We start from the raw sequence: 41,677 nt of genomic DNA on the forward strand, positions 1-41,677 counted from the left end.
GGGCAGGGGCGTCGCCGTGATCGTCGTCGCCTACGGCCCGGTGGACCTCCCCTCGGCCACGGTCTTCTCCCACCCCGGCACCGACGAGGTCACCCGCGGCCTCAAGGGCCGCTGGCTCGTGGTCTCCGCTGACGACCGGGAGGTGGTGGCCGGGAACGTGTCCGGTGCCACCGAGCCGCACGCGGCCTGGACCCGTCATCCGGGCCTCGTGGTCCCCATCACGGAGCTCGTGCGCCACGACCTCTACAAGCTCGAGATGCTGAAGGCCCACGGACCCGAGCTGGAGGCCACCTTCGGGCCGGCCCTCATCGAGCTACGGTCGAAGTACGGCCCTCTCGGCTGAGCGGTCGCTGCGCTCCGCCCGTGAACTCCAGGAGGAACGCGGCGGCTGCGACGTCCAGCACCGCCAGCCCCACCGACTTGAACACGGACAGGCCCGCCGGACGTCGTGGCCACGTGCGCGACGCGTCCAGGTGCCCGGCGACGTTCACAGCCCGCCCCAGGCAGCCGGCCGGCACCTCGTCCGACTGACGACCGCACTCCTCCACGTCGTCGCACAGGATCACGTCGGCGGCCTCGAAGACGTCGGGCCGCCACTCGCGGAGCCCCCTGACCGACGCGCCCACGGCATTGACGTGCGTCACGTCCCCGAGCAGGTCGCGACCCAGGAACGGGCTCGTCGCCGAGGTGACGCTCGTGACGACGTCGGCCCCGGCGAGCGCCGCCCGGAGATCACCGGCGACACCGACCTCCAGGCCGGTCCCCCGCAGCTCGGACGCCACGCCCTCCACCGCCCGCTGGTCGCGGCCCCACACCGTGAGCTCGGCTGCCGGGAACAGCGCCCCCAGCGCACGAAGGTGCGACCGTGCCTCCGTGCCCGTACCCACCACCGTGAGCCGCCGGGCATCCGGACGGACGCACCGGGTCACGGCCGCCGTCGTCGCCGCTGTCCGCAGCGCCGTGACGAGGTCCGCGTCGAGCCGGGCGCGCACGTCGCCCGTCGCGACGTCGAGCAGGAGCACCGAACCCGGGTGGGACGGCGCGCCCGCCTGACGCAGGTGCGGGAGAGTCACCAGCTTCACCCCGACGACGGAACCGGCCCCGCCGTCGACGATCCCCGCCATGACACCGAGCCCGTCGCCGCCCCGCGCCCGGATGATCTGGCGCGGGGCGGAGACAGCCGTCCCCTCCCCGGCGCGGACCAGCGCGTCGGCCGCCGACGCGGCCAGCCCTTGCCAGAACCCCGGTCGCCCGACGGCGTCCAGGACCGCCTCGTGATCAGCTGAGCGTTGCACTGTCGTCCCCTTCGTCCCGGGCGAACACGGTCCACACCATCTCGATCGGCCGCAGCTTCGACACGAACGTGAGCCCGTTGGCCTGCGCTGCCGGCTCCGTCGTGAGCGCCACCGGGAACTCGCCGCGCGACACCGACTCCGCCGCGGCCGACGTCGAGTTCGCGAAGGCGACCCGCGAGCAGGTGTACCCCTCGGGGAGCAGCTCCTCGATCAGCGGCACCGGAGCGGGATGGGACACGACCTCGACGGTGCGGGGCAGCGCCTCGCCGTCCCGCGCGGCCAGGCCGTACAGCGGTGTGTGCATGTGGAGCACCGCGCTCACGCTGAGCTGCGGGTCCATGTAGAAGAGGTTGACCTCGTGGTAGGCGTTGGCCACCACCAGGAAGCCCGCGTCTCCCTCCAGGACGGCCCTCGCCGCGTCGTGGTAGGTGTCGTAGAGAACCACCTGGCTGTCCTCGGCCCCCAGCAGGTCGAGGAACCTCCTCGCGGCCCGCTCGCTGCTCGTCCCCGCAGGGCCGAGCGTCGCCACCACCACGGGACGATCCCGCCGAGGCTCCGGCACCATCATGAAGTGCGGAGTCACCACAGGGCCGGCACTGCGCATCACTCGGTCTCCTTGTCAGGCGTGCGAGCTCGCTCCTCGTACCAACCACACAGGTCCAGCGCCAGCCGGCCCGGCTCTCCCGGACCGACAGCCCTCCCGCCCAGCGAGACCACCGGAGAGATCTCGATGCCGGTGCCGACCAGCACGACCTCGTCCGCCGTGAAGAGCTCGGCGACGTCCACCGGGCGCTCCTGCACCCGGTAGCCGGCGCCGCGGGCGAAGTCCAGGACGATCCGGCGCGTGATGCCCGGCAGGATGCCCTCCGCCAGCGACGGCGTGAACACGTCGTCGCCCGTCCGGACGACGACGTTGCTCGTCGACGCCTCCGCCACGCGGCCGGCGGCGTTGAGGAGGAGCGCGTCGTCGTAGCCGGCGGCCGTGCACTCGTCGACCGCCAGCGCGCTCGCGACGTACGCGCCGCTGATCTTGGCCCGCGTCGGGATCGCGCTGTCGTGCACCCGCCGGACGGAGGAGACGCCGAGCCTGGTCGGGCGCCCGATCCTCGACGGCATCGGCACCGACGTGAGGGCCAGACCGTGGTCCACCCCGGAGAGCCGCACACCGAACGGGACACCCGGCAGGAAGCTCCGCTTGAAGGCGACCGGCCGGATGTAGCAGTCGTCGTCGTGGCCGTTCCGCGCGATGAGCTCGCGGGTCAGCTCGACGAGGTCCCCGCTCTTCTCCGCGAGGTCGATCCGCAGCACCTCGCACGAGGCGACCAGCCGCTCGTAGTGCGCTCCCGCCAGGAAGGGCTCAGGCGTGCCACCACCAGCCGGCCGGTACGCCCGGATCCCTTCAAAGACCGAGGTGCCGTACTGCAACCCCTGCGTGGAGAGCCGCAGCTGTGGTTCGTCGGCGTCCACCCATTCGCCGTCGAGGTACGCCCACCGGGTCACGGCGTTCTCGCCATCCGCTCGTCGCCGATCCGGCGGGCCGACTCGACCTCCTGGTCCGGTCCCACGCGATAGTCGCGGATGCGAGCCGACTTCCAGCTCACCATCGCCCCGGTGGAGGTCCTCGAGTCGGTCGGCCCCCAGGTCACCGTGACCCGCGCCCCGAGCCGCCCGGACACCGCCTCCGCGAAGCGGTCGGTCTCCTCGGCGGTGGGCGCCGTGTCCTCGGGCTCGAACCGGAGGTGGAGCTCGTCGGTCCCGTCGGCGTCATGGATACCGACCTGGTAGTCCAGGAACGGCGGGCAGCCGTCGAGGACCGCCTGCTCGAAGTCGTAGGCCGTGTACGACCGGCCGGCGACCTGCAGCCCGTCGCGGGTCCGTCCGATCGGCACCACCGTGAAGTCCTGCCCGGGCCCGTACGCCCGGACGAGGTCACCCGTGCGATAGCGGACCAGCGGCTTCGCGCCGCGGTACAGGTGGGTGACGACGAGCTCGCCCTCCCGCTCGGCGAGGCCCTCGTCGAGCACGACGCCGGTCTCCGGGTCGACGATCTCGTAGTGGTAGTTCAGCGGCGTGGTCCGCAGGGTCCCGTCGCTCTGGCACACCGCGAGGATCGAGGCCTCCTGGGAGGCGTACATGCAGCTCAGGACCTCCGCGCCCCAGACCCGGCCGATCTGCTCCAGCAGGTTCGGCGTCGCGAGCTCGCCGAGCGTGAGGATGACCTTGATCCCGAGGTCCCGCGGGCGGATGCCGCGCCCGCCGAGGTGCCGGGCCAGCAGGATCGCCATGCCGGGCGTGCACGTGAGCCCGTCGATCGCGAGCCGGCGCAGGAGCTCGACGGCGCGGTCGAGACCGACGACCGGGGAGTGCGGCCACATCTTCACGCTGGCATGGCCGAGGCTCCGGAACACGTCACCGAACGTGTCGCCCGTGCTGTGCAGCTCGGTCGGTCCCATGACCGCGATCGCCAGGCGCTCGCCGTGGGCCGCGAGAATGTCCCGGTACCCCTCGCAGAGGGCCACTCCCGTGCGCACCGAGTCCTCGGCGGTCCGGGGGCACGGTGTAGAGACGCCGGTGGTTCCGGTCGTCTCGTAGTACACCCACGCCTGCGCGAGGTCCAGGCTGGCGACGTCGTCGAGGTGAGCCCGCAGGTCGTCCTTCGTGGTGAACGGCAAGGACCCGACCGGCGCCTGGGGGGAGATCCCGCCGAGGTGCGCCCGGTAGAAGGGCGACCGCTCCTGGCAGTAGGCGACCGTCTCGGCGAGGTTGCGGCGCTGATGGTCACGGAGCTCCTCGTCCGGAACCTCACCCCTCCACTGACGTCGTTGCCGTTCCGCGAGCTCCCTGCCGCTGTTCCACAGGTCGTCGTCCCAGAGCGGGATCATCTCAGCAGAGCCTCACTTTCCGGGGTAGAGAGGAAGCGAACCGCACAGCGCGGTCACCAGCTTCTTGGGTCCGTAGAGGCCCAGCGCGGAGAGCTCGAGCTGGTCGAGCTCCGCCTCGGCCATCTTGGAGACGTACTCGTCGTACGTCCTGCAGCCCTGGGCGAGCTTCGTGAACGGGAAGGGCTCGATCCCGGCCCCCTCGTCGCGGCTGCTCTCCCACGCGCGCAGCAGGTCCTCCTGCGAGGCTGCCAGCACCGGGAGAGGTGCCAGCACCACCCCGGGGAGCGCGGCGTCGGTCGTCTTGACCGGCGGTCCCATCAGCTCCGGGTACCGGGCGGTGATCATGCACGCGGCGATCGACGCGGCGTTCACGGCGAGGCCGGCCGGGAGCTGACGGTCGACGAGGATGACGGTCTTCTGGGTGGTGCTCACGTGCTGGCTCCTTGGGAGGTCGGAACGGTCTCGATCGGTCGTACGCCCCGGCCGGGTCGACGGGGGCCTGAGGTGCTTGCGCTCATCACGACCCCTGCGACCACCACCACGGCCCCGATCACCCTCAGGACGGTGGGTTGCTCGCCGGCGATGACGACCGCCCAGACGACGCCGAACACGGGGACGAGGTTGAGCAGGGCCACCGCTTGCGCGGGCTTCAGGCGGGTGAGCCCGTAGGTGTAGAAGAGGAAGGCCGCAGCAGAGCAGCCCACGGCCAGGTAGAGGATGAGCAGGGCCGCCGTGGTGTCCACCTGGGCCGTCCGCCCCTGCGGCAGGAACGGGATCACGAGGCAGAAGCCGACACCGCCCCAGAAGTTCTGGAGCGCCGTGGTGCTCAGGACGCTCAGCCGTTCGGCCGGGACGGCTCGTCGTCCCGCTCGTGCGGAGAGCATGTTGTAGGCCGCCCAGACGATCCCCCCGACGAGGAGCAGGAAGATCCCCCAGGGACGGTCCGGGGCAGCCTCGGGCGTCTGGTCGGCGACCACGAGGAAGACCCCGAAGAACGCCAGTGCCGCGCCCACCCCGTTGACCACGGTGGGGACCGTCCGGGCGAACAGCAGCTCTCCGATCATCGTGATCACGGGGTACGACGCCACGATCAGGGCAGCGTCGGTCGCCGTGGCGAGAGCGACGCCGTAGTTCTCCAGGATGAAGTAGGCGGTGATGCCCACGAGGCCGAGCATCGCGACGCTCGCGTGGACCTTGAGCGGCGCGCGCATCCGCTTGCGGACGATCACGCACAGGATCGCCAGGAAGGCTGCCGCGGCGAGGAACCTCACCGCCCCCAGGGTGAGCTCACCGACGTCTGCCAGAACCACCTTCGTGACGGCGAACGAGGTGCTCCACAGCAGAGCCGCGCCCACGACCGCGACGACGTGCAGCATGCCGGGCCGGTCGCTCACGCGGCCGCACCGCTCTCCTGAAGCAGGTCGGCGATACGCCAGGTCGCGATCTCACGCCAGGCCAGCTTGCCGCGGTCGTGGTCCGGATGGACCTGGAAGTGCTCGTAGTCGGCGACCGAGTCGAAGGTCGCCACCAGCAGGTAGTCGACGGCGTCCTGCCGGCCGCTCACGTCCCAGCCGCAGTCCCACGACCGGATCGCAGGGATGTGGAGCGGATGCTCGGCGGTGACTCGCGCGGCGGCCTGCGCCCGGGGGTCGGAACGGGAGACGTCGCTGTTCAGCATGAACGCAACGACATGCAGGACTCGCTCCACTCGCAACACTCCCCCTCGGTGTGTTCGCAGGCTGTGGCCATGCGTAACCCCTAGGGGGGCTACTCCGGTTCGAGCGTAGCCACGTCGTGACCTTGGGAACAGGCTTGAACAGAGACTTCTCGCATCGTGGGACGCGGCCCCGCCGGCATCCCCGAGCCAGGCCTGCCGCCCGGCGAACGCTGCTCTACCGGGGCAGCACGGCCTCCGTCGATACCGGGGCCTCGGCCGGCCACGCCTCGTTGGGCTCCCGCGGGTCGCCCGGCAACAGCGTGCCGAACCACGCGTCGCGCCGCCTCCCCCGCTGCACACCGTGCCCGCGGATGGTGCCCTCGACCCGGAACCCGAGCTTCCAGGCCACCCGCCGCGACGGCCAGTTGCCCACGTACGCGAGCCAGGTCGCGCGCGCCAGCCCGAGGCCCTCCGGGTCGAAGCCCCAGTCGAGAGCGAGGTGCGAGGCCTCGGTCACCAGGCCCCGGCCCCGTGCCGCCGGAGCCATCCAGAACCCGAGACCCGCCGACCGGATACCCGGGGCGGGGTCCTCAACGTCCAGCCCGACCATCCCCAGGACCGGACCGTCGCACGCCCCCGGATCGCGGATCGCCCAGGTGAACGACCGCTCCGTGGACCATCCCGGGGCCACGACGCTCTCGATGAACGCCACGGCGTCCTGGCGCGCGTACGGGGTCGGGACCGTGTTCCAGGCCTCGATCTCCGGGTCCTGGCACGCCTTCCAGACGTCGTCGACGTCGGCCAGCGTGGGCACCGACAGCCGGACTGTCTCGTTCGCCAGGACGAAGGGCTCCATGATGTCCACTCTGCCACACCGAAACGGGCCTTCACCTGCAGATTTGCGCCGCGGATCCCGGGTGACCCGGGGTCGGTGGCGGCCCCGGGTCAGGGCGAGGCGGTGCCAGGAGGTGCGGGTCCGGCGTCGGCCGGCCGGCGCTCCGCGTCCTCCCCCGACTCGATCCGACGCAGCGTGCTGTACACCGCCCACGCCACGGCGATGAGCGGCACCGCGATCACCGCCCCCAGGAGGCCGCTCACGACGGTGCCGGCGGTGACGCCCAGAGCGACCACGACGGGGTGCAGGGCCACCTGCTTGCCCATGATGAGCGGCGTCAGGACGTGGCCCTCGAGCTGGCCGATGCCCGCGATGCCGATGGTCACGATGATCGCCGTGACGAAGCCGTTCGCCGCGAGCGCCACCACCGCGGCGATGATCATGGCCAGGGGCGCGCCGATGATCGGGATGAACGCGCCGATGAACACCAGGACGGCCAGCGGAGCCGCGAGAGGCACACCGAGGATGGCGAGGAAGATGCCGGCGAGGAGGCCGTCGGCGAGGGCCACGATCACCGTGCCGCGCGCGTAGCCGGAGAACGTGTACCAGCCGGCGCCCGCGGAGGCCTGCCACCGCGACCGCTGCCGGGCGGGCATCTGACCGAGGAACCACGCCCACATCGACTTGCCGGACGAGACGAAGAACACCGTGCAGAAGATGGACAGCGCCAGGATGGCGAAGCCCTCCGCGAACGACCCGGCGCTCTGCGCGGCGCGGGAGAGCAGCGAGTCGGAGTTCTGCTGGATCCAGGTGCGCGCGTCGTCGAGCCACTGCTCCCGCTGGTCCAGGTCGATGTTGAACGGGAGCCCCTCCACCAGGGTCACCAGCTGGTCGATACCGGTGTTGAACTGCTCCGCGAGCCGTTCCCACTGCCCCGCCACCGACGCCACCACGTACGTGAGGAGGCCGCCCATGACCACGATGCTCGACAGGATCGCGAGGACCGTGGCGAGGGGCCTCGGCATGATGCGGGAGTAGAAGTCGGCCACCGGGTTCAGCACCGACGTGAACACGAGGGCGAGGAACACCGCCACGAACACGAGCTGCACCTGGCTGACGCCCCAGAACACCAGCGCCACGCCCGCCGTCAGCGCGATGAGGCGCCACGAGTAGCCGGCGGACGTGCGCAGCCACGCGGGGACGCCGTCGGGCGCCGGGGCCGGGAGCGGGAGGGTGGCGACGTGGAGGGGTGTGGTGAGGCGGGGCGCCGCGGCCGGCTCGTCGCGCGAGGGGTCCTGGTGCCGGGGGTCCGGTTGGGCGGGCCCCTGGTGCGCGGGCCCCTGGTGCGCGGGCGTAGCCCCGTGCCCGACGACGCCCTGCTCGCCTCTCGCCACCAGGCCACCTCCGCAGCTCCCGGCCGGGCACCCCGGCCGTGGCCCAGTCTGCCGCAGGGGTCACCCGGTGGCAGGCTGGACGAGCGGCGTGGGCGTTTTCCGCGGACTGTCGCGGCTCGCGCGGGGTGGGCGGGGGCCCGAGGCGGGGCGGGCGCAGGTCACAGCCCCGCCGATTCACGTACGACCCCTCCATCGTGCTATCTTTTTCCACGCACCGGAACGGCGGAAACGCCGCGAAGGTCCACCTGTCCGGGTGGCGGAATGGCAGACGCGCTAGCTTGAGGTGCTAGTGCCCTTTATCGGGCGTGGGGGTTCAAGTCCCCCTCCGGACACTCGTTGAGACAGCGACACAGAAGGCCCCCGACCTCCACGTCGGGGGCCTTCTGTGTTGTCGGGCGGGGGCCGCCGGCTGGACCACCCCGGCGAGGACGTCCGGCCCGGACTGGCAGGATGCGCCGTGTGACACCTCGTCTGTCTGCCGCGCTGGACGCCGTCGACCACATCTTCGGTGGATTCACGTGCGCTGCGGACAACCCATGTACCCACTGCTACGGCGATGACGGGATTCCCGAGCTCACCCTCCCGGGCGTGCTGCTCGGACCGGACCTGCTCGCCTCGCTGACCTACCGGACACCGAGCCTGTTCGAGGATCACGCGGCGATGGTCCGCAGGATCCTGCCGCAGATGGCTCGCGGTCTGGCCGACGGGACCGTCCACACCTTCTGGCCCGCGGAGCACTGCCTGGCTCGTACCGGCTGGCGTGGATGGCCGGATGACCAAGCCCGTGTCGTCAGTGAGGTGATCGAGGCGTGGTGGGAGGACCTCGTCACGACCCCCGACCCGCTGCATCCCGTCTCTCAGGCGTTCGCGACCTATGCCGCCGTGAGCGGTGACCTCGCCCGCGCCCTCGCGTCCTGGCCCGACGACGACGTCGCGAACCGGCACTTCGCGGCGGTCAGCCGTGAGTGGCTCGACGACCTCATCGTCGACGACGACCCCATCGACGTCCTGCCCTTCGACTCAAAGCCGACAGTCGCGGAGATCATGTCCGCCTGGTACGTGACCACGGGGGCCGAACGGCTCCGGGCCACAGACGGCGCGCTTGCCGACCTGGCGGCCCTGCTGGGTCTGCCCTACGGCGAACGCCTGAGCCGGCTCTACGGAAACGCACCGGCCGACGCACCGGCCTGACGGAAGGTTGCGGTCGCTCGCGACACGGCAACCGCAGCGCGCACCCCTACGATGCCCAGGTGCCCGACGACGCCAGCGAACGCCTTGACGCGACCATCACCTACCTGCGAGACACGCTCAACGGCCTGCTGCGCCGTCCCGGGATGTACGTCCCGGGACCGGGCGGCACTCATTCGGGAACCTGGCTCCTCGGGAACACCCTCGCGATCGCGGAGGGACGCCCTGATGCCTGGAAGCACCAAGAGGAGCTGCTGCAAGAGCGCCGCGCCTGGACCCCCACCGGTCTCAGCGGCGCGTTCCGCAACGCCCTCGGAATCGACCCCCCGGAAACGATCGCCTCGATGCTCGCCATCTGTGCTCACCGGCTCGGCTGGCTCGACGTCGCGCGGCCTCTGAACCCGGACGAGTACACCTCGCTGCGCGCCGCCGTCCCGGAATTCACCGGGCAGGACACGACCCGCGACGAGGTGGCGCGCCGGTTCGGTCCGCCGTCGCTCCAGATCTCCTCTGGGGGCTGGTCTCACGTCAGTCTCCTGTACCTGAGCGACAGCGCAGCCGAGCCGGCGATCACCTTCCATTTCGATTCGCCGCCGATCAAACCCGGCCTCGACACCGACAAGCTGCTTGCCGTGCACGTCGACGAAGGGCTGTTCCTCGACGGGTTCACCCACACACCCCACGGCCGCGCGTTCCGCACAGCGGACATCGCTGACCGCCAGGAGCGGGCTCGCGCCGCGGTGCAAGAGCACAACCGGGATCGGGAGAACCGGAAGCACTAAGCAGGCCTGGATCCGAGGGTCGCACCGGTCGATCCGGTATCAGACCACGCGACGACCGTGATGCGGGACGATGTGTCCGTGCAGCAGCAGACCATCGATGCAGAGGGCTCGTGCGAGGCGTGGATCAGCCCACGGCTGGCCATGACGTTCCGACCAGCTTCGGCGCCGGTCACCGAGCCGTTGATGAAGCTCGGCGGGCAGCCGGTATGGGTCGACCAAGCACAGTGGCCGCTCTCGCGCGAGGACGGCGACCAGATGATGTTCGTGGGGCAGTTCCCCGTCCCCGGCTTCCCTGGCCGCGTGGCCTACCTCTTCATCACGGACGACGACACCGGCACCTACGGAACATGGGGTGCCGAGGACGGCGAGAACGCGCTCATCGTCCAGCCCGGCGGCCGAGTACCCGCCTTTCTGAACACCATCGAGGAAGCGACCGGCCCGACCCTCTGGCGACGCGGCTCCGACTGGAGGGACAAGATTCCCGTCGAGCTCGCTGTCGACCTCACGCCACTCACGCAGGAAGAAGACCGCGAGCACGATGCCCGGGCTGCGCGCGGCGCCGCAGAACGCCAGGGCATCTACCTGGACTTCCTGGTGAACGACCTCGATCTGCCCTACAGCTACGTCGGGGGCGCACCGGTCTTCTGGCAGCCGCAGAATCCTCCAGTATCGGACGAATGGCGCTTCTTCCTCCAGATCGACGACTGCGAAGGCGCGAACGACGAGCCGTTCACTCTGAACCTCGGCGGGGGTACCGGCTACGCCTTTCTCTCTCCTGACGGCCTTGAGGGACGCTTCGCCTGGGACTGTGTCTAACGTTGTCCGGTAAACCGGTGTGGATCAACGAGGGCGATGCCTTCACCGGTCGAGGTACCTGACGACACAGGTGCGGCGGTGACGCGTGAAGTTCGAGTGGCACACAGGCCCACGACGACGCGTGTCGCCCTCCTGGCAACATGGCCACGCCGAGCCGTAAGATAGAGGGCACCGTAGGAGGCCAGATGAAGATTCCCCGCCGCAAGAAGCGCCACGCGCTGACCCCTCGCCAGGTCGAGGAATCGATCCGCTTCGCAGACGGCGCACTGGCCGCCGCAGGACACACCGTGAGCGGCGTCCAGGTCCGTGCCGACGCACGTCGCGCGCTGCGTGGGGAGATCTCGTTCGACGACGCGATCAAGCGCGCTGCCGCGCGAGCGCGAGAGGCCGAGCGGAACCGAGTGGCCAGCTGATCGTGGGTTTCCCCACGTGGGAGTCGTACTTCTACCCCGGTACGGAAGTCCTGCGGAACAAGGCAGGACTCCGGGATGCTGACGCGCTTCGCGAGTTCGAAGAGGAAGCCGCGTTCCTGCGCATGTCGGAGATCCTCCTGCAGAACCCGGTCCCTGGCGACCTCGATCGCGCTCACCTGTGTGCGATCCATCGGCGCGTCTTCGGTGACGTCTATGCGTGGGCGGGCCAGGAGCGGACCGGGCCTACCTTCCCGATGAGGATGTCCAAGAACGGACCCTCGCCCTCAGCGATCGCTGAGGGACGGTACGACGCGCCCGCCGACCATCCCTACGACTACTACCCAGCCGGGGATGGCATGGTTGAGCATTTCGACCTCTGGATCCGTCGCCTTCACGCGCGTGACGACTACGCCGCGATGGACGCCCGCGACTTCGCAAACGCGATCGCCGAACCCTGGGGCGAGCTCAACGTGGCGCACCTCTTCCGCGAGGGGAACACCAGGACTCAGGTCGCGTTCTTCACGTACTTCGCCCGACACCACGGCCACGAGCTCGACTTCGGCCGCTTCACCGATCCACGATTCCGGCTCAAGTTCAACGCGGCAAGGTTCCTCATACAGGCCGCAAAGGGTGACCAGCTGTTCACCGACGCGCTCGCGGAAGTGATCGATCCGGAGCCCGGCCGTGACCAGGTCTTCGAGCGCTCCGACCACGGTGATGCGCCCGACGACTACCAACCGCACTACACATCGAAAGCTCCGGAGGACGGGTCCGACGACTGAGCAACGCCTCGCGTCTTCGCAGGTCAGATCGTCTTCGCCAGCTCGTAAGGGCGTGAGGATACCTGCAAAGTCCCCCTCCGGACCCTCGTTGAGACAGCGACACAGAAGGCCCCCGATCTCCACGTCGGGGGCCTTCTGTGTTGGGCGGGGGCCGCCGCGCCGCGCGGGTAAGCAGCGGGCGCACCGCGCGGCGGTTCCGGCTGGTCCAGCTCCCGCACGATGGCGTCCGCGACCTCGCCCAGCTGAGGCCACGGGTCATCCGGGTACAGCCCGGCCAGCTCCGCCAGCGCCGGCGAGTCCAGCCCTGCGACCAGCCCGTCGACCGCCGCCTCGATCAGCGCCGCACGAGTCGCCGGCCCGACCTCCTCACGGAAGAAGCAGATCACCCTCGGCAAGGCGTCTCCGGGCGTCGTCCGGTCCATGCGGGCAACCTACCGGGCACCCGCGCGTGCCGAACCGGAGCCGCCCTGGCAAATCGATGGCGCCCCTCCCACCGTGGTCGTAGCGTTCCCCCGATGCGCATCGTGACCATGCCCGGCACCGCCGATCCAGCGTCCACGCTCGGGATGCTCCAGCGCGGCCGCGGGGCCGGGTGGCTCGGCGCGGCGAAGGCGTCCGACGGCGTCTCGCTCCTCGTGCACTGCCTGCGGCACGACGCACGTCGGGACACCCAGGTCGAGTCGCGCAGCGGCTACCACGCACGCCTCGCGCTGCGCCTCGCTGTGGACCCTGCCCTGATCGGCGAGGTCGCCCGAGACGCTCAGGACGACGACTACCTGCCCCGCGACGTCCTGAGCGCCATGGCCCGACGGGGCTCGTCCGAGGCGCAGGTCGTCCTCGCGACGTTGCCGGCCGACGACGAGGACGAGCGGCGCGCGACACCACCGCGTCCGCCGTGCCCACCTGCGGACGCGCCCATCGAGCGGGTCCTGGCCTGGCCGCACAGAGACTGCCTCACATTCTTCATTCCGCGCTTCGCCGCGACCACCGACAGGCGTGAGATCGACATGATCCGCGTTACCGCGCTAGACCCGCAGCAGCCGAGGGCACAGCGCGGGGCTCTGGCCTTGCTCGGAGCCCGGGGCGACCTCACAGCCCTCGACTGGGCCGAGCGGAACCTTGCCGCGAACACGGTCGGCCGCGAACGTGCGAACGCGCTCGCCTACCTCCGCTCGATGCCTTCGAGAGTCACGCTCCCGCTCGCCAGAGCATGGCTCGTGCGGGACGACGATCGCCGCGGCGCCGCGTGCAAGCTGCTCGCCCACCATGCCGAGCCCGTCGACTTCCCCGCGATCCGCGACGCACTGGCCACGGCCGGCGACAACTACTACGACCTGTGCGACCTCGTCACCGCCCTTGGCAGCCTCCCCGACGACGGCCCGTATCCCGAGCTCCGTACCGTGTACGAGGTCGTGGACTACTCGTACGCCCGAGCCCGCGCGGCCGAGGCCTTCGCCGCCACCGACCCTGCTTTCGCGGAGGAGCTCGCGGAGGAGTGTCTCTGGGACTGCGAGGACCCCGTCCGCGCCCTCGGCGCCCGCCACACGCCCCTCACCGCGACCGCAACAGCCCGCCTCCACGAGCTGGCCGGGGACCCCCACGAAGAACCTGAGGTCCGTGACGCGGCTCGTGGACGGCTCGGCAGGCTTCGAGAACAGCGAGCCGCCCACCCCATCGCTCCCGCCGAGTAGCGACGACATCCACCTCCTGCGGGGCACCCACGCAGCCTGACGTCTCCCGGCTCGTGCCACCCTGATGAGGCGGTGCCAGCGTGTGGATACCTCACAGCGAGAAGCACGGCCCCGGTCGGCACCCTCCCTCCATCTACGATTCCAGGGCGAGGACAAGGACCGCCGTTTGAAGGGTGCTGCGTGGGTTCGCTTCGTGAGTTCGATACCTGGGAGCCGCTGTTGCGTGCGGTGCGCATGCAGAACCCTGACATCAGGCGCTGGGCAGGGGCCATAGGACACGGGGGTGCGGTCGTGCCCCGCTCGGACGTCGCGACAGACATCGACCGTGCCGAGCTCGACGCCGGCCTGCTGCGAGTGCAGGACGCGCTGCGCCCGGCCGGTCTGTGGACGGTGAGCTTCTCGGTGCAGTACGAGGACGACGAGCATGCCGAGGTGCGACTCGCACCGGCCTCGGTGGACCAGGTATTCCCGGTCTCCGGCTCGAACACAACCGGCGACGTGGTACTCGTCGACGGTGCGCGTCCCGAGCCGCTTCGCCGTCAGCCGGAGGCCTACCCAGCCACCGCAGCGCCGTCGGCCGACCCCGTCCGGGTCGAGCAGGTCCTGCGCGAACGACTGCCCGACGCTGTCGGCGCGACCGACGCCCAGATCAAGGCCACCGAGCACGAGCTCGGCATCACCCTGCCGGACGAGCTCAAGGCCGTCTACCGCGTCACAAACGCCGAACACGGAGGCGACTGGGACCGGTATGCCCGTGAGGCCGAAGTGCTGGGCTTCGTCCTGCGCCCCCTGGAGGAGCTGTACTTCGCCGACACGATCGACCGGGGGCTCTCGTTCGAGGACGCCGCCACCGTGGCAGTGACAACCTCATCTTCGGACGCCGTCCAGGCCCTCATCATGTCCCCCGGCTGGCTCGTGATCGGCGACCTGTCCGACGGCGCCGGAGTACCACTCTGCCTCGACCTCACCCCCGGCCCCGCGGGCCACCTCGGTCAGCTCATCGCGCTCGACCCGGGCTGGCGCGTCGGCGCCTGGCTGCGCGCCGAGTCCATCACGAGCCTCGTCCAGGACGGCCCCGTCGAGGACGACAGCGTCCGGGAGCCCGGCAGAAAGCCACCCGCCGTCGTGATGGTCAACTCCGCCGAGGGTCGGGACATCCAGCGGGCTGCGGGCGCGGACCTCGAGGTGCTCCAGATCGGCTCGTGGGACACCGAACCGACGGACCTGGCGCGTCTCGTCGGCCTGCCCAGGCTCCGCACCCTGACCGCGATGCCGGGCAAGGTCGCCGACCCGCTCGTCATCGGACGGCTCACCACTCTCGAATACCTGAAGATCGGGCTCAACGAGTGGGAAGCCCTCATCGCCGCCGACGCCGTCCCACCCTCGCTGCTCGCCGCAGGGATCTCGGGCTACGACAACTCCCCCACCCGGACACGCGACGTGTTCGACGCACTACGCAACCAGTGGGGCATCGCCGGCCGGGACGCGGCGCGCCGCACCATCGTGGGTCGGCTCGGCCTGCGCAGGGGCAAGTAGGTGTCTCGATGATCCCGCCCGCAGTCGTGTCCGGCGACGTTCACGCAACCTGGCTTTCCGAGCCCAACACCGGCCGGGACTGGATGAGCGCGCTGGCCACTCAGCAGGCTGACCTCGCCTGCACGATCATGGCCGCGTCACGCTGAATCGGGTCCGGTGAGGTACGAGCGCACCGAGGTCGCCTACTCATCGCCTTCGGCCCGCACGAAGTCCTCAAAGGCTTCATCAAGTATCACGACCGCGTCCGGACTGCAGGCTCCCTTGAACATCGCGCCGTCGCTCGCGAGGTGAATCCACCCGCCACCTGCCAGATCGGTCCGTCGGGGTACGAGCTCACGGCCTTCGCACAGTGTGTCGATCAGGTCGACTTCGATCGACCATCCGGGGTTGTCCAACGACTCGATCCGAACACCGAAGGAGTGCTCCCACTCCCCGTCGCACTGCGCCGCGTACCAGTTGACGATGAAAGGCATCCCCTGTCGCTCATCGCCGGCAGCCGATCGACGGTCCCCGTGCTCCTGTGGCATGTGCGTCACCTCCGTGCGGGGCGTTGATGGCATCATCCGGGCGCCAGGCACGTCTCATCGAGGACAACCAGGCCGTCACAACACCAGTACGGTACGCGGATGCGCTGGCATCCCTGGTGTCAGGGCGGGGCATCGTCGTCGCGGATCTTGACCGTAGCCCGGCCGACGGCAGCCTGTTGATGACGCACGCCGTCGTCCCGCTGCCCGCCGATCATCGGGATGCCTCGGAGGTCTGCGTCACCGTCCTGCCCGATGGCAAGGCCGTCGTGTATGTCGCCTGGAACGCGGTCCGCCGGCTCGACCTCCACGGGAGCGTGGTCTGGTCCCACGACCTGGGGTCCGGTGGAAATGAGGGCGCGGCCGTGACTGTGGGCCCTGACGCCGGTGTGGTCTGGGTGTGGGCGTCCCAGATGACGGACGACGGCTCTCGACGCGGCGGACCTGTGGTCGGTCGGCTACGGAGGGGAGTTCTTCGCGCACCCGGACGGTTCGGTCATCGTGTCCGTCGGCCAGGGTCAGTGCGGCCCGGCCAACTTCCACGCGCGGTTCGACGGCGGCTTGCTCGTGGTCGAGGAGTTGACTGGGCCGCTGCGGGACGAACGGTGGCTGGTGTCGTTGTCCCCGAGTGGCGCCCGGCTGGTGGCGTTCCCGGACGGGGTATGGGACGAGCTCCTGGTCCATGCCTGGCCAGGTGGCGAGGTGCTGATGTCGTTCAAGGCGCCGGACCTGCTGCCGGAACAGTCCCGCTCGGATGAATCGACGTTCGAGTGGACGACGGGCTTCCTGAACAACGGCCAGCTCCTCATGACGATCGAAGTCGCTCAGAAAGCTCTGCTGGTCCGGGTCGACCTGGAATCGGGTGCCTCTTGGGTGATCGGCGAGCCGTTCGCGGCTACCCGCAACGTAGTCCCGCTCGCAGACGGCACCTGGATCACGGCTGACGGCCGGAACGAGAGAGGATCCCCCCGGCGCCGTCGCCGGTTCAAGCTGGAAGCACTACCAGCAAGCGTCATTGACCCGGCGTAGGCACCTGATGGGCCGCGTGCTCGATGACAGGCCCGGGAGGACCGAGAACAACCTTGTGCAGGCAACCAGGGCCGGTTGCCTGCACAAGGTTGTTCTCGGCGCGTCAGCGCGGCTCACCCGCCGGGCGCCACCTGCACGTCGAAGACGTCGCACCACTCCGCGTCCGACGCCGGGGCGTGCGCCCCCCGGACGGCCGCGAGGCGGACGCGCGTCCGGCTGGCGCACGGTGTGACGATCGAGACGACGGCGTCGTCCAGGACGTGCGAGACGCCCTTCATCGCGGGCAGGTTGAGGAACCGGACCTCGAAGACTCCCTGGCCCGCGGGCTCGATCGCGGCGACGTCGAGGACGTGCGGGGCGACGGCGAGCCCGGTCCGCAACGTCTTGCCCGCCGCCTCCCGCGCCGTCCACAGCACGAGCGCCGCGGTGTCCGGCCCGAGCCCCGCACGCTCCGCCACCTGCCAGTCCCCCGGGGTCGCGGCGCGGCGCGCCGACCGCGCCGTCCGCCACGACCGGCGCTCGACGTCGACGGCGACGGGGCGGCCACGCTCCGAGGCGACCGCCGCCGCCAGCCCCGGACAGTGGGAGATCGACACCTCGGCCACGTCCGCGTCGTCGAGCGTCGCGAGCGGCTGCCCCAGCGGCCCGCGGAGCACCTCGGCCCGCAGGCCGACCGCGGGCGGCAGCCAGTGGGCCAGCGCCCGGTGGGCCGCCGAGCGCCCCAGCCGGTACGCCTCGAACCGGTCCGGGCTCATCCGGCTCCGGAACGTCCGGGACTCCGCCCGTTCCCGCGGCCCCCAGGGATGCACCCAGCCGGAGCCGGACCAGTCGTCCAGGAGGACGAGCACCCCGGCCGGCGCCCCGGCCGGCCGGCACTGCACCGCGCGCGTCCCCGGCAGCATCATCCCTCCGGCGTGACGAGGAACGGCAGGTGCGAGTAGCCGTAGGACCCCTGGCGCGTGCGGAGCGCCGGCGGGTCCGCCGGGTCGATGGTGAGCCGGTGGACGTGCGGCAGCCAGCGCCGGAACGTCTGCTCCCCGAGCACGCGGGACAGCGCGGCGCCCGGGCAGAAGTGCGGCCCGCCGCCGAACGCGAGGTGCTTCTCCTCGTCGGAGCGCCCGAGGCGGAACTCGTCCGGTGCCTCGAACACGTCCTCGTCCCGGTTCGCGGATCCGAGCAGGACGTGGACGAGCGAGCCGGCGGGGATGTCGACGCCCTCGACGGTGCAGTCGACGGCGGTCCGGCGTGCCGTCCACTGGGTCGGGGCGTACAGCCGGAGGAACTCCTCGATGAAGTCGCCGACGAGCGCCGGGTCCTCCGTCACGGCCTCCCGCAGGTCAGGGCGCTGCGACAGGAGGAGCACGCCGCCGCCCAGCAGGTTCATCGTGGTCTCGTGGCCGGCTGCCACGAACGACCAGCCGGTCACGACCAGCTCGTCCTTCGAGAGCTTCCCCTCCGACCTGCCCTCCACGAGCCGGGTCAGCATGTCGTCCTCGGGCGCCGACTCCCGGAGCCGGGCCTGGGACTCGATGTAGTTCCCGAACTCCATGAGGTCCTCGAAGAACCCGGGCGCCTCGTCCGGGTCCATCCCGGCGCCCACGGAGAAGAAGTCCATCACTGCCTGCGACCAGCGGCGCAGGTCCTTGCGCCGGTCGAGCGGGATACCGAGCAGGACGCTGATGATCCGTAGGGGCAGCAGCGTCGAGTACCCCTCGACGAACTCGACCCGGTCCTTCGCCAGGATGTCGTCGCGGAGCTCGTCGACGATCTCGCCGATCCAGTCGGCCATGGCCGTCATCCGCCGGGCGTGGAGCGCCTGGTTCGTGAAGTGGCGCATGCGCCGGTGGTCCGGGGCGTCGCGGTTCACCATCATCGGGAGGTTGAGGTAGTCGTCCTTGCGCACCTGGGACGAGAACACCTCGGGCGTCTTGAGCGCCATGGACACGTCGCGGTACCGGCTCAGGACGTAGACGTCCTCCCCCTCGAAGGTGTAGCCGGGCAGGAACAGCACGGGGTGCTCCCGGCGCAGCCGCTCGTACGTGGGGAAGGGGTCGGTCCGGTACGTCCTGTCGGCAAGGTCGAGCGTGATCGAAGACATGGTTCTGCCCTTCTGGTGGCGGAGGTCACGAGCCGGCGGCCGGCTCGTGGGATGACTGGGCGGGCGCGTCGAAGAAGTGCCCGGAGACGAACCCGTCGAGGAAGGCGTGGACCAGCTCGCGGTCCACGGCAGGGCACCACGGTCCGGCCGCGCCGAGCGCGGCGCGGGTGGCCGGGGCCGCGAAGTCGGCCAGGCGGACGTCGTCGATCGTCCGGGTGAGGAACGGCGCCAGCCCCAGCAGCGCGATCGTGCCGGACTCGCGGCCCGTCACGGCGCGCCGCCACTCCTCGAACGGCAGCCGCTCGAGCGCGTAGCCGTACGAACCGACGTGCTCGAAGAACTCCGACCACGGCACGACGGGCTCGTTGACGAGGTGGGACGTCCCTCCCTCGAACAGCGGGTCGAGCGCCAGGCGCACGTAGGCGCGGGCCACGTGGTCGATCGGCGCCGCCTGGACGGGGAACGGGCCTTCCAGGGGCGCGAGGCCGGACTCGACGCAGCCCTTGATGATCAGCGACAGGTGGTCGAGCCGGTTGAACCCTCCCGGCACCGACGACGGCCCCGTGTTGATGCGGTGGATCGTGAACCGCAGGCCCCGCTCCCCCGCCCGGCGGATCATCATCTCCGAGACCCACTTCGTCTGTGCGTAGCCGACCATCAGGGCCCCGCTCGCGGTCAGCGGCAGGGTCTCGTCGACCGCCCCGAGGTCCACCCGGTCCGACGAGAACACACCGACGGTCGAGGTGAAGTGGACGACCCGCGCCGGCCCGTGCGTCGCGAACCGCAGGACGTGCGCCGTGCCGTCGACGTTGTGCGGGGCGAGCTGGTCGTAGGAGGACGTCCACCGCACCGCCCCGGCGTTGTGGAAGATCTCCCCGACCTTGGCGTGCAGCCCCTCGTACGCCGCCGGCTCGAGTCCGAAGCGGTCCTGGGTCAGGTCGCCCACCACGACGGACACCCGGTCCACGAAGGACTCCGTCGGCAGCCCGTGGTCCTCGGCGGCGGCGCGCAGCCGGCGGTCCGCCTCGGCGGCGTCCTCCGCGCGGACCAGGCAGTAGATGCGCCGGTCGGTGCTGTGAAGCAGCTCCCGCAGGAGGAAGGACCCGACGAAGCCCGTCGCACCGGTCAGCAGGACGCCCGTCGGCAGGCTGGCGCGCGGGACGACGTCGACGTGTTCCACGTCGCCCGCCGCGGCGAGCTCGGTCATCGCCTCCACCGTCAGCTCGCGCCGCCGCAGGGGCGGCCCGGCCGGGCTGACCTCCGGCGCGGGAGGCTCCTCCTGCCCGGCGGACGTCAGGAGGTCGATCAGGCCCGCGACGGTCTCGGCGTCCAGCAGGTCCGGGACGGCCAGCGGCACCGGCGAGTGCGGGGCCAGCGTCTCGGCGAGCTCGACCAGGAGGATCGAGTCCATCAGGTCCTCCAGGCGGGCGGTGCGGTCCACCTCCTCGGACGCGATACCGAGGACGGCCGCGAGGGCACGGGGTACCAGGCCCTCCGGGCCGTCGCCCCGGTCCAGGTCGGCGTCGGCCGCACGAGCGCCCGCGCCCGCCGCGGCGTCGAGCCCGCTCGCGCTGACCGGGAGGTTCGTGACCCCCGTGACCAGAGCGAGCGGCTCACCCCCAGGCGAGGTGACGAGCAGGTCAGCCGCGTCCTTCGACGTGGCGACCGCGTGCACCACCGCCCCGCCGTCGAGGCCTGCCCCTGGGCGCAGCACCATCCGCCGGAACCCGGTCCCGAGCGTAACGACGCCGTCGGCGCGGTCCGCCCGGAGCGCACCGGCCACCTGGACGGAGGCGTCCAGGACCAGCAGCTCGGGCCGGACGCCGCTCACGAGTCCCGCGCAGCCGGCCGGCGGAGGGGTGAGGACGGCACGCAGGCGGCCCTCGGCGTCCTGGTCGACGGTGTCGACCAGGGTGAGGCTGGGCCCGATGTGGAACGCCTCGGGCCACAGCTCCCGGTAGAACGTGGCCCGGTCGAGGCTGCGGGCGGGCCGGCCGTCGGCGGGACCGAACCGCGGGTCGGCCGCCACCTCCTGCGCGCCTCCGACGGCGAGGACCGCCGTCAGGTGCTGCTGCCAGGTGCCGGTCGCCGACTCGGACGCCACGGAGACCGTGTGCGTGACCCCGCTGCCGTCCCAGGTCAGGCGCAGCGTCCTGGTGTCGCCGTCCGGCACGAGGCAGGGCCGGACCAGGTCGAGCGAGACCACCTGGGCCTCCCGCCCCACGACGGCCTCGGCAAGCCGCAGGACGAGCTCCAGGAACACGACCCCCGGGACGACGGTACGTCCGAGCACGGTGTGCTCGTTGAGGACGGGCACGCTGCGCGCGCCGATCTCGGCGTACGCCTCGGCGGACGTCTCCCCGGTCCGCAGGACCCGGAGGTTCAGCCCGGTTCCGGTGGACGCGGCCGCGGCGACCGGGGGCCGCAGGTCCGTCGCCTGCCACGGGTAGGTCGGCACGACACCCGCCCGGCCGGGCCGCACGACGGCGTCCCAGGTGATCTCCGCTCCCCCGCACCAGGCGGCATGGAGCGTCCGGAGGAACCAGGTCCCGACGGGTGCGGCGTGCCCGTTCTCCGCGGCCGGCACGGCGCCCGCGGCAGCGGACGCGCGCGGCGCGGTCCACGTGCCCGGGTCGCGCGGGTCGGCGACGTCCGTGACCCACCGGACGCGCGGACGGCTCGTCGCCGGCAGCTCGCCCCCGGCGTCCGTGGCCCGGAGGACCGCGGCCGCCTGGTCGAGGTCGACGAGCCCGGCCAGCGTTGCGCCGGCCACCGCCCGGTCGCCATGTGCCCGGACCTCCCGCGGCTCCGCGCCGAGCCACCGCAGGGTGGCCCCGAGCACGGTCCAGAAGTACGTGCGGGCCACAGCGTCGGCAACGACGTCGCCCGGCCCGGACCCCTCCCGGTCCGCCGGGGCGGCCCAGAGCTGCGCGGCCTCGGGCGGCACGGCGGCGGTCAGGCTCTCGGCGACCCGCCGCACGACGGGCACGACACCCGCGAGGGTGTGCAGGTCACCGGCCCGGGGCTCGGGGAACGCGTCCACGTCGAGGACCCGGCCCGCGTCCGGCACGGGCGCACCCGGCCCGCCGACGTGCGTCTCGTGGGCCTGCCCGGCGGCCAGCGCGCGGAGGCCGTCCAGCAGCTCGGCGGGCCCGGGAGCCACCACCGAGGCCCGCTCGGCGAGGTCGGGCTGCGCGGTGAGCGCGGCGTTGGAGAGCGGTCCCGCCATCTGGCCGCCGTGGGTCTCCAGGTGGGCCGCCCAGCGCGCCGCGATCCCGGCCAGGGCCTCCGGCGACGTACCGCTCAGGCGCACCGACACCGGCCCGGAGCCGTCGGCCGTCCGGTCGGGGTCGAGGGCGAGGGCGGCGTCGGGCCCCGTGTCCTCGGTCCAGCGACGGACGACGGCGTGCGCGTTCGTCCCGCCGTACCCGAAGGACGAGACGCCCGCGGTGGGGCGCTCGCTCCCGATCTCCACGGCCGCCTGCGGCACCGTGAGCGGCAGGCCGGACCAGTCGACGCCCGGGGTGAGCGCGCCGTCGACGGGCTGGGCCGGCACGCTGCCGTGGCCCACGACCAGGAGGCACTTGAGGAGCCCGACCAGGCCGGCCGCCCCCTCCAGGTGCCCCGTCACGGGCTTGGTGGCCCCCACCAGGAGCGGGCGCCGGCGGCGCTGCCCCTCGTGGACCGCCGCGAGCGCGCGCAGCTCGATCGGGTCGCCGAGCGCGGTGCCCGTCCCGTGCGCCTCGGCGTAGTCGACGTCGGCCGCCGAGATGCCCGCCGCCTGGTAGGCGCGGCGGATGAGGTCTGCCTGCGCCTTCCCGTTCGGCACGGTGATGCCCGACGTCGGGCCGTCCTGGTTCACGACCGTGGACAGGAGCGTCCCGAGGGGAGCCGGTGCGTGCGCGGGCACGTCCTCGGCGCGCCGCAGCACGACGACGACGCACCCCTCGCCCCGGGCGTACCCGTCGGCCTGGTCCGAGAACGTGTGGCAGCGGCCCGTCGGTGACAGCATGCGGCTCTGGCTCAGGGCCACCATCGCCTCGGCCGACAGCATCACGTTGACGCCGGCGACGACGGCGAGGTCGCAGTCGCCGTCCTGCAGCGCCCGTCGCGCCTGGTCGAGGGCGACGAGGGAGGAGGAGCACGCCGTGTCGACGACGAGGCTCGGTCCCTGGAGGCCCAGGACGTACGACAGCCGGTTCGCGGCGAAGTTGACCGAGGTGGACATCGCGGCGAGACCGTCGATCTCGGCGGCGCCACCGGTCACGAGGCGGCGCCGCTCGTAGTCGTTGCCGTTCATCCCGACGAACACGCCGGTGCGGCTGCCGCGCAGCGAGGTCGGCGCGACGCCGGCCCGCTCCAGCGCCTCCCACGCACACGTCAGGACGAGCCGGTGGTGCGGGTCCATCGACGCGGCCTCCCTCGGCGAGATGCCGAAGGGGGCGGCGTCGAAGGCGAACACGCCGTCGACGAACGACGCGCGGTCGGCGTACGAGGTGCCGCGCCGGCCGGGGGGCGGGGCGTGCACGGCGGCGTCGTCCCACCGGTCGGCGGGGACCGGGCCCGCGGTCGATCCCCCCGCCTGGAGGAGGTCCCAGAACTCCTCCGGCGAGGCCGCCTGCGGCAGCCGGCAGGCCGCCGAGGCGACCACGACCTGGCTGCGGGCGGGAGGCCGCCGCGCGAGCTCGTTCTTGAGGGCCTGGATCTCCAGCAGTGCCCTGGTGATCGTGGATCGCTGGGTGTCGGTGTCGGTCCGGTGGGGCGCGAGTGTCTCAGTCATTGCCAGGTCCTCTCTTGGAGCTCAGTTCCTGCTCGAGGAGCGAGAGGAGCTCGTCGCTCTCCAGGTCGTCGAGCACGGAGGCGCCGGCCGCCGGGGCGGCGGTCGCGGGGGGTGGTGCCGGTGCGGTGCGCGGGTCGGGGCCCTGCCCGGGTTCCAGGAGAGCCAGGAAGGCGTCGGTCAGGTCGGACAGGCGGGGGTGGTCGAAGAGGAACGCGTCGTCCAGCCGCAGCCCTGACCAGGACTCGAGGTCCCGCTTGAGCTCCAGCGTCATGATCGAGTCGACCCCCATGTCGAAGAACCCCTGGCGGGGGTCGATCGGGTCGTCGGTCCCGAGCACCCGGGCGAGCGTCGTGGCGATCCGTTCCTCGACCTCGGGCCGGGTCCACGGCGTGTCGCGCTCGACGGCGGCGGGCGGCTCGCCGGCGGGCGTGCCGAGGTCGATCTCGTCGAAGAGGGGCCGGGGCCGCCGCGCCGCCATGACCGGCCGGAACGCGCCCCAGTCGATCGGTGCCACGACGAGGCCGACGGCCCCGTCGCCGACGAGGCGGTCCATGGCCTCCCAGCCGCTCTCCTCGGACACCGGCCCGAGACCCATCCGGGTGAAGTACTCGTCGACGCCGTCGGCCATCGCGGTGTCCGGCCACCAGCTCCAGTTCGCGGACGCGAACGGCAGGCCGTCGGCCGCCGCCCGCTCGGCGATCACGTCGAGGCCGTAGTTCGCCGCGACGTAGGAGGTGGCCAGCGCCGACCCCCAGGCCGAGGAGGCGGACGAGAATAACGCCACGAAGTCGAGCGGGTGCCGCCGGGCGACGGCCTCCAGGGCGAGCGCACCACCGGCCTTGGGGTCCCAGGACGCCCAGAGGTCCTCTGCCGTGACGTCCGCGAACGCGGCGGACGTCATGTGCCCGGCGAGGTGCAGCACCCCGCGGACCTGGGGCCACGGCTGCCCGGCGTGGTCCACGACACGGTCGAGCTGCGCCGGGTCCGTCACGTCCGCCTGCGCGAGGTGGATCACCGCGCCGCGTGTCTCGAGCTCGGCCAGCAGGTCGGTCAGCCGGGCGCGCTGCACGTCGGGCGCGGACCGGGCGGCGATCACGACGTGGCGGGCGCCGCGGTCCACGAGCCAACGCACCATCCGCCGTCCCAGGGTGCCGGACCCGCCGGTCACGAGATAGGCGGCATCGCCGTCGAGTGCGACGGGCGGGCGGGTGCCGGCGGGTCCCGCGACGAGCCGGGGCACCCGCCGGGCGCCACCGCGCAGCGCCACCTGGTCCTCGGTGCCGCCGTCCAGCGCCTCGGCGGCCACCCTGTCGGCGAGGCGGGTGGACCAGGAGTCGCCCGCGGCAAGGTCCACCGCGCCACCCCAGACCGCCGGCAGCTCCGCGCTCAGCGCCCGCCCGACGCCCCAGACGGCCGCGGCGCCCATGGTCACCGGGCCGCCGGCGCTCGTGCCGCCGCGCGTGACCACCCAGATCTCGTGGTCGGCGCGGACCAGGTCCTGCAGCAGGGCCAGGAACCGCTCGTGCCACTCGGTGCTCGCCTCGCCGTCCGCCCGGGGGTCGGGCGCGTCCGTGGCGTCGACGAGCACGCCGCGGCGCGGCGCACCGCTGTCGAGGTCGACCGTCGCGTCGGCCCAGGTGCGCAGGTCGGCCAGGTGCCCTCGGGCGGCGAGCGCCTCCCGCAGGTCCGTGCCGACAGCCGGGTCGCCGCCCTGCAGGACCATCCAGTCCTGGGGCGCGGGCGCCCACCGCTTCGGGGCCTCGTTGGCCGTGGCCCACCGCAGGCGGTACCGCTCCCCGGGCGCAGGTGCGGCCGAGGTCGTCGTGCCCTCGCCCTCCCACCAGAACCTTCGTCCCTCCAGCGGCGCCAGGGGCCGGGCTGGCAGCGCCTCCGCCGCGGGGACCCGGGCCGAGCCCTGGGCCCAGAGGGCGGCGACCGCGCGCCGCGCCTGACGGGGCAGGTTGCGACCGGGCACGCAGGCCGGGACGGTCTGCACCGAGCCCTCGCCGGGCCAGGCGACGAAGCCGCCTCCGAGCGTGGGCTGTGGCGAGATCTCGACGACGGTCCGCAGCCCGGGGACCCGGTCGAGCCGCGCGGCGACCGCGCCGAGGTCGGCGGGGAGCCACAGCTCGGCCAGGAGCGCCCCGGGGTCTGCGACCAGGTCCTCGACCGTGCCGCCGCTCGCGAGGTGCACCTGGGTGCCGTCGCCCTGCCCCCAGGCCACCTTGGGGCGGCCGGTGTCGCGGACCAGCTCCGCGAGCCGCGGGTGGTGGAAGGGGATCTCGTCCGAGATGGCGGCCCACCAGACCCCCGAGGTGCGGCACTCCCGCTCCAGGACGGCGAGCTGACGGGCGTCGCCGCTCACGGTGGTGTTCTCCGGGCCCGTCGTGCCGGCGACCACGAGGTCGTCGAGCCCGAGGACCTGGCAGCGGTCGCGCACGTCGTCGGGCGGCAGCCCGCACGCGGCGGTGGCGCCCGAGCCGGCCGCGGCATCGGCTGCCCGCCCGCGCCAGGCTGCCACCCGCAGGCCGTCCGCCAGGTCGAGCCACCCGGTGTCGACGAGCGCGGCGACCAGGCCGGCGCTGTAGCCGACCACCTCGTGCCGGTCGCCGCCGAGGGCGCGCACGGCCGACGCGAGCGCCACCTGGGCCGCCGTGAGCGCGGGCTGCAGGTGCTCCTGGCGGCCGCTCCGGTGCCACGGGTCACCGGTCAGGCGAGGGAGGCCGGCGGCTGCGAGCAGGTCGTCGGCCGCCCGGACGGTCGGCTGCGCGGCCGGCTCGGTCAGCAGCTGCCCGCCCATGCCCTTCCACTGGGCCCCCACGCCGCCGAACAGCCACGTGGCGCGGTGCTCACCGCCCCCGGGCGAGCGGTGCCCGTCGCGGCGGCCCGGGTCGGTCGCCGGCTCGGCGCCGAGGTCCCGCAAGGCCCGGACAGCCTCCTCGGCGTCCTGCGCGACCACGGCGTACCGGTGCGCCTCGTGCGGGGTCCGCCGGAGCGCGCCGGCCGCCTCAGCCAGGGCGTTCTCCGGGTCGGACAGGTCGGTGGCCAGGCCGTCGGCGGCGGCGCGCAGGGCGTCGGAGGTGGCCCCGGAGACCAGGAGCACCTCGGGTCCCGACAGGTCGGCCGGGGTCGCGCCCGCCTCGTGGTCCGCGGCGGGCCCGGACACGATGACGTGCGCGTTGGTGCCGGAGAAGCCGAACGAGCTGACGCCCACGGTGAGCGGGTCGGTGGCGGACCGTCCGCCGCCGTCGGGCAGGGTCACGCGGCTGGCGGCCCAGTCGAACCGCGGGGTCGGCCGCAGCTCCCTCGGGTGCGCCGGGACCACGCCGCAGCGGGCCACGAGCACCGCCTTGATCAGGCCCGCGATGCCCGCGGCGGCCTCCAGGTGGCCGATCTGGGACTTCACGGAGCTGACGGGCAGCGGGCGGTCGCGGCCGTCGTCGAACACGCCGGCGAGCGCCTCGAGCTCGATCGGGTCGCCGAGCGGGGTCCCGGTGCCGTGCGCCTCGACGTAGTCGATCTCGTGGGGCGCCAGGCCGGCATCGCCCAGGGCGGACCGGACGAGACGCTGCTGGGCCGCGCCGCTCGGCACGGTCAGGCCGGCCGAGACGCCGTCGTGGTTGACGGCGGTGCCGCGCACGGTCGCCCAGACCCGGTCGCCGCGCGAGCGGGCGTCGTCCTCGCGGCGCAGGACGACGACGCCGCAGCCCTCGCCGCGCGCGTAGCCGTCGGCGTCGTCGGCGAACGTCGCGCAGCGGCCGGCGGCCGAGAGCGCCCCCATGTCACCCAGGGCCGCGCTCGTGCGGGCCGAGAGCAGGAGATTGACCCCGCCGACCACGGCCACGTCGATCAGCCCGGCGCGCAGCGCCTGCACCGCCTCGTGGCAGGCGACGAGCGAGGAGGAGCACGCGGTGTCCACCGTGACCGCGGGGCCCTCCACGCCGAGGTGGTGGGCGACGCGGCCGGAGGCCAGGGAGGGGGCGTTGCCGGTGACGACGTACGGGTCGTCGGCGTCCGGGTCGGGGCGCATCGCGGCATAGTCGTAGGAGGAGAGCCCCACCCAGACGCCGACCCGGCGACCGCGCACGTCGTCGCGGCCGAGCCCGGCGTCCGCGAGCGCGTGGTGGACGGTCTCGAGCAGGATCCTGTGCTGAGGGTCCATGCTGCGGGCCTCGCGGGGCGAGATCCCGAAGTGGGCAGCGGCGAACACGGCAGGGTCCGAGGTGAGGAAGCCGGACCGCACCGACCAGCCGGCGTCGGCGGTCCGGACGTCCGCGGCGTCGGGCCAGCGACCCTCCGGCGGCTCCGTCATCGCGCTCGTGCCGCCGGTGACGAGGGCCCAGTAGTCCTGGAGGGTCTCGGCCCCGCCGGGGAACCGGCAGGCCATGCCGACGACGGCGACCCGGCCGTCGTCGGGACGGCCCGCCGGGGCCGGGGGCCCTGGCACGGAGACCGCGGCGACGGCGGGTGCTCCCGCCCCGGCCGGGCCCAGGCCGGCGAGGTGCTCCGCGAGGAGCGCGACCGTCGGGTGCTCGAACACGACCGTCGACGGCAGGGTCCGGCCGAGGATCGCGCCGACCTCCTCGCGCAGGTCGTTCGCGATGACGGAGGTGAGACCCAGGTCGAACAGGCCGGTGTCCCGGGGGATGGTCTCGGGCGCCTGGGCGATCCTGGCGCCGATCCGCTCGCAGAGCAGCTCGGCCCACGCCTCGGCGTCGCCGGCCGAGGCTGAAGCCGGGGCCACGGCCGGCGCCGGGGCCGGGGCCAGCGCAGGCGCCGGGGCGGCGGGCGCCACCGGCAGCGCCACCGAGGTGCCGGCCTCCAGCGGATAGGTGTGCGTCGGCACCACCGTGGTGGGCAGGCGCGGGGTCCGTCCCGCGCTCGGTGCGACGCCCCGCAGCTCCACACCTGCCGCCCACAGGGCGCCGGCCAGCCCGAGCAGGGCGGGCATCCCCCCGCCCTGGCGGACCGCGGCGAGCACCGACGGCGCGCGGCCGTCGGCGTTCGCGTGGACCAGCGGGGCCAGGTACGCCGGGCCGAGCTCGACGACGAGGTCGGACCCCGCCGCGGCACGGGCCGCGGCACGGAAGTCGATCATCTCCAGCGCGTGCCCCGTCCAGTACCCGGGCTCTCCGACGGCGGCCGAGGAGGACCCGTCGACGTCGGACACGAAGCGGGCGCGCGTCGCCGGGCCTGGCCGGGCGGCAGTGACGGCCCGGGCGAGGTCGGCCTCGACGGGCCGCATGAGCCGAGAGTGGAAGGCCCGGGTGACGGGCAGGCGGGTCCCGCGCAGGCCGCGTGCTGCGAGCGCCCGGACGCCGGACTCCAGAGCCTCGGGTGTGCCGGACAGGACCGTGCTGGACGGCGTGTTCGCGACGGCGACGTCGAGCCCGGCCTCGGCCGCGATCTCGCGTGCTGTGGCGAGGTCGACCGGGCAGACGAGCATGCCGCCCTCCGCCGTGGCGGCCATGAGCTCGCCGCGCCGGGAGATCAGGTCGAAGCCCTCCCGGACGCCGAAGACCCCGGCGAGGGCGGCCGCGGCGAAGGACCCGACGCTGTGCCCGGTGACGGCGGCCGGCTCCAGGCCCCACGCCCGCAGGCGCTCTCCCAGGGCGACCGACAGCGCGTAGAGCGCCGGCTGGGCCACCTCTGTGCGGAGGACCGCCTCGCGCGACGCGGCGTCGTCCACGACGAGGACCCGCAGCGGCAGGGTCGAGGTGCCGCCGAGGCCGTCGAGGATCTCGGTGACCACCCGGTCGTGCCCGTAGACCCCGGCCAGGGCGCCGGTGATCCGGGCGCCGTGGCCGGGCGCGAGCAAGGTCACGGCCGACCCGCCGGGGGTGCGGGCCGGCGGCAGCTCCGCGACGGGCTCGCCGCCCAGGCGCCGCAGCGCCTCTCCGGGGCCCTCGGCTGCGGCCGCCACCGTCCACGCCCGGAACCGCCCGGTGGTACGCGACCGGTCCAGGGCCGTCGCGAGAGCGGCGACCGGCTCGCCGTCGGCGCGGTCGAGCAGGGCTGCGACCTGGGAGGCGACGCTCGACGCCTCGTCGCCGGACACCCGCAGCAGGACGTGCTCGTCCTGCGCGGCCCCGGGCGGGACGACCACCGGCGGCACGGACTCCACGACGACGTGCGCGTTGGTGCCGCCGAACCCGAACGAGGACACCCCGGCCGTCCGGCGCTCCGAGGTCCAGGCGACGGGCGCGTCGGGCACCCGCAGCCGGGTGCCCGCCCAGTCGATGCGCGACGACGGCGTGCTGTACGCCGCCTGCGGGGGCACCTCGCCCGCGCGGACGACGAGCGCGGCCCGGAGCAGGCCGGCGATCCCGGCGGCGCCCTCGAGGTGGCCGATCTGGGCCTTCGCCGAGCCCAGCCAGACCGTGCCGTCCGCCGCGGCGGGCGGCACGCCGTCGGGCACCGCGCTCAGGACCTGGTGCAGCGAGCGGACCTCGACCGGGTCGCCCAGCGGCGTGCCCGTCCCGTGCGCCTCGACGTAGCCCACGTCACCCGGCGCCCGGCGCGCGTCGGCCAGGGCGCCGGCCACGACCTCCTGCTGGGCGGGGCCGCTCGGCGCCGTCAGGCCGTTGCTGCGCCCGTCCTGGTTCACGGCGGAGCCGAGCACGGCACAGTACGGGTCCGGTCCCCCGGCACGGCGCGCAGAGGGCCGCTCCAGGAGCAGCATGACGCCGCCCTCTCCGCGCACGTACCCGTCGGCCGACTCGTCGAACGTGCTGCACACGCCGCGCGGCGAGAGCATGCCGGCCGCGGCCAGCGTCTCGGTGACCTGACCGTCCAGCAGGGCGTTGACGCCGCCCACCAGGGCAGCGTCGACCTCGCCCGCACGCAGGGCCCGCAGCGCCAGGTGGACCGCGACGAGCGACGACGAGCACGCGGTATCGACGACGAGGGACGGCCCGCGCAGGCCGAGCACGTAGGAGATCCGGTTCGCCGTCAGGGCGCCCGCCGACCCGGTGGTCACGTACCCGGCTGCCGCGGCCTGCACACCGCCCGAGGCCTGCGCGCGGATGTACTCGCTGTCGGTGGCGCCGACGTACACGCCGATCCGGGTGCCCCGCAGGGACCGCGGGTCGTACCCCGCGTCCTCCAGGGCCTCCCACGCCAGGGTGAGCGTGAGCCGCTGCCGGGGGTCCATCGCTGCGGCCTCCTCCTCGCCCAGGCCGAACTGGCGGGGGGCGAACTGGGCCAGCTCGGGCACCAGGCCCGCCGGCCGCCCGCCGCTCCTGCCGCTGCCGGGCGCCACGCCGGTGCGGGTGCCACCGGCGCGCAGCAGCTCCCAGTACCCGTCCGGGCCGGTGACCCCTCCGGGCAGGCGGCAGGCCGCACCGGTCACGAGCACCGGGTCGTCGTCCGCCGGGCGGCCGGGCGCGGCCGGCCCGGCCGCGTCGTGCGGCCGCACCCCCGCCACGGCGGCGACGAACGACTCGACGTCCTCCACCTCCCAGGCCAGCGAGAGCGGCACGGTGATGCCGGTCCGGTCCTCGATGCCGGTGGCGACCGCGGCGATCCGCACGGAGTCCAGGCCGAGGTCGGCCAGGGGCGTCGAGCCGGCGGGCGGCACCGCGCCGCCCGTCGCGCGCGCCAGCTCCTCGAGGACCACGGCCCGGACCTCGGAGGCGGTGTCCACGGACCGGTCCCGCTCGGACCGTGCTGTGCCCTCGACCGGCACGACGGTCTCGCCCGGCCCGGCCGCGGCGCGGTCGGACCGCGCGACCGCCTGGCCTGCGAGCGTGCCGTCACGCCAGGCGGCCCGCGCCGCCGAGCGCTGGATCTTCCCGCTCGACGTGGTGGTGAGCGTCCCGCGGCGCAGGACGACGACGAGCGGGGCCGGAAGCTCGAACTCCCGGGACAACGCCGTGGCCGCCTCCCGCGCGAGGTCCCCGAGCTGCTCCGGCGTCGCCGTTCGACCGGGCACCGACTCGACGGCGACGACGATCCGGCCGTCGTGCTCGAACGCCGCAGCGGTGTGCCCGGTGAAGGCCGCGTCCGCGCCGCGGACGGCGTCCTCGAGGTCCTGGGGGTAGACGTTGCGCCCGTTGACGATCAGGAGGTCCTTGATGCGGCCGGTGACGAACAGCTCGCCGTCGTCCAGGAAGCCGAGGTCCCCGGTGCGGACGAACGGGCCCGCGCCGTCGGGGGTGCGGGCACCGAAGGTCGTCTCGGTGGCCTCGGCGTTCTGCCAGTACCCGAGGGCGACCGAGGGCGAGGACACCCAGATTTCGCCCTCGGCCCCGTCAGGCAGCGGCGTGCCGGACGAGGGGTCGACGACGAGCACGGTCGCCTCGGTCTCGGGGGCGCCGCAGGAGACGAACGCCGTCTCGCCTGCGACGGCGTCCGCGGCGCGGACCGGCAGGGCGGTGCGGACCGGGCGGTCCCCGGGGTGGACACCGGAGACGAGCAGCGTGGTCTCGGCCATCCCGTAGCAGGGCCGGTAGGCCGTCACGCGGAAGCCGGCCGGCCCGTACACGTGCGCGAAGCTCTCCAGGGCCGCCGCGCTGACCGGCTCGGCGCCGTTCAGGGCGTGCGTCCACGACGACAGGTCGAGACCGGAGAGGTCGGCACGGGCCCCGAGCTCCGCGCAGAGCCGGTAGGCGAAGTTGGGGGCCGTGCTCACGGTCGCCCCCAGCTCGGAGACCAGCTCCAGCCACCGCATCGGGCGGCGCAGGAACGTCGACGGTGCCATGAGGTGCGCCGGGAACCCGACCACGACCGGCGTGATGATGCAGCCGACGAGGCCCATGTCGTGGAACGGCGGCAGCCAGCTGACCAGGACCGAGGTCGCGTCGAGGCCGAACGTGCGGCGCGCGGCGTCGGCGTTGGCCACCAGGTTGGCGTGGCTGACCATGACGCCCTTCGGCGAGCCGGTGGAGCCAGACGTGTACTGGAGGAAGGCGGTGTCGTCCCCCGACAGGGCAGGGCGCTCGAAGCGGACGCTCCGCGCGGCCCACGGGGCAGCGGGGTCGGAGACGTCGATCCACACGACGTCGTCGGACAGGCCGATCCCGGCCCGGTCGGCGGGCTCCGGCACGTCGGCGACGACCACCGTCGGGCGGCAGTCCTCCACGATGCGCCGCACGCGGTCGGCGTGCCGGGTGGCGGCGGCCGGGTAGGCGGGCACGGCGACGAGGCCCGCGGTCACCGTGGCGTAGAACCAGCGGACGTAGCGCAGGGACGGGTCGCACAGCAGCAGGACGCGGTCGCCGGAGGAGGCGAGCCCTTGCAGGACGCCGGCCGAGCTCTCGACGTCCGACCACAGCTCCGCATGAGTGGTGACGGAACGGTTTCCGCCCGAATCGGTGAATGAGAAGGCCGTGCTGCCGGGGTGGTCCTGCGCCCGGTGTGCAAGTACGTCTCCGATATGCATCTCGGTTGCTCCGTGTCCGTCGATGAAGGAATGCTTGCCAGCAGGTGGCGCACAGCCTGTTCCAACCGGACATCAAGGTATAAAGCACCTGGTTGTAGGCGCAAGAATAATGAGGATTATTCACATCGACGTAACCTTGGGCTGTTTCCTGAATAGATCCTGAGAATATGCTGCTAGGCCCGGAGATATTGGCTGACCTCGGGGGTGAGCGCACTGCAATGCCTTTTCAAAGGCACGCCGAATTGCCGCCCGACCCCATTGCGGGGAAAGGCGGTAAAGGGCGCTCGACGTCGAGCGGGGACTGCGGCGGCGGTTCGGCCCGGGGCCGGTCAGAGCCGGCCGGGGACCTCCCGGGCAGGGATCCAGAGGCTTGCGGCTGTCGCGAGGACGAGCATCACGATCGGCAGGGCCAGCGCCCCGGCGAACGCCGTGGTCGTCTCCCGCACGCCGGGGTCGGCCGACAACGGCAGGAGGAGGAAGTAGAGGGTGCCGACGGTCGCCACGCCGACTGCGCCCGCCACCTGCTGGAACGTGTTGAGGAGTCCGGAGGCCGAGCCGGCGTCGTCGACGGGCACGTCGAAGAGCGCGAAGTCGAACACGAGCGCGATGGCCAGGCCCATGCCCGCCCCGCAGACGAGCATCGGGACCAGGAGGGTCCAGGTGCCCACGGGACCGTCGGCGGAGAGCAGGACGAGGAGCGTCGCGACGAGCCCTGCTGTGGTGGTCGCCAGGCCGACGGTGACCACCCTGCTGCCGAAGCGCGGCGCGATCAGGCCGATGGTGATGGCGCCGAGCACCGCCGAGGCGACGCCCCACGGAGCCCCCGCCAGAGCGGCGTCCAGGCGGGACAGCCCCTGCCCGGCCTGGAGGTAGATCGTCAGGACGAAGAAGAAGCCGACGGCGCCGCCCATGGCGAAGGTGACCACCGCCAGGCCTGCGCTGAACGAGCGGCGGCGAAAGAGGGACAGCTCGACGAGCGGGGACTCGACTCGTCGGCTCTGCTGTCGGACGAACAGCCAGAACAGCAGGGGCGACGCCACGAGGAGCGCGACTGTCCAGGCCGGCCAGCCTTCCTCCGGTCCGGTGATGACGGGCACGAGCAGCGCCGTCATGGCCAGCGTCACGAGCAGGACACCGGTCAGGTCGAGCCGGGAGGCCGAGCGAGACCTGGACTCGGGGACCACAGCCACGATCCCCGCCATCGTCAGCAGGCCGAGCGGGACGTTGACGAGGAAGATCGTCCGCCAGCTCCAGCCCGCGACGTCCAGCTCGATCAGCAGCGCGCCGGCGAGGGGAGCGAGCACGGAGACCGTCGCGAACAGCGCTCCTGCGGCGGCGACGGGCCCGCCGCGCTCCCGCGGCGGGTACATGACGTGGATGGTCGACATCACCTGCGGCAGCATCAGCGCCGCGGCGAGCCCCTGGCAGACCCGGCCGCCGACAAGCATCGCGGGCGTCTGCGCGAGACCGCACACCACGGAGGTGGCGACGAACAGGGCCGTCCCGGCCAGCAGCACCCGCCGGCGTCCGAAGAGGTCACCCAGACGGCCGCCCGTGATCATCCCGAGCGCGAAGGGCAGCGCGTACCCGGCGACCGACCACTGCATCGCGGCGTCGCCGGCCGCGAGGTCGCGCTGGATCGTCGGGATCGCGACGTTGAGGATGCTTGCGTCCAGCACCTCCATCAGCATGCTGCCGAGGACGACGGCCAGGGCCAGCCGTCGTCGGCCGCTGCTCAGCCCTCCGACGGGGTGTGCGGCGAGGGCTGTCCCGGTCATCGCTCGGTCCGCACCGTCGCCGCCCCCGCGGCCTCGGCGACGATCTCCGCCGCGCGGGCCGTCCCGCCATAGCCCTGGTAGACGGTGCCGATGTGGCGGGCGCGCTGGGTGAACCGCTCGTCGCCCAGGACCTGCCGGACCGCCCGGCGGAGCCGGTCCGGCGAGGGGCTGTTGCTCCGCAGCGAGACTCCCGCGCCCGACCATGCCAGCCGGGCGTTCGACTCCATCTTGTCCTCCGTCATGCCCGCCACCACGAGAGGCACCCCGTACGAGAGCGACGTCTGGACGCCGCCGTAGCCGCCGTTGGTGACCAGCACGTCGGCGAGCGGGAGGAGCTCGGTGAAGGGGACGAACCGTTCGAGCCGCAGGTTGGCCGGCCGCTCGCCGGCCGGGAGCACCTCGGCCGGCTCGCGGGTCACCGTGGTGGCGATGTGCAGCACGTCCTCGCCCGCGAGCGCCTCGATCGCCGGCAGCAGCAGCTGGTCGTGCCGGGTCGCGGCGCTGCCCTGCGTGGTGACCACGACCTTGCGGCCGGTACGACGCGCCTCCTCCACCTCGCCCCACCAGGCGGGCGGGGTCCAGTCGTCGACGCCGCGCTGGTCGGTGATCCCGATGAAGTCGATCTGAGCGGGCAGGTCGCTGCGCGGGTACTCGATCTCAGGGACGCCGGCCTGCATGTACCGGTCGGCCAGGTACAGGCTCCAGTCGGTGAAGAAGCCCGGGAACGGGCCCTCGCCGAGCTCCGCGACGACCCGTCGGGCCGCCGCCTGGCAGTTGCCCAGGACTACGCCCTGCACGAGCGCAGCCAGCAGCCGGTTGCGCAGCCGCCCGAGGGGGGACGACGACGGCGGCAGGCCGAGGCCGAACGGGGCCGTGTCCACGCTGGACACCGCGAGCGGCCCCAGCGAGAACACCACGACCGGGATGCCGCGACGCCGGGCCACGATCGGCGAGGCCATGAAGCTGTGGTCGGTGAGCACGACGTCGGGCGCGAGGTCGTCGATCTTGGGCCCGAGGTCGGCCACGTAGGCCGGGATCGGCGCGACGAAGACGTCATGGATGACCCGCCGTAGCCCGCCGATGCCCGGCGGCCGGTCGCCGTCGGTCCCCGCCAGCGCGTCTCCGTCCGGGTCGAACGGCAGGTCGGCGGTGACGGGGAGCAGCCGGGCACCCGACCGTTCGATCAGGGACCGGTACTGCTCTCCGCCGTACCAGACGACGTCGTGCCCGGCCTGGACGAGTGCCCGGGCGATCGGCGCCGTCGGCCGTACGTGGCCTGCGGCGGGGACGGTCGTGATGAGGACTCGGCTCACGGGGAGGCTCCTTCTCAGCCTGGGAGTTGCCTCAGGACACCGGGGCGTCGACCCGGGAGCGCTCGGCCGGCTCTGCGGTCGGCCTGGGGGCCGGCGGCCCCTCGGTGAGGCCGATCCGCTCGTGCAGCGCCCGCAGCGGGCCGGGGAGCCACCAGTTCGCCGAGCTCATCAGGCGCATGGTGGCGGGGACGAGGACGCCGCGGACCACCGTCGCGTCGACGATCACCGCGACGCTCAGGCCGATCCCGACGGTGGCGAGGAAGAGCGAGTTCGCCATGACGCCGAGGGTCAGCGTGACCATGAGCATGAGGATCGCGGCGCGGCTGATGATGGCGCCGCTGCGCTGCAGGCCGGCGGCGACTGCCGCACGGTTGTCCCCCGTGGCCAGCCACTCCTCGCGGATGCGGCTGACGATGAACAGCTCGTAGTCGGTGACCAGGCCGAACGCGATCACGGACACGAGACCCAGGGTCCACACGTCGGTGGTGCCCACGGGCGTGAACCCCAGGAGCTGCGACAAGCCGCCTTCCTGGAACCCCCAGACCAGCACGCCGAAGGCGGCCGCCTGGGACACGAATGCGACGAGCACGGCCTTGACGGGCAGCACCAGCGAGCCGAACGCGAGGAACAGCAGGATCAGCGTGGCGACCACGACGAACCCGAGCACTCGCGGCAGGGCCTCCATGGTGGCGTTGTGGCTGTCGAGCGCCAGAGCGGGGCCGCCCCAGCCGCCCACCATCACCGATTCCGCACCCTCCGGCACAGGCAGCGCGCGCAGCTCCTCGACCAGCCGCAGGTTCTCCGGGTCGTCGGCCTCGCCCCGGAAGCTCACGGTCACGTGTGCCATACCTGGGTGCTGGCGACGCACCTCGGCACCCGTCGCGGCGTCGAGCGAGCCCGCGGCGGCCACGAACTCCTCGAGGGCGGCCGGCTCCGGGTCGCCAGCCACGGCGACGTCGAGCCGGACGGAGCCCGGGCCGTCGGCCGGGAACTCGTCCCTGATCAGCTGGAGCGACACCTGACCGTCGTTGTCGTCCGGCAGGTACCGGTGGTTGGTGAGGCCTGGGGCGAGCGACGCGAGGGGCGCGATGCAGACGCCGAGGACCACGGCGGCGGCGACCAGCCAGCGAACCGGCCGGTGCATGATCGTGCTGCCCATCCGCCCCCAGAAGCCGGAGTCCTGCGGCTCCTTGCCGAGCCGCCCGGGCAGGCGCAGCGCCTCGAGTCGGTCGCCCAGCGCTGCGAGCACGGCGGGGAGCACGACCGTCGCGCCGAGGATGTTGAAGAGCACCACCGTCAGCCCGCCCAGGCCGAAGGACCGGGACGCGGGCTGCGGGAAGAGGAGCAGGCCGGTCATCGCGATCATCACCGTGAGGCCGGAGAACGCCACGGTCCGGCCCGCGGTCGCCACCGTGGCCACCAGGGCGGCGTGCCGGTCGCCACGCGCCTGCACCTCCTCGCGGTAGCGGGTGACCATCAGGAGGCCGTAGTCGATCGCGAGACCGAGCCCCAGGAAGGTCGTGATCTCCAGCGCGAAGATCGAGATGTCCGTGACCCCGGTGAGCAGGCGGAGCAGCACCAGGGACCCGAGGATCGCCAGGATGCCCAGCACGAGCGGCACCAGGGCGGCGACCACGCTCCGGAACACGAGGAGCAGGACGATCAGGAGGAGCGGCAGCGCGATGGCCATCGCGGTCCCGAGGTCGCTCTGGGCCAGCGCCTGGAGCTGGTTCTCGCTCGTGAAGCCGCCGCCGAGGTAGGTGGCGAGGCCCTCGGCGCGGAGCTGCTCCGACACCCGTCCGTAGGCGGCCAGCCGCTCGGTCTGGTCCGCGCCCGCCAGCGTGATCACCGCGTAGGTCGCGTGCCGGTCGTGCGAGACGAGCGCCTCGCGCGTCGCCTCGTCCAGCCCAGGGCTCCAATAGCTCGTGATGGCGAGCACGTCCTCGGACGGGACCGCGTCGAGCGTGCTCCGCACAGCATCGGCGAAGGCGGCGTCGTCCACCGTGCGCTCGCCCGACTCGTCGACGTAGACGGCGAGCGCGTCCGCGTCACCCGCGTCATGCCCGAACTCCTCGTCGAGGATCTCGCTGGTGCGGTTGGCCTCGACGCCGGGAGGCGTGTAACCACCGCTCCCGAGGAGGCCGAACACGCCAGAGCCCCACGACACCCCGAGCACGACGAACAATCCGGTGAGAATGATGATGATCCAGCGTCTGCGGTGCGCGAGGTCGCCGAGGGCGGTGAACATGGCCATCCTTCGCCGTGGTTGACGTTGTCAACCCGGACATTAGCAGGCGCTGGTTGACGGTGTCCACCTCGGGCTATCATCAGATCCATGACCACCGGAACGAGGGCGACCCTCGTCGCTGTCGCGGCCGACCTCCTCGACGAGGGCGGCGTCGACGCCGTGACCCTGCGCGAGGTGGGGCGCCGCTCGGGGGTCTCGCACAACGCCCCCTACAAGCACTTCGCCTCCAAGCAGGCGCTCCTCGCGGCCGTCGCGGCGCGCGAGCTCGAGCAGGTGCCCGCCTACACCGAAGCCACGGCCGAGGGTGGCGCCCTCGGCCGGCTGCGCCAGCTGCTCCACGGCTACGTGACCTGGGCCCTGGCACACCCCGCACGGTTCAAGCTCGTCTTCACGGACTGGTCCGGCGCCCCGGCGGAGCTCGCCTCGGCCGCCGACTCGGGATGGGCACGCTTCGTCGACGCGGTCAGCGCGGCCCAGGACGAGGGGACGCTCCCCGAGGGCGAGCCGCAGCGGACCGCGTCGCTGGTACGCGCCCTGACCCATGGCGCCGTGGACCTGACCATCGCCGGGCACCTCGCCGAGGACGGCAAGGGCCGCGCCGACCCGGGCGCACTCGTCGACGACCTCCTGGCGCACCTCGCCGCGGCCGCAAGGCAGCGCTGAGCTAGCCTGCGCACATGCCGTCATTCCCGCCCCCAGCGGACACGCGCCCGGTCGGTTCCGCGCCGTGACGTCCCCTGAGGCGTCGCCCCTCGACCTGTCGGCCGTCTACGAGGACCTGCACCGCCATCCCGAGCTCGCCTTCCACGAGGTCCGGACCTCCGACGTGGTGACCGCACAGCTCGAGGCAGCGGGCTGCGAGGTCGTCGAGGAGCTGGCAGGGACCGGCGTCGCGGGCATCATCCGCAACGGGCCGGGCCCCACCGTCCTCCTCCGGGCCGACATGGACGCCCTCCCCGTGCGCGAGCAGACGGGACTGCCCTACGCGAGCACCGTCGAGGCGGTCGACGCTGACGGTGCCACCGTTCCCGTCATGCACGCCTGTGGCCACGACGTGCACATGACCTGCCTGATCGGGGCGGTCGACGTCCTCCAGCGCCGCCGCCCCGCGTGGAGCGGGACCGTGGTCGCGCTGTTCCAGCCCGCAGAGGAGACGGGCGCCGGGGCTCGCGCGCTCGTCGAGGACGGGCTGTTCGACCGGGTACCGGTCCCGGACGTCGTGCTCGGGCAGCACGTCACCGCAATGCCCGCCGGGATGATCTTCCACCGCGACGGACCGGCGCTCGCGGCGTCGGACAGCGTGCGCGTCGTCTTCCACGGCGTGAGCGCCCACAGCGCCCGGCCCGACCTCGCCGTCGACCCGATCACGATGGCCGCGTCCTTCATCCTCAAGGTGCAGGGGCTGGTTCCGCGGGAGTCCGCCGTGCCGTACCGGTCGGTCCTCACCGTCGGGTCGGTGCAGGCGGGCCAGGTCGGCAACGTCATCCCCGGGACCGCCGAGGTCCGCCTGACGCTGCGGACGTACGGCGACGCCGAGCGGACGCGGCTCCTCGACGCCTTGCGCCGCATCGCGGCAGGCGAAGCCCTCTCCGCCGGGGCGCAGACCGACCCCGAGGTGCACCTCGACGGCAGCCATCCCCGGACCGAGAACGACCCTGCGCTCATGGCGCGGCTCGTCGAGGGGTTCGTGGGCGCCTTCGGAGCGGGGCGCGTCCACGCGGTGCCGCCGATGAGCGCGAGCGAGGACGTCATGGAGCTCGCACGTGCGGCCGGCGCTCCCCTGGGCTACTGGTTCCTCGGCGGCACCGACCCGGCGGCGTTCGCCGGCACGGGCCAGGACCACGGGTGGCGTGAGGTCCCCGCCAACCACTCGCCGCTCTTCGCGCCCGCGCAGCAGCCGACCCTGAACATGGGCGTGAACGCGCTGGTCGTCGCGACCCTGACGGAGCTCCACCGCGCCTAGGGCGTGTTTCGGAAGTGGTCAGCGCTGTGTGATCCAGTCCAGGACGTCGGTGGCGATGGTGGTGGGATCGGCAGCGGTGATCGTGTCGTCCTGACCAGTGACCGGGTCGAGGTGTTCGACGTCGTAGCCGCCCAGGCCTCCACGTCGGGTGAGCACAGCGATAGCCCATTCCAGGTCCTCGTCGTCCGGGTAGACCACGAAGAAGGTGTTGTCGCTGGTGTTCAGCTCCCCGATCAGCCTGACCAGGGCGGCGTGGTCGGGGCGCGGGACGTGGTCGCCGCCCTCGGCGTCGGCGTAGTAGCTCACGGCGACCAGGATGCCAGCGGTTGGCCCGCCCGGACGACGGCGACGATCCAGTCGTCGATCGCGGCGACCTTCACGCTCGCCTCGTAGCGGACCTGGAGCTTGTCGAACCTGGTCGCGACGGCCCGCCAGCGTTTGAGCCGGTTGAACATGCACTCCACCGCGTGCCGCTTCTTGTAGTCCTCGTAGTCGACCTTCGGTGGCCGCCCACCCGCCGAGCCCTTCTTCAGGCGGTTGGCGCGGTGGTCCTTCTTGTCCGGGATCGTCGCGCGGATCCCACGCCTGCGCAGGAGACGACGGTTGGCCGCCGAGGCATAGGCCTTGTCACCACGGACCCGGTCCGGCGTCGTGCGCGGACGCCCGGTCCCGCCCGGTCGCGCCACACGTACCTGCGCGAGCACGGGGCCGAACTGCGGGCTGTCTCCCCGCTGTCCCGCGGTCACGACCATCCCCATCAGCTTCTGGCCCTGCTCGCAGGCCGCGTGGATCTTCGTGGTCCACCCACCACGCGACTTACCCAGCCCATGATCCGCCGGCTCGGACGTCTCGGGGCCGTGGGGCGGTTCCTTCTGCGCGTCCGGGTCCCGCCTGGCACCAGCTGCGTGCTGGTGCGCCCGGGCGATCGTGGAGTCCACGTTGACCTCCCAGCAGATCTGCCCGCCACCGTCGGCCAGCGTCCGTAACGCGTCCAGGACCTGGTCCCAGACACCTTCCCGCTGGTAACGGCGAAAGACGCGATACAGGCTCGACCACGGCCCGTACCGGTCCGGCACGTCCCGCCACGGGCACCCCGCCCGGACCCGGTGCCGGATCCCGTCGACCTGTCTCCGCAGATTCCGCGCCGGACGACCACGCGCCGCTACCGGCAGTAACGGCCCGACCACCGCCCACGCCGCATCCGTCAGATCATGTCGCCCAGCCGCGTCCACCACGAACCCGAAGCATGCCGAAACTGCAGGTCACAGGCCACTTCCGAAACACGCCCTAG

The 41,677-nt window shown here is 73.0% G+C and carries 33 protein-coding genes and 1 tRNA gene (1 of these 34 cut by a window edge); 13 read left to right on the forward strand and 21 right to left on the reverse strand.

Going from position 1 to position 41,677, the window contains the following annotated elements; genetic code table 11:
* A protein-coding gene (locus AC060K_RS08070) for a TrmB family transcriptional regulator (protein ID WP_483764909.1) crosses the window boundary here: on the forward strand, positions 1–343 show its final stretch. The gene continues 476 nt to the left of window position 1, outside the view; the window shows 343 of its 819 coding nt (coding positions 477–819); its start codon lies beyond the left edge, outside the window; its stop codon occupies positions 341–343.
* Here the strand turns inward: AC060K_RS08070 and AC060K_RS08075 are convergent.
* The 9 genes from AC060K_RS08075 to AC060K_RS08115 form a co-directional block, all read right to left on the reverse strand.
* Positions 306–1,295, reverse strand: coding sequence for a hypothetical protein (locus AC060K_RS08075; RefSeq protein WP_483764910.1), 990 nt, complete (start codon positions 1,293–1,295; stop codon positions 306–308). The genes AC060K_RS08070 and AC060K_RS08075 overlap by 38 nt on opposite strands.
* The gene (locus AC060K_RS08080; RefSeq protein ID WP_483764911.1) at positions 1,279–1,899 is read right to left on the reverse strand and encodes a prephenate dehydratase domain-containing protein; all 621 of its coding nucleotides are present in this window, start codon (positions 1,897–1,899) and stop codon (positions 1,279–1,281) included. Before AC060K_RS08080 ends, AC060K_RS08075 begins: the two co-directional genes overlap by 17 nt.
* Positions 1,899–2,795 carry an aminotransferase class IV gene (locus AC060K_RS08085; RefSeq protein ID WP_483764912.1) on the reverse strand — a complete coding sequence of 299 codons (897 nt, stop codon included), beginning with the start codon at positions 2,793–2,795 and terminating at the stop codon, positions 1,899–1,901. The genes AC060K_RS08080 and AC060K_RS08085 overlap by 1 nt, the downstream gene beginning before the upstream one ends.
* Positions 2,792–4,177 (reverse strand): phenylacetate--CoA ligase family protein, encoded by a 1,386-nt coding sequence (locus tag AC060K_RS08090; protein WP_483764913.1) that lies wholly within the window; start codon positions 4,175–4,177, stop codon positions 2,792–2,794. The genes AC060K_RS08085 and AC060K_RS08090 overlap by 4 nt, the downstream gene beginning before the upstream one ends.
* A 12-nt stretch (positions 4,178–4,189) precedes the next feature.
* A complete protein-coding gene (locus AC060K_RS08095) occupies positions 4,190–4,609 on the reverse strand; it encodes a DUF2000 domain-containing protein (RefSeq protein ID WP_483764914.1) in 420 nt (139 codons plus the stop codon).
* The gene (locus tag AC060K_RS08100) at positions 4,606–5,571 is read right to left on the reverse strand and encodes a DMT family transporter (protein ID WP_483764915.1); all 966 of its coding nucleotides are present in this window, start codon (positions 5,569–5,571) and stop codon (positions 4,606–4,608) included. The genes AC060K_RS08095 and AC060K_RS08100 overlap by 4 nt, the downstream gene beginning before the upstream one ends.
* Positions 5,568–5,894, reverse strand: coding sequence for a Dabb family protein (locus AC060K_RS08105; RefSeq protein WP_483764916.1), 327 nt, complete (start codon positions 5,892–5,894; stop codon positions 5,568–5,570). The genes AC060K_RS08100 and AC060K_RS08105 overlap by 4 nt, the downstream gene beginning before the upstream one ends.
* 175 nt (positions 5,895–6,069) lie before the next feature.
* Positions 6,070–6,690 carry a GNAT family N-acetyltransferase gene (locus AC060K_RS08110; protein WP_483764917.1) on the reverse strand — a complete coding sequence of 207 codons (621 nt, stop codon included), beginning with the start codon at positions 6,688–6,690 and terminating at the stop codon, positions 6,070–6,072.
* An 89-nt stretch (positions 6,691–6,779) separates the two neighbouring features.
* A complete protein-coding gene (locus tag AC060K_RS08115) occupies positions 6,780–8,063 on the reverse strand; it encodes an AI-2E family transporter (RefSeq protein ID WP_483764918.1) in 1,284 nt (427 codons plus the stop codon).
* 247 nt (positions 8,064–8,310) lie between these two features.
* Between AC060K_RS08115 and AC060K_RS08120 the strand changes: the two genes are divergently transcribed.
* The 6 genes from AC060K_RS08120 to AC060K_RS08145 all read left to right on the forward strand — a co-directional run bounded on the left by AC060K_RS08120 (position 8,311) and on the right by AC060K_RS08145 (position 12,044).
* Positions 8,311–8,395, forward strand: a tRNA-Leu gene (locus AC060K_RS08120).
* A gap of 127 nt (positions 8,396–8,522) precedes the next feature.
* Entirely contained in the window at positions 8,523–9,254 is a 732-nt protein-coding gene (locus AC060K_RS08125; RefSeq protein WP_483764919.1) for a hypothetical protein, read from the forward strand.
* A 59-nt stretch (positions 9,255–9,313) separates the two neighbouring features.
* Positions 9,314–10,033 (forward strand): hypothetical protein, encoded by a 720-nt coding sequence (locus AC060K_RS08130; RefSeq protein WP_483764920.1) that lies wholly within the window; start codon positions 9,314–9,316, stop codon positions 10,031–10,033.
* Between the two features lie 78 nt (positions 10,034–10,111).
* Positions 10,112–10,849, forward strand: coding sequence for a YwqG family protein (locus AC060K_RS08135; protein WP_483764921.1), 738 nt, complete (start codon positions 10,112–10,114; stop codon positions 10,847–10,849).
* Positions 10,850–11,034: 185 nt separating this feature from the next.
* Positions 11,035–11,262 carry a hypothetical protein gene (locus AC060K_RS08140; protein ID WP_483764922.1) on the forward strand — a complete coding sequence of 76 codons (228 nt, stop codon included), beginning with the start codon at positions 11,035–11,037 and terminating at the stop codon, positions 11,260–11,262.
* Between the two features lie 2 nt (positions 11,263–11,264).
* Positions 11,265–12,044 (forward strand): Fic/DOC family protein, encoded by a 780-nt coding sequence (locus tag AC060K_RS08145; protein ID WP_483764923.1) that lies wholly within the window; start codon positions 11,265–11,267, stop codon positions 12,042–12,044.
* 23 nt (positions 12,045–12,067) lie between these two features.
* Here AC060K_RS08145 and AC060K_RS08150 read toward each other — a convergent pair whose 3' ends face one another.
* Positions 12,068–12,466 carry a hypothetical protein gene (locus AC060K_RS08150; RefSeq protein ID WP_483764924.1) on the reverse strand — a complete coding sequence of 133 codons (399 nt, stop codon included), beginning with the start codon at positions 12,464–12,466 and terminating at the stop codon, positions 12,068–12,070.
* A 93-nt stretch (positions 12,467–12,559) separates the two neighbouring features.
* On the opposite strand from AC060K_RS08150, the gene AC060K_RS08155 reads away from it, so the two are divergent.
* The 3 genes from AC060K_RS08155 (at position 12,560) to AC060K_RS08165 (ending at position 15,417) form a co-directional block, all read left to right on the forward strand.
* Positions 12,560–13,735: a hypothetical protein gene (locus AC060K_RS08155; protein ID WP_483764925.1), complete on the forward strand. Its 1,176-nt coding sequence runs from the start codon at positions 12,560–12,562 to the stop codon at positions 13,733–13,735.
* A gap of 291 nt (positions 13,736–14,026) precedes the next feature.
* Complete coding sequence (locus AC060K_RS08160) at positions 14,027–15,271, forward strand: SMI1/KNR4 family protein (protein WP_483764926.1); 1,245 nt, start codon at positions 14,027–14,029, stop codon at positions 15,269–15,271.
* An 8-nt stretch (positions 15,272–15,279) separates the two neighbouring features.
* Positions 15,280–15,417 (forward strand): hypothetical protein, encoded by a 138-nt coding sequence (locus AC060K_RS08165; protein ID WP_483764927.1) that lies wholly within the window; start codon positions 15,280–15,282, stop codon positions 15,415–15,417.
* A 36-nt stretch (positions 15,418–15,453) separates the two neighbouring features.
* On the opposite strand, the gene AC060K_RS08170 is transcribed toward AC060K_RS08165, so the two are convergent.
* Together AC060K_RS08170 and AC060K_RS08175 are read right to left on the reverse strand one after the other, a co-directional pair.
* Positions 15,454–15,798 carry an Imm53 family immunity protein gene (locus AC060K_RS08170; RefSeq protein WP_483764928.1) on the reverse strand — a complete coding sequence of 115 codons (345 nt, stop codon included), beginning with the start codon at positions 15,796–15,798 and terminating at the stop codon, positions 15,454–15,456.
* Positions 15,799–15,917: 119 nt separating this feature from the next.
* A complete protein-coding gene (locus tag AC060K_RS08175) occupies positions 15,918–16,106 on the reverse strand; it encodes a hypothetical protein (RefSeq protein ID WP_483764929.1) in 189 nt (62 codons plus the stop codon).
* Between the two features lie 190 nt (positions 16,107–16,296).
* Here AC060K_RS08175 and AC060K_RS08180 point away from each other — a divergent pair, with 190 nt between their 5' ends.
* A complete protein-coding gene (locus AC060K_RS08180) occupies positions 16,297–16,824 on the forward strand; it encodes a hypothetical protein (protein WP_483764930.1) in 528 nt (175 codons plus the stop codon).
* Between the two features lie 113 nt (positions 16,825–16,937).
* On the opposite strand, the gene AC060K_RS08185 is transcribed toward AC060K_RS08180, so the two are convergent.
* From AC060K_RS08185 to AC060K_RS08215, 7 genes are all read right to left on the reverse strand, one after another.
* Entirely contained in the window at positions 16,938–17,729 is a 792-nt protein-coding gene (locus AC060K_RS08185) for a 4'-phosphopantetheinyl transferase family protein (RefSeq protein WP_483764931.1), read from the reverse strand.
* On the reverse strand, positions 17,726–18,922 hold the full coding sequence (locus AC060K_RS08190; protein WP_483764932.1) for a cytochrome P450: 1,197 nt from the start codon (positions 18,920–18,922) through the stop codon (positions 17,726–17,728). The genes AC060K_RS08185 and AC060K_RS08190 overlap by 4 nt, the downstream gene beginning before the upstream one ends.
* Positions 18,923–18,947: 25 nt before the next feature.
* On the reverse strand, positions 18,948–23,702 hold the full coding sequence (locus tag AC060K_RS08195) for a thioester reductase domain-containing protein (RefSeq protein WP_483764933.1): 4,755 nt from the start codon (positions 23,700–23,702) through the stop codon (positions 18,948–18,950).
* Positions 23,695–33,084, reverse strand: a complete 9,390-nt coding sequence (locus tag AC060K_RS08200; RefSeq protein ID WP_483764934.1) for an SDR family NAD(P)-dependent oxidoreductase — start codon at positions 33,082–33,084, stop codon at positions 23,695–23,697. The genes AC060K_RS08195 and AC060K_RS08200 overlap by 8 nt, the downstream gene beginning before the upstream one ends.
* A 329-nt stretch (positions 33,085–33,413) precedes the next feature.
* A complete protein-coding gene (locus AC060K_RS08205) occupies positions 33,414–34,862 on the reverse strand; it encodes an MFS transporter (protein ID WP_483764935.1) in 1,449 nt (482 codons plus the stop codon).
* The gene (locus tag AC060K_RS08210) at positions 34,859–36,175 is read right to left on the reverse strand and encodes a glycosyltransferase (protein WP_483764936.1); all 1,317 of its coding nucleotides are present in this window, start codon (positions 36,173–36,175) and stop codon (positions 34,859–34,861) included. The genes AC060K_RS08205 and AC060K_RS08210 overlap by 4 nt, the downstream gene beginning before the upstream one ends.
* Before the next feature lie 31 nt (positions 36,176–36,206).
* Positions 36,207–38,423: an MMPL family transporter gene (locus AC060K_RS08215; protein WP_483764937.1), complete on the reverse strand. Its 2,217-nt coding sequence runs from the start codon at positions 38,421–38,423 to the stop codon at positions 36,207–36,209.
* A gap of 87 nt (positions 38,424–38,510) precedes the next feature.
* Here AC060K_RS08215 and AC060K_RS08220 point away from each other — a divergent pair, with 87 nt between their 5' ends.
* Together AC060K_RS08220 and AC060K_RS08225 are read left to right on the forward strand one after the other, a co-directional pair.
* On the forward strand, positions 38,511–39,086 hold the full coding sequence (locus tag AC060K_RS08220) for a TetR/AcrR family transcriptional regulator (protein ID WP_483764938.1): 576 nt from the start codon (positions 38,511–38,513) through the stop codon (positions 39,084–39,086).
* Between the two features lie 64 nt (positions 39,087–39,150).
* Positions 39,151–40,386 (forward strand): amidohydrolase, encoded by a 1,236-nt coding sequence (locus AC060K_RS08225; protein ID WP_483764939.1) that lies wholly within the window; start codon positions 39,151–39,153, stop codon positions 40,384–40,386.
* Between the two features lie 18 nt (positions 40,387–40,404).
* Here AC060K_RS08225 and AC060K_RS08230 read toward each other — a convergent pair whose 3' ends face one another.
* A complete protein-coding gene (locus AC060K_RS08230) occupies positions 40,405–40,692 on the reverse strand; it encodes a hypothetical protein (protein WP_483764940.1) in 288 nt (95 codons plus the stop codon).
* The gene (locus AC060K_RS08235; RefSeq protein ID WP_483764949.1) at positions 40,689–41,594 is read right to left on the reverse strand and encodes an IS5 family transposase; all 906 of its coding nucleotides are present in this window, start codon (positions 41,592–41,594) and stop codon (positions 40,689–40,691) included. Before AC060K_RS08235 ends, AC060K_RS08230 begins: the two co-directional genes overlap by 4 nt.
* Positions 41,595–41,677 lie beyond the last annotated feature (83 nt).

It is taken from the genome of Antribacter sp. NEAU-D49 (genome assembly GCF_057158775.1).

Coding starts and splice junctions, on each gene's coding strand:
- AC060K_RS08080 (WP_483764911.1), bottom strand. CDS start 1,899: ATGCGCAGTGCCGGCCCTGTGGTGACTCCGCACTTCATGATGGTGCCG.
- AC060K_RS08090 (WP_483764913.1), bottom strand. CDS start 4,177: ATGATCCCGCTCTGGGACGACGACCTGTGGAACAGCGGCAGGGAGCTC.
- AC060K_RS08110 (WP_483764917.1), bottom strand. CDS start 6,690: ATGGAGCCCTTCGTCCTGGCGAACGAGACAGTCCGGCTGTCGGTGCCC.
- AC060K_RS08140 (WP_483764922.1), top strand. CDS start 11,035: ATGAAGATTCCCCGCCGCAAGAAGCGCCACGCGCTGACCCCTCGCCAG.
- AC060K_RS08150 (WP_483764924.1), bottom strand. CDS start 12,466: ATGGACCGGACGACGCCCGGAGACGCCTTGCCGAGGGTGATCTGCTTC.
- AC060K_RS08155 (WP_483764925.1), top strand. CDS start 12,560: ATGCGCATCGTGACCATGCCCGGCACCGCCGATCCAGCGTCCACGCTC.
- AC060K_RS08165 (WP_483764927.1), top strand. CDS start 15,280: ATGATCCCGCCCGCAGTCGTGTCCGGCGACGTTCACGCAACCTGGCTT.
- AC060K_RS08170 (WP_483764928.1), bottom strand. CDS start 15,798: ATGCCACAGGAGCACGGGGACCGTCGATCGGCTGCCGGCGATGAGCGA.
- AC060K_RS08185 (WP_483764931.1), bottom strand. CDS start 17,729: ATGATGCTGCCGGGGACGCGCGCGGTGCAGTGCCGGCCGGCCGGGGCG.
- AC060K_RS08190 (WP_483764932.1), bottom strand. CDS start 18,922: ATGTCTTCGATCACGCTCGACCTTGCCGACAGGACGTACCGGACCGAC.
- AC060K_RS08195 (WP_483764933.1), bottom strand. CDS start 23,702: ATGACTGAGACACTCGCGCCCCACCGGACCGACACCGACACCCAGCGA.
- AC060K_RS08200 (WP_483764934.1), bottom strand. CDS start 33,084: ATGCATATCGGAGACGTACTTGCACACCGGGCGCAGGACCACCCCGGC.
- AC060K_RS08205 (WP_483764935.1), bottom strand. CDS start 34,862: ATGACCGGGACAGCCCTCGCCGCACACCCCGTCGGAGGGCTGAGCAGC.
- AC060K_RS08215 (WP_483764937.1), bottom strand. CDS start 38,423: ATGTTCACCGCCCTCGGCGACCTCGCGCACCGCAGACGCTGGATCATC.
- AC060K_RS08220 (WP_483764938.1), top strand. CDS start 38,511: ATGACCACCGGAACGAGGGCGACCCTCGTCGCTGTCGCGGCCGACCTC.